At 33.1% G+C, this 57,671-nt stretch carries 55 protein-coding genes (2 of these 55 only partly in view); 31 read left to right on the top strand and 24 right to left on the bottom strand.

The features are described from left to right. The 5 genes from menA to menD form a co-directional block, all read right to left on the bottom strand. On the bottom strand, positions 1–246 hold the 5' portion of the coding sequence (gene menA / locus JOD96_RS15490; protein ID WP_209565139.1) for a 1,4-dihydroxy-2-naphthoate octaprenyltransferase. Its footprint begins 717 nt before the window's first position; 246 of the gene's 963 nt are visible here — the first part of the coding sequence; the start codon lies at positions 244–246; its stop codon lies off the left edge, out of view. Positions 247–349: 103 nt separating this feature from the next. Beyond that, entirely contained in the window at positions 350–1,183 is an 834-nt protein-coding gene (locus JOD96_RS15495; protein ID WP_209565140.1) for a 1,4-dihydroxy-2-naphthoyl-CoA synthase, read from the bottom strand. Between the two features lie 855 nt (positions 1,184–2,038). Continuing rightward, positions 2,039–2,896: a S1 RNA-binding domain-containing protein gene (locus JOD96_RS15500; protein ID WP_209565202.1), complete on the bottom strand. Its 858-nt coding sequence runs from the start codon at positions 2,894–2,896 to the stop codon at positions 2,039–2,041. 135 nt (positions 2,897–3,031) lie between these two features. Next, positions 3,032–3,373, bottom strand: coding sequence for a DUF2853 family protein (locus tag JOD96_RS15505; RefSeq protein WP_209565141.1), 342 nt, complete (start codon positions 3,371–3,373; stop codon positions 3,032–3,034). A gap of 96 nt (positions 3,374–3,469) precedes the next feature. Further along, positions 3,470–5,131, bottom strand: a complete 1,662-nt coding sequence (gene menD / locus JOD96_RS15510; RefSeq protein ID WP_209565142.1) for a 2-succinyl-5-enolpyruvyl-6-hydroxy-3-cyclohexene-1-carboxylic-acid synthase — start codon at positions 5,129–5,131, stop codon at positions 3,470–3,472. A gap of 165 nt (positions 5,132–5,296) precedes the next feature. Between menD and JOD96_RS15515 the strand changes: the two genes are divergently transcribed. Together JOD96_RS15515 and JOD96_RS15520 are read left to right on the top strand one after the other, a co-directional pair. Further along, entirely contained in the window at positions 5,297–6,472 is a 1,176-nt protein-coding gene (locus JOD96_RS15515) for a thioredoxin family protein (protein WP_209565143.1), read from the top strand. A 74-nt stretch (positions 6,473–6,546) separates the two neighbouring features. Further along, the gene (locus JOD96_RS15520; RefSeq protein WP_209565144.1) at positions 6,547–7,044 is read left to right on the top strand and encodes a GNAT family N-acetyltransferase; all 498 of its coding nucleotides are present in this window, start codon (positions 6,547–6,549) and stop codon (positions 7,042–7,044) included. 175 nt (positions 7,045–7,219) lie between these two features. Here JOD96_RS15520 and JOD96_RS15525 read toward each other — a convergent pair whose 3' ends face one another. After that, positions 7,220–7,807: a glutathione peroxidase gene (locus JOD96_RS15525; protein ID WP_209565145.1), complete on the bottom strand. Its 588-nt coding sequence runs from the start codon at positions 7,805–7,807 to the stop codon at positions 7,220–7,222. Between the two features lie 818 nt (positions 7,808–8,625). Continuing rightward, entirely contained in the window at positions 8,626–8,799 is a 174-nt protein-coding gene (locus JOD96_RS15530) for a hypothetical protein (RefSeq protein ID WP_209565146.1), read from the bottom strand. A 329-nt stretch (positions 8,800–9,128) separates the two neighbouring features. On the opposite strand from JOD96_RS15530, the gene JOD96_RS15535 reads away from it, so the two are divergent. The 3 genes from JOD96_RS15535 to JOD96_RS15545 all read left to right on the top strand — a co-directional run bounded on the left by JOD96_RS15535 (position 9,129) and on the right by JOD96_RS15545 (position 10,938). Continuing rightward, positions 9,129–9,659, top strand: a complete 531-nt coding sequence (locus JOD96_RS15535; RefSeq protein ID WP_209565147.1) for an RNA polymerase sigma factor — start codon at positions 9,129–9,131, stop codon at positions 9,657–9,659. Continuing rightward, positions 9,659–10,447 (top strand): anti-sigma factor domain-containing protein, encoded by a 789-nt coding sequence (locus tag JOD96_RS15540; protein ID WP_209565148.1) that lies wholly within the window; start codon positions 9,659–9,661, stop codon positions 10,445–10,447. The genes JOD96_RS15535 and JOD96_RS15540 overlap by 1 nt, the downstream gene beginning before the upstream one ends. A gap of 104 nt (positions 10,448–10,551) precedes the next feature. After that, positions 10,552–10,938, top strand: coding sequence for a DoxX family protein (locus JOD96_RS15545; protein ID WP_209565149.1), 387 nt, complete (start codon positions 10,552–10,554; stop codon positions 10,936–10,938). Positions 10,939–11,009: 71 nt separating this feature from the next. On the opposite strand, the gene ccsA is transcribed toward JOD96_RS15545, so the two are convergent. Beyond that, positions 11,010–14,216 carry a cytochrome c biogenesis protein CcsA gene (gene ccsA, locus JOD96_RS15550; protein WP_209565150.1) on the bottom strand — a complete coding sequence of 1,069 codons (3,207 nt, stop codon included), beginning with the start codon at positions 14,214–14,216 and terminating at the stop codon, positions 11,010–11,012. Between the two features lie 248 nt (positions 14,217–14,464). Between ccsA and JOD96_RS15555 the strand changes: the two genes are divergently transcribed. From JOD96_RS15555 to JOD96_RS15620, 14 genes are all read left to right on the top strand, one after another. Continuing rightward, positions 14,465–16,153 (top strand): glycoside hydrolase family 28 protein, encoded by a 1,689-nt coding sequence (locus JOD96_RS15555; protein WP_209565151.1) that lies wholly within the window; start codon positions 14,465–14,467, stop codon positions 16,151–16,153. Between the two features lie 132 nt (positions 16,154–16,285). After that, positions 16,286–17,047: a Rossmann-like and DUF2520 domain-containing protein gene (locus tag JOD96_RS15560; RefSeq protein WP_209565152.1), complete on the top strand. Its 762-nt coding sequence runs from the start codon at positions 16,286–16,288 to the stop codon at positions 17,045–17,047. Beyond that, positions 17,031–17,558 carry a KdsC family phosphatase gene (locus JOD96_RS15565; protein ID WP_209565153.1) on the top strand — a complete coding sequence of 176 codons (528 nt, stop codon included), beginning with the start codon at positions 17,031–17,033 and terminating at the stop codon, positions 17,556–17,558. The genes JOD96_RS15560 and JOD96_RS15565 overlap by 17 nt, the downstream gene beginning before the upstream one ends. Positions 17,559–17,685: 127 nt before the next feature. Beyond that, a complete protein-coding gene (locus JOD96_RS15570; protein ID WP_209565154.1) occupies positions 17,686–18,612 on the top strand; it encodes a geranylgeranylglycerol-phosphate geranylgeranyltransferase in 927 nt (308 codons plus the stop codon). Further along, positions 18,605–19,189 carry a Maf-like protein gene (locus tag JOD96_RS15575; protein WP_209565155.1) on the top strand — a complete coding sequence of 195 codons (585 nt, stop codon included), beginning with the start codon at positions 18,605–18,607 and terminating at the stop codon, positions 19,187–19,189. The genes JOD96_RS15570 and JOD96_RS15575 overlap by 8 nt, the downstream gene beginning before the upstream one ends. Before the next feature lie 10 nt (positions 19,190–19,199). Next, a complete protein-coding gene (locus tag JOD96_RS15580; protein ID WP_209565156.1) occupies positions 19,200–19,730 on the top strand; it encodes a mechanosensitive ion channel domain-containing protein in 531 nt (176 codons plus the stop codon). Positions 19,731–19,837: 107 nt separating this feature from the next. Further along, on the top strand, positions 19,838–20,938 hold the full coding sequence (locus JOD96_RS15585; protein WP_209565157.1) for an AI-2E family transporter: 1,101 nt from the start codon (positions 19,838–19,840) through the stop codon (positions 20,936–20,938). Positions 20,939–21,011: 73 nt separating this feature from the next. Beyond that, the gene (locus tag JOD96_RS15590) at positions 21,012–22,835 is read left to right on the top strand and encodes a hypothetical protein (protein ID WP_209565158.1); all 1,824 of its coding nucleotides are present in this window, start codon (positions 21,012–21,014) and stop codon (positions 22,833–22,835) included. Between the two features lie 229 nt (positions 22,836–23,064). Then, positions 23,065–23,574, top strand: coding sequence for a hypothetical protein (locus JOD96_RS15595; RefSeq protein WP_209565159.1), 510 nt, complete (start codon positions 23,065–23,067; stop codon positions 23,572–23,574). Positions 23,575–24,002: 428 nt separating this feature from the next. Continuing rightward, positions 24,003–26,534 carry a PIG-L family deacetylase gene (locus JOD96_RS15600; protein WP_209565160.1) on the top strand — a complete coding sequence of 844 codons (2,532 nt, stop codon included), beginning with the start codon at positions 24,003–24,005 and terminating at the stop codon, positions 26,532–26,534. A 122-nt stretch (positions 26,535–26,656) separates the two neighbouring features. After that, complete coding sequence (locus JOD96_RS15605; RefSeq protein ID WP_209565161.1) at positions 26,657–28,381, top strand: sodium:solute symporter; 1,725 nt, start codon at positions 26,657–26,659, stop codon at positions 28,379–28,381. Further along, positions 28,382–28,732: a DUF805 domain-containing protein gene (locus tag JOD96_RS15610; protein WP_209565162.1), complete on the top strand. Its 351-nt coding sequence runs from the start codon at positions 28,382–28,384 to the stop codon at positions 28,730–28,732. Continuing rightward, on the top strand, positions 28,704–29,267 hold the full coding sequence (locus tag JOD96_RS15615) for a hypothetical protein (protein ID WP_209565163.1): 564 nt from the start codon (positions 28,704–28,706) through the stop codon (positions 29,265–29,267). The genes JOD96_RS15610 and JOD96_RS15615 overlap by 29 nt, the downstream gene beginning before the upstream one ends. A gap of 136 nt (positions 29,268–29,403) precedes the next feature. After that, complete coding sequence (locus JOD96_RS15620; protein ID WP_209565164.1) at positions 29,404–30,033, top strand: MCP four helix bundle domain-containing protein; 630 nt, start codon at positions 29,404–29,406, stop codon at positions 30,031–30,033. Positions 30,034–30,054: 21 nt separating this feature from the next. Here the strand turns inward: JOD96_RS15620 and JOD96_RS15625 are convergent, their stop codons facing one another. From JOD96_RS15625 to JOD96_RS15655, 7 genes are all read right to left on the bottom strand, one after another. Further along, positions 30,055–30,468 carry a nuclear transport factor 2 family protein gene (locus JOD96_RS15625; protein WP_209565165.1) on the bottom strand — a complete coding sequence of 138 codons (414 nt, stop codon included), beginning with the start codon at positions 30,466–30,468 and terminating at the stop codon, positions 30,055–30,057. A 2-nt stretch (positions 30,469–30,470) separates the two neighbouring features. Continuing rightward, positions 30,471–30,995 carry a TetR/AcrR family transcriptional regulator gene (locus JOD96_RS15630; RefSeq protein ID WP_209565203.1) on the bottom strand — a complete coding sequence of 175 codons (525 nt, stop codon included), beginning with the start codon at positions 30,993–30,995 and terminating at the stop codon, positions 30,471–30,473. Between the two features lie 160 nt (positions 30,996–31,155). Then, positions 31,156–31,998, bottom strand: a complete 843-nt coding sequence (locus tag JOD96_RS15635; protein ID WP_209565166.1) for a DUF2911 domain-containing protein — start codon at positions 31,996–31,998, stop codon at positions 31,156–31,158. Between the two features lie 73 nt (positions 31,999–32,071). Beyond that, the gene (locus tag JOD96_RS15640) at positions 32,072–32,734 is read right to left on the bottom strand and encodes an HAD family hydrolase (RefSeq protein ID WP_209565167.1); all 663 of its coding nucleotides are present in this window, start codon (positions 32,732–32,734) and stop codon (positions 32,072–32,074) included. 146 nt (positions 32,735–32,880) lie between these two features. Next, positions 32,881–33,594: a ThiF family adenylyltransferase gene (locus JOD96_RS15645; protein ID WP_209565168.1), complete on the bottom strand. Its 714-nt coding sequence runs from the start codon at positions 33,592–33,594 to the stop codon at positions 32,881–32,883. Between the two features lie 39 nt (positions 33,595–33,633). Continuing rightward, on the bottom strand, positions 33,634–34,278 hold the full coding sequence (locus JOD96_RS15650; protein WP_209565169.1) for a TatD family hydrolase: 645 nt from the start codon (positions 34,276–34,278) through the stop codon (positions 33,634–33,636). After that, complete coding sequence (locus JOD96_RS15655) at positions 34,278–34,877, bottom strand: DUF1684 domain-containing protein (protein ID WP_209565170.1); 600 nt, start codon at positions 34,875–34,877, stop codon at positions 34,278–34,280. The genes JOD96_RS15650 and JOD96_RS15655 overlap by 1 nt, the downstream gene beginning before the upstream one ends. A 99-nt stretch (positions 34,878–34,976) precedes the next feature. Here JOD96_RS15655 and JOD96_RS15660 point away from each other — a divergent pair, with 99 nt between their 5' ends. The 7 genes from JOD96_RS15660 to JOD96_RS15690 all read left to right on the top strand — a co-directional run bounded on the left by JOD96_RS15660 (position 34,977) and on the right by JOD96_RS15690 (position 41,750). Continuing rightward, positions 34,977–36,194 (top strand): MDR family MFS transporter, encoded by a 1,218-nt coding sequence (locus JOD96_RS15660; protein WP_209565171.1) that lies wholly within the window; start codon positions 34,977–34,979, stop codon positions 36,192–36,194. Between the two features lie 164 nt (positions 36,195–36,358). Further along, positions 36,359–36,727 carry a BlaI/MecI/CopY family transcriptional regulator gene (locus tag JOD96_RS15665; RefSeq protein WP_209565172.1) on the top strand — a complete coding sequence of 123 codons (369 nt, stop codon included), beginning with the start codon at positions 36,359–36,361 and terminating at the stop codon, positions 36,725–36,727. Positions 36,728–36,733: 6 nt separating this feature from the next. Then, entirely contained in the window at positions 36,734–38,335 is a 1,602-nt protein-coding gene (locus tag JOD96_RS15670; protein ID WP_209565173.1) for a M56 family metallopeptidase, read from the top strand. Positions 38,336–38,363: 28 nt separating this feature from the next. After that, positions 38,364–38,732 (top strand): BlaI/MecI/CopY family transcriptional regulator, encoded by a 369-nt coding sequence (locus tag JOD96_RS15675; protein ID WP_209565174.1) that lies wholly within the window; start codon positions 38,364–38,366, stop codon positions 38,730–38,732. A gap of 9 nt (positions 38,733–38,741) precedes the next feature. Beyond that, complete coding sequence (locus JOD96_RS15680) at positions 38,742–40,550, top strand: M56 family metallopeptidase (protein ID WP_209565175.1); 1,809 nt, start codon at positions 38,742–38,744, stop codon at positions 40,548–40,550. A gap of 104 nt (positions 40,551–40,654) precedes the next feature. After that, on the top strand, positions 40,655–40,798 hold the full coding sequence (locus JOD96_RS15685; protein WP_209565176.1) for an SsrA-binding protein: 144 nt from the start codon (positions 40,655–40,657) through the stop codon (positions 40,796–40,798). A 97-nt stretch (positions 40,799–40,895) separates the two neighbouring features. Continuing rightward, on the top strand, positions 40,896–41,750 hold the full coding sequence (locus JOD96_RS15690) for an EamA family transporter (protein ID WP_209565177.1): 855 nt from the start codon (positions 40,896–40,898) through the stop codon (positions 41,748–41,750). 80 nt (positions 41,751–41,830) lie between these two features. Here JOD96_RS15690 and JOD96_RS15695 read toward each other — a convergent pair whose 3' ends face one another. Next, a complete protein-coding gene (locus JOD96_RS15695) occupies positions 41,831–42,385 on the bottom strand; it encodes a fasciclin domain-containing protein (protein ID WP_209565178.1) in 555 nt (184 codons plus the stop codon). 210 nt (positions 42,386–42,595) lie between these two features. Between JOD96_RS15695 and JOD96_RS15700 the strand changes: the two genes are divergently transcribed. Then, complete coding sequence (locus JOD96_RS15700) at positions 42,596–43,120, top strand: ExbD/TolR family protein (protein ID WP_209565179.1); 525 nt, start codon at positions 42,596–42,598, stop codon at positions 43,118–43,120. Between the two features lie 204 nt (positions 43,121–43,324). On the opposite strand, the gene rpsA is transcribed toward JOD96_RS15700, so the two are convergent. The 6 genes from rpsA to lon all read right to left on the bottom strand — a co-directional run bounded on the left by rpsA (position 43,325) and on the right by lon (position 52,202). Further along, the gene (rpsA, locus tag JOD96_RS15705; RefSeq protein ID WP_209565180.1) at positions 43,325–45,106 is read right to left on the bottom strand and encodes a 30S ribosomal protein S1; all 1,782 of its coding nucleotides are present in this window, start codon (positions 45,104–45,106) and stop codon (positions 43,325–43,327) included. Positions 45,107–45,697: 591 nt separating this feature from the next. Further along, the gene (locus tag JOD96_RS15710) at positions 45,698–47,074 is read right to left on the bottom strand and encodes a nucleoside permease (protein ID WP_209565181.1); all 1,377 of its coding nucleotides are present in this window, start codon (positions 47,072–47,074) and stop codon (positions 45,698–45,700) included. A 70-nt stretch (positions 47,075–47,144) separates the two neighbouring features. Then, the gene (cmk, locus tag JOD96_RS15715) at positions 47,145–47,837 is read right to left on the bottom strand and encodes a (d)CMP kinase (protein WP_209565182.1); all 693 of its coding nucleotides are present in this window, start codon (positions 47,835–47,837) and stop codon (positions 47,145–47,147) included. 44 nt (positions 47,838–47,881) lie between these two features. Beyond that, positions 47,882–48,478 (bottom strand): murein L,D-transpeptidase catalytic domain-containing protein, encoded by a 597-nt coding sequence (locus JOD96_RS15720; protein ID WP_209565183.1) that lies wholly within the window; start codon positions 48,476–48,478, stop codon positions 47,882–47,884. 8 nt (positions 48,479–48,486) lie between these two features. Then, complete coding sequence (gene porQ, locus JOD96_RS15725) at positions 48,487–49,506, bottom strand: type IX secretion system protein PorQ (RefSeq protein WP_209565184.1); 1,020 nt, start codon at positions 49,504–49,506, stop codon at positions 48,487–48,489. 242 nt (positions 49,507–49,748) lie between these two features. Continuing rightward, positions 49,749–52,202: an endopeptidase La gene (gene lon / locus JOD96_RS15730; protein WP_209565185.1), complete on the bottom strand. Its 2,454-nt coding sequence runs from the start codon at positions 52,200–52,202 to the stop codon at positions 49,749–49,751. A gap of 289 nt (positions 52,203–52,491) precedes the next feature. Between lon and JOD96_RS15735 the strand changes: the two genes are divergently transcribed. The 4 genes from JOD96_RS15735 to JOD96_RS15750 are packed head-to-tail and all read left to right on the top strand — an operon-like array spanning position 52,492 to position 55,373. Further along, positions 52,492–53,046 carry an RNA polymerase sigma factor gene (locus tag JOD96_RS15735; protein WP_209565186.1) on the top strand — a complete coding sequence of 185 codons (555 nt, stop codon included), beginning with the start codon at positions 52,492–52,494 and terminating at the stop codon, positions 53,044–53,046. Then, a complete protein-coding gene (locus tag JOD96_RS15740) occupies positions 53,043–53,582 on the top strand; it encodes an anti-sigma factor (protein ID WP_209565187.1) in 540 nt (179 codons plus the stop codon). The genes JOD96_RS15735 and JOD96_RS15740 overlap by 4 nt, the downstream gene beginning before the upstream one ends. Beyond that, complete coding sequence (locus JOD96_RS15745; RefSeq protein WP_209565188.1) at positions 53,566–54,624, top strand: hypothetical protein; 1,059 nt, start codon at positions 53,566–53,568, stop codon at positions 54,622–54,624. Before JOD96_RS15740 ends, JOD96_RS15745 begins: the two co-directional genes overlap by 17 nt. A 17-nt stretch (positions 54,625–54,641) precedes the next feature. Beyond that, positions 54,642–55,373, top strand: coding sequence for a head GIN domain-containing protein (locus JOD96_RS15750; RefSeq protein WP_209565189.1), 732 nt, complete (start codon positions 54,642–54,644; stop codon positions 55,371–55,373). Between the two features lie 97 nt (positions 55,374–55,470). Here JOD96_RS15750 and JOD96_RS15755 read toward each other — a convergent pair whose 3' ends face one another. Both JOD96_RS15755 and JOD96_RS15760 read right to left on the bottom strand, forming a co-directional pair. Further along, on the bottom strand, positions 55,471–56,775 hold the full coding sequence (locus JOD96_RS15755) for an MFS transporter (protein WP_209565190.1): 1,305 nt from the start codon (positions 56,773–56,775) through the stop codon (positions 55,471–55,473). Between the two features lie 138 nt (positions 56,776–56,913). Further along, a protein-coding gene (locus tag JOD96_RS15760; RefSeq protein WP_209565191.1) for a M48 family metallopeptidase crosses the window boundary here: on the bottom strand, positions 56,914–57,671 show its 3' portion. The gene runs 52 nt beyond the window's last position; 758 of the gene's 810 nt are visible here — the last part of the coding sequence; the start codon falls outside the window, past its right edge; it ends in the stop codon at positions 56,914–56,916.

A 57,671-nucleotide genomic window follows, 5' to 3' on the forward strand; every position in this document is an offset into this window, starting at 1 on the left:
TGGACCAACTCTGTCTTCATTATCAGTGCCTTTTACGCCATCTCCGTAGTCATTTGCAAAGTTTGATAAAACCTGCAGACCTAGTGTTGTTAAAAGTGCAAAACCAAAAATTTTCCAGCTAAAAACTTCTGTTGGTGTATTGATGGCTTCTGTTGGGTTTGATAGTGCATAGATACTACCCACAATAATTCCGGAAACTGATAAAGGCAATGTGCGCAGTCTGGCGGCTTCAATCCAATGTTTCATTTATAATTTTATTTTGTTTAATTTTTTGTTTCAGGTTTCACGTTTCAAGTTTTTGATTCTGGCTAGACAACCTTAAAACCCGAAACTTGATACTTTTTTGCTTTTATGGAAGCCATTTATTTTCTCCGAAATTTGGTTTTCTCTTTTCTAAGAATGCGTTTCTTCCTTCTTTGGCTTCTTCTGTCATATAAGCCAGACGTGTTGCTTCTCCGGCAAACACCTGCTGACCAACCATTCCGTCATCTGTAAGGTTCATCGCAAATTTTAGCATTTTTATAGAAGTTGGTGATTTTTGCAGGATTTCCTGAGCCCATTCGTATGCAGTAGTTTCAAGTTCGTCATGCGGAATTACTGCATTTACCATTCCCATATCCATTGCTTCCTGAGCTGAATAATTTCTTCCTAAAAAGAAAATTTCGCGAGCTTTTTTCTGCCCTACCATTTTGGCAAGATAAGCTGATCCGTAACCACCATCAAAACTGGTAACATCTGCATCTGTCTGTTTAAATATGGCGTGCTCTTTACTTGCCAGCGTCATGTCACAAACAACGTGCAGACTATGTCCGCCGCCTACAGCCCAACCGGGAACAACTGCAATTACCACTTTTGGCATAAAACGAATTAAACGCTGAACCTCAAGAATATTTAACCGGTGCTGACCATCTTCTCCAACATAACCCTGATGCCCACGCGCATTCTGATCACCTCCGCTGCAAAAAGAATATACTCCATCTTTTGTTGATGGGCCTTCTGCAGAAAGCAAAACTACTCCTATCGAAGTGTCTTCCTGTGCGTCATAAAAAGCCTGGTACAGTTCTGAAGTTGTTTTAGGACGAAAAGCGTTTCTGACATTGGGTCTGTTAAAAGCAATTCTTGCAACTCCGTTACATTTTTTATAGGTTATATCTTCAAATTCTCTGGCAGTTATCCAATCCATTTCTATTTGTTTAGTTTTAAATAATTATAGTGTAAAAATAAATCATTTTTTACATTTTTACCTACTCAATTTAGTTTAAGTCTTCACTAAAATTACTCCCAATGTTATCAATTGGGTATCATGGATAAAAAATAACACTATTTAACATTTGATTTAAAAAAAATTGAGTAATTTTATACCCTAGAAATCAATGAGATACATTTATTTTATTGATTAAGGATTGATTTTCTTTCACTGATTTATTAACCTAAAAAATGACTTTTTTTGAGAAAAATTAAAAATTTTGTCGCTCATTTTTTTACGGTTTTTATTAGTAAACCCCTAAACAATGAGCAAATGATTTACGCATTTGTCAAAACTACAAGAAGGAGATAGTAGCACCTAAGGTTAAATGTTGGAAATGTTTATTATTAGCAATATAGTTGAGTACGAAAAGAGGAAAAGTTGCTGATTACTGCTTTCTAAAAGTTATATTATAAACCAATGGAGTAGCCGTGAAATTGATTTTTTGATGGTTGAGATAAGTATTCTAAATCGTTTAAAAGACATACAAATGATGCAGGAAGTAACTTCAAAAATGTTTAAAGCTGTTATTTCTTGTAAGAATTCGAATTATTTTATTTCTGTTTTTTTTTAATTACAATTTTTTTTAAAACTGAATAAAAAGGGAAAGGCTGCTTGTAATGAGCAGCCTTTCCTGTTATATATGTAAGGTAAAATCCAAAAATTAAAATCCAAATTCCAACTTTAAATGTGGTCACGGTCGAATTTTTAAATTTCAATTGAAACAAAAATTCCAATAGATTAGATGCTTTCTATTGGAATTTGGAATTTTTATTGTTTGAATTTAAAAAATTAGTTGTCCTGAATAAGATAAATTCCATCTTCTTTAATTTCAATAAATTTCTCTTTATACAAAGCTCCAATTGCCTTCTTAAAAGTCTTTTTGCTCATTTTAAGAACCGTTTTGATATCTTCGGGGTGAGAATTATCGTTTAAGCGTAAAAAGCCACGATTTGCTCTTAATTCATCCAGAATTTTCTCAGCATTGGGCTCAATATTCTGATAGCCTTGTATTTGCAAAGCAACATCAATTTTATTATCAGGACGAATGTTTTTAATGTAACCGCGCATTCTGTCTCCTGTTCTTATGCTGTCATCATAGACTTCATCTTTATACAATAAGCCTTTGTGCTGTTCATTGATAATCACATTAATTCCTAGTTCTGTAATATGCGAAACTATCAAATCTACTTCTTCTCCTTTTTCAACCGTAAGTTGGTCATTGCTTAAAAATTGATTCAATTTACTTGAAGCTACTAAACGATTGGTCTTTTCGTCAATATAAAGATAAACCAGATAACGCTTTCCTTTTTCCATCGGGCGTGCCTGCTCCTTAAACGGAACCAGGATATCTTTTTCCATCCCCCAATCCATAAAAGCCCCAACCTGATTAGTATAATTTACTCTCAATAAAGCAAATTCATTCAGTAAAATATAGGGCTCCAGCGTAGTAGCAACCGGACGCTGTTCGTGGTCCAGATAAACAAAGACAATAAGCTCCTCGCCTATTTCAAATTCATTCGGAACGTATTTGTTTGGTAGTAAAACATCGTGAACTCCTTCAGGATCTTTTTCAGGATTTCCTAAAAAGAGCCCCACTTTGGTATCACGTAATATAGTTAGTGTATTGTATTTTCCTATTTTAAGCATTTTCATTAAAGTTCTAAGCTGATCGACAACTAAGTTTCTACGCTGCAAATGTACGAAGTTTGAAAATGGTATGCAGAAAAAATCTTTTACAAAAAAAACGTCCTTAAATAAGGACGTTTGCATTCTTAGTTGTTTTTATTTATAAACACTCTCTTTTTTAAAGTGAAGTGTCAGAAGATAATACACAACAACTCTGTATTTATTCTTGTTCGATTTCCCGTATTTCTCTAATACTGAGTCTATGGCTTCATCTAGAGCAGGGCTGTCTGCTAATCCCAGTTTTTTAATCAGGAAATTATTTTTTACAGTTTCCAGTTCAGATTTTTGTGATCCTGCAACTGTAGACGCATCCTGATTATAGATTGATGGACCACATCCAATTGTTACTTTTGTTAATAAATCCATGTCTGGAGTTACTCCACATTTTTCTTTTAAATCGTCAGCGTACTTTTTAATTAACTCTTCTCTTGCACTCATAAAATTTTAATATATCGGTTAGTATTCTTTTGAAATACCAAATTTAAAATATTAAGTTGTAAAAACAATAATTTTTAACAATATTTAACTTACAAATTAAATTAACTCTTTAAAGTATTGTTTTAGTATAACATCATTTTCAAAAGTAGGTGTAAATACCTCTAATATCGCTGGTGCATTGCTTTCATTTAATAATGAAGCAAGATTTTTTTGCAGAGAATCGTCACCGGATGCATTAAAATAGTTAAACTGATACATTTTAGCCAGGTGTTCTGCTGTCAGGTGATGAGAAGTTTCAAAATAAGTATTGAAAACCGGTTTTTCTTCATGTCCCGGTAAAATCCTGAAAATACCTCCTCCTCCATTATTAATCAAAATAATTTTAAAATCTTTTGGAACATAAGAGTTCCACAAAGCATTGCTGTCATACAAAAAACTAATGTCACCGGTAATAAAAACATTTTGTTTTCCGCTTCCAACTGCTGCTCCGATTGCCGTAGATGTACTACCATCAATTCCGCTCGTACCTCTGTTGCAAAAAACTTCAATAGAATTATCGATATCTATCAATTGTGCGTATCGAATTGCCGAACTGTTACTAATCTGGAGCTGGCTGTTTTTTGGCAAAGCTTCAATTACTTTTTCAAAAACCTTAAAATCAGAAAACGGAATTTTCTCAAGATATTCTTTTCTTCTTATTTTTCTTAAATCGTAAATAGCTTTTGTTTTAAAAAAATAATCGCTTTCAACATTTGCCGTCTTTAAAAACAAATCTTTGAAGAAATCATTTGGCTTCATTACAAAATGTTGTGTTAAGGCAGAAAAAGTATCGTATGCGCGCAAAGTGTCGATATGCCAGTGATGTTTAGGCTTATACTTTCGCAAAAAAGCTTTAATTCTTTTAGAAACAATCATGCCGCCAAAAGTGACTAAAATTTCAGGTTGAAAATCCTTAAAATCAACATCTTCAAACGGTGTAATTAAAGTATCAATACTACCTATAAAATTAGGATTATGTAAGTTTGAAGTGGTTTCTGTAAGCACAACAACTGACGGATCGTTTGCCAGTTTTTCGATTATTTCTTCATCAATTGAATTGGCTTCATTGACACCAACCATGATTAATTTTCGTGTAGAAGAATTCCAGACCGAAACAAATTCTTCACTGTTTTCTATAGATCTTGTTTCGAAAAAAGGCTCTAAAACTGTAATTTTTGAATTTACAGAAAGCGTTTCAACTGTTTCATACAAAGGTTCTTCAAAAGGAGCATTTATGTGAACCGGGCCTTTTTTTAGGATCGCGGTTTCAATTGCTTTATTGATTTTTAAATCATTTTCTACAGAAGCGTCTTCTGTTAAGTTGGCATTAAAAACAGAATGGTTTTCATATACATTTTGCTGGCGAATGGTTTGACCGTCGCCTATATCAATCTTGTTCTGAGGGCGATCCGCAGAAATAACAATTAGTGGAATCTGACTATAAAATGCCTCTGCAACTGCAGGATAATAATTTAATAAAGCCGATCCGGAAGTGCAGACAATTGCGGTTGGCTGTTTGGTCTGCTGGGCAATTCCTAAGGCAAAAAATGCTGCACATCGCTCATCGGCAATGCTGTAACATTTAAAATTAGGATTTTGTGCAAATCCAATTGTCAAAGGTGCGTTTCTTGATCCGGGAGAAATAATGATATTGGTAATTCCTTTTGCTAAACAAATTTCTATAATGCTTTGTGCAAGCGGTATTTTGGGGTAAATCATTCTAATGAAGTATTATTTTTTTTAAAAGAAAATGCGAAATTTTCTATCTCACAAAGTTACAAACTTCGAAGTTTATTTAACTTATAAAAGCTGATATATTAAGTCAAATTTTAGAAAAATGAGGATATATTTGTAAAACATAATTTTTGTACAAAATAAGTGCGCATGCGATTTATATATTTCTTTTTTCTTTTACTAACCTTTTCAAATGTTAACTCACAGAATCAATTTGTTTCAGATGATGTATCATATAAAACCGGGTTAGAAGCAGCCAAAGCACAAAACAAACCACTTTTTGTGATGCTTTTTGCCGATTGGTGCCCGCATTGTAATCAAATGAAGAAAGATGTTTTTAGTGATCCTTCTGTGATTGATTTTTTGAGAAAAAATTATGTATGCATCTTTAAAAACATAGAAAAAGAAGAAGGAAAAACCCTTAAGGAGAAATACAATACTAAATCACTGCCGACATTTTTATTTTTGGATTCTGAAGAAACACTTCTGTATGTCTTGAAGGGTGAAATGACCAAAACAGATTTTATGACTGAAGCCGGTTATGCATTAAAACCTACTATGCAATTGCCTTATTTAGAAAAAGAATTTTTGTCTGACCCCGGAAACTCTGCAAAATTCTTTGCTTACCTTAACACTTTAAAAAAAGGAAAAGACAGAACCGATCTTTCTCATGTAACGCATCTTTATCTAAATACGCAATCTGATACGCAATTATTGAGTGAAACTAACTGGCGTGCTATTGCAAATGGCGTAACCGACATTAATTCCAGAGAATTTCAATTTGTTTTAAAACATCAGAAAGAGTTTGCTGCTGTGGCTTCGCAAAATCGTATTGACCGAAAAATTGAAAGCATCGTCAATGAATTATTGCGGCCGCTTGTTGATAATTTAGACACTGTAAATTACTATAAACAAAGAGAAATTGCAAAATCTATCCGTTTGCAAAAAACAGATTCTCTGGTTTTTAAATTTGATCTGACTTTGGCTGAGAGAACAGAAAAATGGCAGTTTTATAAAAAAGTAACTATAGAAGACACTCAAAAACTGGTTTGGAATGATGCGAGTTTTTTAAAAGATATTGGTCAGACTTATTTAAAACATATTAAGGATACTGAAAGCTTAAAAAAATCAATTTCATGGGTAAAACATTCCCTGGAGTTAAATGATTCTTATGATGGAAATTTACTTGTCGCAAGGCTTTACAAGAAAATAAATGACAAAAAATCTGCTTTGAAATATACGAAAGATGCTATAGCGATCGGAAAACAAATGACCTGGAATACGAAAGATGCCGATGCTTTATTAACTGAATTAAATACTAAATAATATCATAAACACTTATTCAGGAATTATTTGATTTTTTAAAAAAATTCATGAATTTGTACTAAAAAATAAAAAACATGAATCTAATACTTAGACCGGCAACTACAAACGATCTGCAAAAAATATTGGAAATTGTAAATCATTCGATTTTGCACACTACTGCCAATTATAGTTATGATGTTCAGACTTTGGAGGTTCAGACAAAATGGTTTGAAGACAAAAAAGCCAAAAACTTACCCATTGTGGTAGCTGAATTAGAGGGTGACGTTGTGGGTTTTGGAAGCTACGGTCAGTTTCGTGAAAAAATTGGTTATCAATATACTGTCGAGCATTCTGTTTATGTGGTCGATCATGTTATCGGAAAAGGGATTGGATCTAAGCTGCTGGCAGAATTAATTCGCCTGGCAAAAGAACAGGGCTACCATGTCATGATTGGTGCAATCGACGCTGACAATGCCGGAAGTATCGCTTTTCATGAAAAATTTGGTTTTGTTGCAACGGGAACAATTCGTGAGGTAGGTTATAAATTTAATCATTGGCTTGATCTCGTTTTTATGCAGCTTATTTTGAAATAATTTTTTTTTACTTCAAAAAATAAAGTTTTACGTAAAGTAACTAAGGTTTTTATTCCTGATAAAAAGCATAAATAAAACCTTTGCCCCTATGCAGCTTTGCCCCCTTTGAACCTTAAAAAAAAAGGCACAAATTTGAATTTCAAATTTGTGCCTTTTTTTGATTAGAAAATTATAATTAGCTTTTTATCCAATTAATAACTTCGGGATCTGTTGGTAAAGTTTTTGGCTTGATTACTTTTACCAGTTCGCCTTTTTCGTTGATCAGGTATTTTTGAAAATTCCATTCAACTTCAGAGTCCTGTAAACCATTTTTAGATTTTTGAGTCAGGAATTTATAAACTTCACACATGTCATCGCCTTTTACCGAAACTTTGTCCATCATTGGAAAAGTAACTCCGTAGTTTTGCTGGCAAAAAGCACCAATTTCTTCATTTGTACCCGGTTCTTGTGAAGCAAAATTGTTTGCAGGAAAACCTACAATCACAAAACCTTTATCCTTATATTCTTTGTAAATAGCTTCAAGATCTTTGTATTGCGGTGTTAATCCGCATTTTGATGCTGTATTTACAATCATTACTTTTTTACCTTTCAAAGAAGCAAAATCAAAAGGATTTCCAGATAAATCTTCTACTTTGTATTGGTATATAGTTTCTTTTGCCATAACCTTGTCCGTTTTAGGAGTTTTTGTTTTATTGGTTTGTGCCTGATTTTGGCAGCTAAATAAAAATAGTACGCCGTAAGCCAGAAATAATATTTTTTTCATCGTTTTAATTTTTTATAAATTTAATCAAAAACATTTTTGCAAAAAGCTTTTAGAGGGCTTTATTTTATTAAACATAAGTTAAATAAAAAAACGAAGCCTAACGTTAATCAGACGTTAGGCTTCTCCCCATACAAACAAATCAAACCATGAAATTTGAACTTTACAAGCAATTGCTGCTTTTGGACTTTAGGGAGTTCCGGATGCAAAATATTCTGGCATTTTGCGGACTCGTTTTTTTATTTTAATTCGTCTCAGGCAATTATAACTAAACCAATTAACTGAAACGGTGACTTTTATTAATTCCATTCAACTGAAATTTATTTATCAATAAAATCAGGCACCATCGGAGTATATATTATCTTCTAACCAATTCATTTCGTTGTGCATGTATGTGGTAACTATCTCAAAAATTATTTTGTTAACGGATAAGAAACCTTTAATCGGTGCCGGATTTTAAGAAGTCAATAGTTCAACCGCTTAGCCATAAGAGCGAACTGTACAGCTTCTTTATGTTTTTTTTCTTTATTATAGCTGATGCCCCGGTTATGATGAAAATTGTTATAATGTTCAACCATTATATCTTGATAATTTTATATCGGTGTTTACAATAATAAATTTAAGATTCGGTAAAACGATAAAAACTAATTTTCGGTTGGAAGTCCGAAGGCATCAACTTTTTAAACTTATGAACTTTTTAATTCGTAAATTAATTGGTTGATTAAGCTGTTTTTCATTTTTGATTTCCTTCGGCATAACAGCGACTCAACTACATATTTATTAAGATTTAGTTACTTTACATTTTGTATTTAAATCAAATTCTATAAAATCTTAAAACTAGCTATACTTTCAAGCTTTTCTTCTACAGAAATTTTAATCTGCTTTGATTCTGTTTGCTCATGCCTTTTCTGAAAATCATTTTTATTAAAATTTATTAATGCCAAAACATTTGTCAGTGCTACGATTAATATTTTTAAAACATTTATTTTCTGCATGATTTTTCTTGTTTTTTCGAATTGTCTTCTTTTTTTATCAAACCTCACAAATACGATTCATTTCTATCAGCTAAAAAATTTTGTAAGAGTTTATAATCACATTGCTATTAACTTTTTTAAGATTAATATTATAATAGCATTTACGTAAAAGGTTTCCTTTTGGTTTTAAAAAAAGCAAAAAAAAATATATTTTTTTTAAATCTCTTATTTTACTAAGGCTAAGACTATTAAAAAAAAATGTTTTTAATACAAAAAATCAATTATCTTTATCTCTAACTAATAAAATATGCTATAAAAAAATTTTTGTTTAAGCTTAAAAAAACCAATCTATGAGTCAAGAAGAATTATTAGAATTAATTAACAAAAAGGACGAAAGAGCTTTTACACATTTGTACGATATGTACTCTAAAAGTCTATTTTCAGTCATAAATGTTTTAATCAAAAACCGGGAAGAAGCCGAAGATGTCCTGCAGGAAGTTTTTGTCAAAATCTGGAAAAATATCGACTCTTATAATGAAAGTAAAGGTCGATTTTATACGTGGATCCTTAACATAGCAAGGAATACGTCAATTGACAAGCTGAGATCGAAAAATTTTAATAATAGCCAAAAAAACCTTAACTCAGATAATTTCGTAAATCTGTTAGATGACAGTAATAAATTAATGAACAGAATTGATTCTATTGGTATACAGGAATTTGTAAAAAAACTGAAGCCAAAATGTATTGAGATCATCGATTTATTATTTTTCAAAGGATATACCCAACAAGAAGCTTCAGAAGAATTGGCAATGCCACTGGGAACTATCAAAACACAAAACAGAAATTGTATTAATGATTTACGTAATTACTTAAAAATATAATGGAAGCACAAGAATATATAGAATCAGGAATTCTGGAGTTATACGTTTACGGTTTATTAACCGAAAAAGAGAATCTGGAAATAGCTGAACTGGCAAAAAATAATCCTGAGGTAGATCAGGAAATTATCTCAATTGAAAAAGCTATTGTGGCTTTGTCATCGAGTTTCTCTCCTTTTCACTCTGTGGCGAATTTCGAAAAGATAAAGGCCCGTCTGGAGCTTAAACATGGCAAGGTTGTCGAAATGAAACCAGCTTCAAACTGGTCTCAATATGTTGGCTGGGCAGCTGCAGTTCTGTTCCTTTTAGGACTTGGTTACCAGACTTTGGAATTAACTAAAACAAAAGATGCAATTTCTACTGTTGGTACAGAGAAAAATAAGATAGAGAGAGAATTTGCATATCTAAATCAGCAAAACAAAGAAGCCGAAAAAAGTTTAGCGATTGTAAGAGATATTAAAAACACAGGCGTTACACTTGGCGGTCAGGCAGTTTCTCCGACATCATTTGCAAAAGTGTACTGGAATAAAGAAACTAAAACTACTTATATTGATGCTGCAGGTTTACCAAAACCTCCAAAAGGAATGGTTTACCAGGTTTGGGCATTAAAATTAAGTCCGGTATTGACACCTACAAGTATTGGTTTATTAAGCGATTTTGAAGGAAATTCTAAAAAAATATTTGCTGTTGACCGTACTAACGAAGCTGAAGCTTTTGGAATTACTCTCGAGCCGGCCGGTGGAAGTTTAACTCCGACTATGACACAATTATATACTTTAGGAAAAGTATAAAGGAAAGTCTAAAATTAAGGGCTGCATAAAACATCAGGCGTATATTAATTTTAATATGCGCTTTTTTATTATTTTTATAATACACCAATCATCAACATCACACTATGAACGGAATTTTACTTCTGAGAATCGCTGTAGCTCTAATCCTTCTTACTCATTCTGTTTTCGGAATGTTTAATAATGGTATAAATGATTTTGGCAATTTGTATTTGAATCAAATTGGGTTTGCTCCTTTTGGAGTTTTTCTGGCATGGTCAATAAAAATTTCCCATGTTGTGGCAGCACTATTGTTGCTTTTTAATACATATATCAAGCCTGCAGGATTCGTGACTATATTCATACTTGTAATGGGAATAATCCTGGTTCATTTTCAGGAAGGATGGTTTGTTGTTGGCGGGGGAAGAAATGGTGTTGAATATAATTTTTTATTGATTATAGTTCTATTAGTTATAATGTATCCGAATGGATTTAAGAAAATACAGCCACATTAATACAATTTAAAAGTATATTTCAAAGAAAAAAGGTTCAACTTTAGCTGAACCTTTTTTCTTTGAATTAATTTTTATTTTTTGCTTTTATAATGTTTGCGGTAACTAGGATATGTTATAGCGCCGATAATGGCAATTGCGCCTAAAGAGTAATAAATCCAGTTTAGAGAATGTGCTTCCCCGCTTGCGTATGAATGCAGCCCCACCAAGTGGAAATTTACTCCATAATAGGTAAATAAAATCGAAATAAAAGCAAACATACTCATTAGGTTAAAGAACCATTTTCCGCGCAATGCAGGAACAAATCTGGCGTGAATTACAAATCCGTAAACCATAATAGAGATTAATGCCCAGGTTTCTTTTGGATCCCATCCCCAGTAACGTCCCCAGCTTTCGTTTGCCCATTGTCCACCCAAAAAGTTTCCAATTGTAAGCATAATCAAACCAATAGTCAATGCCATTTCGTTGATATAAGTGATTTCCTTGACATGTAAACTCATTTTGGCCTTGTTCTTACCATTAGTAAAGAAAATCAAGATCAAAGCCACAAAACCTAAAATCATTCCCAGTGCAAACGGGCCATAACTTGCAACAATTACTGCAACGTGAATCATTAACCAGTAAGAATTAAGGACAGGCTGTAAATTGGCAATTTCCGGATCAATCCAGTTCATGTATGCCGCCATCAAAATCATAGCCGTTACAAATGCAGATGACGCTACAGTAAGTTTTGATTTTCTGTCAAAAGCCAAACCAAAGAACATGGTAGCCCATGCCACATAAACAATAGATTCATAGGCATTACTCCATGGCGCGTGACCAGAAATATACCAACGTGCCACTAATCCTAAAGTGTGCAATGCAAATAGAAGCCCGATAATAACGTGAAAAACATTTACGGTAATACGAAGCCATTTTTTTTCAAAAAAGATATTTACAATCGTAAAAATTAGCATCAAAATAGAAGCGGTGATATACCAATATGGCAATACCTTAAAAACATCATATTTATTGTATGCAATTTCAGCATCAATTTTATCTTCGCTTGGACGAACTTTACTTCCAAATTTCTTTTGAAAACCATTGATACTTTCGACCAGATTATCAGCAGTGCTAAAATCTTTCGAAATAGAACCATTGTTTAATGCACTAAAGTATAAAGGCAAAATTTGTTTTACATAAGTAGAATCCATTCCCTTAAATCCTGCATTTTCGCGCTCTAAAAACGAAACCCATTTATTATTCGGATCATTTGGGATCGGGAATATTTTTAGAATGCTTCCACTCAAAGCAGATTCCATTAAATTAACTTTTTTATCTGTTTCTATAAAATCTTTCTCAAACTGATTTGGATTTGCTGCCTTGTAAGCTTCATCCAAATAAGGAGATAATTTATAGTTTCCATTTTCATCAAAAAACTTAACAAATGGGGCAAATTTTGCTTCTTTGTCAATTCCGATAATTTTTCTGATACTGTCATTTCCTGATTTAATATAAATAATAGGAATCTGAATCCATACCTGAGCATATTGTGTCATGGACAAGAAAACTTGATCAGAATTCATTCCGTTATACTTATCACTGTGGCTTACTTTTCGAAGTAATTCAGAAGAAAACGTATTAATAGGTTTCATTCTTCCTCCTGCATCCTGTATAATCAGGCGTCCAAACTTTGCAGCATGTGCTTCCGGCGCTTTATAAATTGTCAATAACGAATCTAATTGTTTCTGACTTGGCGGTGCGGTGACATGATTAGCGTGATCGTTTGGATCTGTAGTATGATTGTGTTCGTGATCGTGAGAGTGAACATGTGGTGTTTGCTGAGCAAAACTGTTTAGACTCAACAATAAAACAAGAATTGTAATTAGTTTTTCTTTTTTCTTTGTCACATTGTTTAATTTGCGTTTTAAATCGGCAAAACGAGAATGTTTTGTAAACATAATCGCCATTAAACCAAAAAACAACATAAAATATCCTAAGTAAGTGATAGAAGTTCCCCAGAAATCATGGTTTACAGATAAAACTGTACCTTTTTCGTCCGGATCAAATGAAGATTGAAAGAAACGGTATCCTTTATGATCCAAAACGTGATTCATATAGATATCTGCATCAAAAGTTTCTGTAGAATCCTGAACGGTTACTTTACTTTCAAAAGCAGAATAACTTTTTTCTGTTCCGGGATATTTTGTAGCGATAAAGTCATTCAGTTTTATTTTAAAAGGCAAAACATATGCTTTACTTCCGTAGAATAGTGAATATTCGATATTACCGATCTTAACCGTTTTTGGTTCACCAATACTTCCTTTAGATCCCAAAAGTGTTACTTCTTTTTCCTGGCCTTCTGCCTTTACTTTTACAATTAAGGCATCTGTATGGCTTTTAGCTTTATAATCATTGTTAGATTCATACGCTACAACTCCTCTCATAGCGGGGTCAGGGAACACAATTCTTATGTCTCCAATGCTATAAAGTGAACGCATCATCAAAGGCTGTACATCATCTTTGGTAACTTTACCTTCAAATTTATCGGCCATTCTCATAAAATTTCCTTCAAATGGCGTCTGAATCGTGTATTTCTCTCCGGTTGTATTGATGTTTATAGCACCGTCTGTAGGTTTGTTAAGAGCAAATAAAACGTTGTGAATATTCTGAACTTCTCCTTCTTTCAGAAAATGTTCTTCACGTCCGCCGGCACCTGCCTCAACCAGCTTAAGGTATAAAGTCCCTTTTGGATCTGGTTTTACCACCTCTTTGGCTCCCATAAGATAGTTTTGATAAGTTACTTCAAAAGGAGTTTCATCAAATTTACCTGAGATCCTAAAATCATTATTTGTAACTGGTGATAACAAAAGACTTTTCTCAAAAACCCTGCGTTTCATTTCACCTTTATATTCCCCGTCAACAAAAACGGTTAAAAATGTTTTATCAGAATATATTTGATTTTCAGCAGCGCCTTCACGGATTGGCATCATGCCTTCATAACTGATATATCGTGTTATCCCCGCTCCTACAAGAATAAAAATAAAGGAAATGTGTAATAAAAGAGTTGCCCATTTTTCCTTTTTTAGTAATTGGTAACGTTTAATATTTCCGATAAAATTGATCACAAAAAAGACCATTATCGCTTCGAACCACCAGGTATTGTATATTAGAATTCGGGCCGTATCGGTATTGTATTTACTTTCTATAAAAGTTCCGATACCCATTGCTAATGCAAATGTTAAAAAAAGAACGGCCATTAATCTTGTAGAAAACAAAAAAGAGAATATTTTTTTATCCATTTTTGAGGAATTACATTGTATAAAAGTGCCACAAAAGTACTTAAAAATGTTGAGTTGCAATATTTATGATTTGTTAATAAAAACCAAAAAGATAACCTACAATTTTTCTGAATTTCTTAAAAATGACAGTCTTTATTATCTTTATAACAAATTAGAATAATTTCTATTAAAAATATTTTTATTAGATTTGTGTAATCGATTACAAATCATTGTAAAAGATAAAACTAACTAAAACCAACATGCCGAAAATGAAACTAAAATCAATTTATTGGTTATCCATAACTTTTTCTTTTTTGATAACCGGTTGTTCTAAAAATGTTATCGCAAATACCTCAGGACCTGTCAATACATACAAAAATGTAGCATTTTCTATGCAAAAGGTTAATGAACCACATATCCCTAATAATACAGTTTCAATTAAGGATTTTGGTGCTGTAAATGGCGGTTATGTCTTAAATACAAAAGCTTTTGCAGATGCCATAGAGGCTGTATCAAAAAAAGGCGGCGGAAAAGTAATTATCCCACCCGGAATCTGGCTTACGGGACCTATTATTCTAAAAAGCAATATAGAATTGCATGCAGAAACCGGTGCTTTAATAAAATTTTCTACAGACAAAAAATTATATCCGATTATAGAAACCAGTTTTGAAGGACTGAATACATGGCGATGTATTTCTCCTATATATGGCAAAAACCTAGAGAATGTTGCCTTTACAGGAAAAGGTGTCTGGGACGGATCAGGAGAAGCCTGGAGACAGGTAAAGAAGAGTAAATTAACAGAAGATCAATGGAAGAAATTTATTGCTTCGGGTGGTGTTTTAAACGATAAAAAAGACAGCTGGTATCCGTCTGAGCAATATTTAAAAGGTGCTAAAGGTGCAGATCAGAATGTTCGCCCGGACTTAAAAACCAAGGAAGAGTTTGAAGCTATTCATGATTTTCTCCGTCCGGTGTTGGTGAGTATTCAAAATAGTAAAAGAGTGCTTTTTGACGGGCCTGTTTTTCAAAATTCTCCTGCATGGTGCCTGCACCCGCTGATGGTTGAGGATTTGATTATTAGAAATATTACGGTTCGAAATCCGTGGTTTTCTCAAAATGGTGATGGTCTTGATGTGGAGTCCTGCAAAAATGTGATAGTAGAAAATTCAAGCTTTGATGTTGGCGATGATGCAATTTGCATTAAATCCGGAAAAGACAAAGATGGCCGTGACAGAGGAATTCCGTGCGAAAATATCATTATTAAAAACAATATCGTTTATCACGGACACGGTGGCGTAACGGTAGGAAGTGAAATGTCCGGAGGGGTAAAAAACCTGCATGTTTCAAACTGTACTTTTATGGGAACTGATGTAGGATTGCGTTTTAAAAGCACCCGAGGGCGTGGCGGAATTGTTGAAAATGTTTTTATTTCGGATATTTTTATGGTCGATATTCCATCTCAGGCAATTTCTTTTGATCTTTATTATGGAGGAAAATCAATTGCTGAAACTTTGGCCGAAGGCGGAAATAAAATCACAACCAAAATTGTTCCCGTAACGGAAGAAACGCCTCAGTTTAAAAATATATCAATAAAAAACATTACGATAAATGGTGCTTACCAAGCTGTTTTTCTGCAGGGTCTGCCCGAAATGAATCTTGAAAATATAGAAATCTCAAATCTGATTGTGAAGGCTCAAAATGGTTTTTCTATAATTGATGCCGACAAAATCAAATTAAATAATATAAAACTGGATATTGAAAAACCAACGGTATTCGAAATATATAACGGAAAAAATATTTCTTTTGAAAATGTAGAGTTTAATTCAACATCATCAAAAGCCATAACAATTGACGGGCCGGCAAGCCAAAACATTGATTTTTCGTCTGCTAAAAACTTAGATTTATCTCATAAAACTGTTTTGGGACAAACTGTTCCTAAAGATGCCGTGAAATTTTAAATCCTAAAAATAAAATAATCTGCTGTTTAACTTTATCAAACAGCAGATTTATGTATAATTTTCTAATCAGCACAAAAAGACAAAGCAATCAAAAGCAATTAACTTTAAAAAAAATAATGCTAATTTTGCGGTATGATTCGAATAACGTTAATTGGTTCCGGAAATGTTGCGCAGCACTTAATTAAGGCTTTCACTAAAAGTGGACTTATAGAAATTGCGCAGGTTTTTTCGAGAAATAAAGAAACGCTGGCACATCTTCTCGATTCAGACAAAATCATAACCGATTTTTCGGCATTAATCCCAACTGACTTATGTATTATTGCTGTTTCGGATAATGCTATTTCAGAAGTTTCAAAACAATTGCCTTTTCAAAACCAATTAGTTGTGCATACATCCGGAGCTGCACCACTGGATGTTTTAGATTCCAAAAACAGAAAAGGTGTCTTTTATCCTTTACAGACATTTTCTAAAAACAAGGAAGTAGATTTTTCTGAAATTCCGTTTTGTCTGGAAGCAGAAAATCATACCGATTTTGCCGTTTTGGAAATGGTTGCCAAAAGTATTTCGAATGCTGTTTTTTCAATTACTTCAGAGCAGCGAAAAGCACTGCATGTTTCGGCTGTTTTTGTAAACAATTTTACAAACCATTTATATCAGCTCGGACAGCAGATTTGCGAAGAACATCAGGTTCCGTTTGAAATTTTAAAACCGCTGATTCAGGAAACTTCCGAAAAAATAAAATCATTAAATCCCGCGGAAGCCCAGACCGGACCGGCAAAGCGCAATGATTCTGATACAATTGACGGGCATTTGAAATATCTTACCAATGAAAATCAAAAAAACATCTATAAAATATTAACCCAATCTATACAAAATAATGGCAAAGAGTTATAAAGAAATAATGAACGATATCAACACCTTTATTTTTGATGTTGATGGCGTATTGACAGACAGTTCTGTTTTTGTAACCAATGAAGGAGAAATTCTTCGTACGATGAATATTCGTGACGGTTATGCAATGAAAGCGGCTGTAGAAAGCGGCTACAATGTCTGCATTATTTCTGGCGGAAGCAATGAAGGAGTTCGTGTACGTTTGCGCAATTTAGGAATTACCGACATACATTTAGGAACTCCTGATAAAGTTAAAACTTTTAAGGAATACACTGATATTTATAATGTAAAACCTGAGAATGTATTGTATATGGGTGATGATATTCCTGATTATCACGTGATGAAATTAGTAGGATTGCCTACCTGCCCACAAGATGCCAGCCCGGAAATTAAGAATATCTGCAGGTACATATCTCACGTAAAAGGCGGACGGGGTGCGGCGCGTGATGTGATAGAACAAGTTATGAAAGTGCAGGGAAAATGGATGGAACATTTTAACGGAAAACACGATTAAATATTTTAGATTTTAGATCTTAGATTTTAGATTGTATGCTGTATAGAAACTTTGTCAAAGTTTAAAACTTTGACAAAGTTAGAAACCTCAGAACCTTTGCCCCTTAGAACCTTAGAACCTTAAAAAAATGAAAATCCTCAAACTCATTCGATACAAAAACCTAATTATGCTTGCATTTATGCAGCTTTTATTTCGTTATGCCTTTTTAAAGCAACAGGATATTCCGCTTGCTTTGGCTGACTGGCAATACGGACTATTAGTATTAAGCACCGTATTGATAGCTGCTGCCGGTTATGTGATTAATAATATCTATGATGTTGCAACAGACAGTATCAATAAACCAAATGATGTTGTAATTGGAAAAGGAATTTCAGAAACTGCAGGTTATAATATTTATATTGTGTTGAACATTACGGGTGTTTCAATTGGTTTTTACCTTTCAAATATCATCATGAGGCCTGGTTTTGCTACACTTTTTATTCTAATTGCCTCATTGCTTTATTTTTATGCAACTTCATTAAAGCAAATCATGATTTTGGGTAATTTTATTGTTGCCTTATTATTGTCTTTTAGTGTTTTGATAATTGGAGTTTTTGATCTTTTTCCTGCCACGACGGTAGAAAATCGTGCACAAATGGCCAGTTTGTTTTCTATCTTAACAGATTATGCCTTATTTGCTTTTATGATTAATTTTATTCGCGAAATTATTAAAGATATTGAGGATGTAAATGGCGATTATAATCAGGGAATGAATACTTTGCCAATTGCTATCGGAAATAGCAGAGCTGCAAAAATTGCTTTAGGGCTTGCTGTCATTCCGTTTATTCTGACGTTGCTTTATATCGATAAATATTTTGTAGAAAATAACCTTTTGGTTGTAACTATTTATGCCTTTGCTTTCGTTTTGGCACCACTTTTATATTTTATCGTAAAAATATTTACTGCAAAATCTCAAAAGGATTTTCATCATTTGAGTACAGTTTTAAAGTTAATATTGCTTTTTGGAATCTTATCAATTTTGGTTATCACTTTAAATATCAAATACAATGCTTAAGGAAAAACTTAAAAAATATACTTTAATCCTGGCTTCAGGATCGCCGCGAAGACAACAGTTTTTCAAGGATCTGGATTTGGATTTTGAAATCAGACTAAAGGAGATTGAAGAAATATATCCACCTGAATTAAAAGCAGTTGAAATAACCGACTATCTGGCTGAATTAAAAGCAAATGCTTTTGAAGGAGAATTAAATCCAAATGAGATATTAATTACAAGCGACACCATTGTCTGGCATCAGGATAAAGCTTTGGGAAAACCTAAAAATGCTCAGGAAGCTTTTGAGATGATAAAATCAATGTCTGACCACACGCATGAAGTATTTACATCGGTTTGTTTTAAAACTGACTCTGCTTCTACCCTAATTAACGATGTAACAAAAGTTACTTTTAAGGATTTGTCTGATGAAGCCATCTGGTATTATATAGAAAATTACAAACCTTATGATAAAGCCGGTGCTTATGGCATTCAGGAATGGTTTGGTTTTATGGCAGTTACAAAAGTAGAAGGCTCTTATACCAATGTTATGGGACTTCCGACGGCTAAAGTTTACGAATATTTGAGTACTTTAGTGTAAAAAATAAATTATGTTTTCTTTTAAAGAATATAGTCAGGAAATATTAGCCACCATAATTCTTATTGTTGCCCTAGTATCTCTAAGAGTAATTGTGGCAAGATTAATTCGTGGGTTTGCCAAATCAAGTCATTTATTAGAACACCGTACCAATCTGGTAATCAAGTATATTCACATATTAATGAATATACTGGTGACTATTAGTCTAATTGTAATCTGGGGTGTAGACACCAAAGATATTTTTATAACGGTTTCTTCTATTGCTACTGTGATTGGTGTGGCAATGTTTGCGCAATGGTCTATTCTGAGCAATATTACTTCGGGAATGATTTTATTCTTTTCTTTTCCTTTTAAAATTGGTGATACGATTAAGATCCATGACAAGGATTTTCCAATTGAAGCTGAGATTGAAGATATTAGCGCTTTTCACGTAAATCTCAGAACAAGAGAAGGCGAAAGAATTATTTTTCCAAACAATTTATTACTTCAAAAAGGGATATCAATTATCCCAACTCCATACGAGGACAAAGAGTTTTTTGACTAACTGAATGGGAATTTTATAAACTAAAGCGGGAAACGTAAAACAATATTATTTAAATAAAGTATAATATTTGTTTTAACCAAACCCTTTATTTTAATTCCTTATAACAAATGACTCAAACAGTAAAATGGCCTTTTTATGCTAAACTCTCTTTGATTTTAGTAAGTTTAATATGTTTTGCTTTTATTTTCTGTATCGGAAAAGATATCCTTACGCCTGTATTAATGGCGTTTTTATTTGCCGTTTTGTTACTGCCTGTATTCACACTATTAAACTCAAAACTTAAGATCCCGAGGCATTTTGCAGCCCTTCTTTGTGTATTGCTTTTTGCTTCGTGCATTGTGGGTATTCTGGTGTTCATTTCTTACCAAGTAACCGATATGGCAAATGATTTTGAGACAATCAAGAAAAATGCAAATAGCTTTCTTATTGATATTCATAAGTATATAAAGGAAAATTTTAATGTAAGCATTGGAGAACAAAAAAAATATATAGATAATGTAACAAGAGACTCTGTTAAAAATGGACAGGCTACAATTGGTTCTTTTATAATATCGATAAGCGATCTTTTGTTAGATTGTACTATTATTCCGATTTATACGTTTTTGTTTCTGTTGTATAAGGATCACTTTATTTTATTTCTTGTAAAATTGATTAGTAAAGAAAATCATTCAGCATTAAAAGATATTTTGTCACAAATAAAGGTTTCTATCAATAATTATATCGTGAGTTTAATTCTGGAAATGATGGTTGTTTCAATCTTAACAAGTTTAGGACTTTGGATTATTGGCGTTAAATATTTTATCCTTTTGGGGCTTATTACCGGTATTTTAAACCTGATTCCATATATAGGAATAACAGCTGCCGGAGTTATAACAATTTTAGCTTCACTAACCGGATCTGCAGAAACTTCATTAATTATTGGAATTTTGATAGTGAATCTTATTGTGCAATTAATTGATAACAATTTGCTTGTCCCACTAATTATTAATTCTAAAGTAGAGATCAATGCCTTTGTATCTATTATGGGAATCATTATCGGCGGCTCAGCGGCAGGTATAGCAGGTATGTTTTTGGCAATTCCGCTTTTGGCAATTTTAAAAATTATTTTTGACAGGATAGAATCACTAGAACCCTGGGGTTATCTAATGGGAAATCATATGCCAAAAAGATTTATCTGGAGGATTAGAAAAGCAAAAATCGAAAGTTAAAAAGAATTATAATTATCAATATAATAAGTGTATATTCATACAAAAATAGCTTAAAAGTCAAAAATATATTTGAATGTTTCGAAAACTAAAAATAGTAATTTCTGTTTTGCTTTGCCTTTGTATACAAAGTGTTTGTGCACAAGTAGATAAACCAAAAAAAGAAACTAAAAAAGACAGTACAGAAGTTTATAAAAAAATTCAGAACTATTCTAAAAAGCGCAAATTCACAAAAGCATTACATAAATTACTTTTTAGGGCAAATAAACCAAAAAAGAAGGAAGCCGAAATTATAGAAAAAGATACTGCTGATTACAATGGCAAAATCATCAGAAAAATAAATATTGTGACACTGGACCCTTTTGGCCATTCGATTACAGATTCGACAGCGATGCCTCGAAACTGGGGAGAAAGAACGGGTAATAAACTACATTTAAAAACAAAAAAAATAGCCATCTATAATTTACTTTTATTTAAAAGGAATACACCATACGACTCTTATAAAGTACAGGAATCTGAGCGTCTTATACGTTCTCAGCGCTATGTCACAGCAGTAAAAATTTATAAAAAAGCAGTAAAAGAATCCGATTCTGTAGATGTTACAATCAGAGTGCTGGATTCCTGGAGTACCATTCCGAGATTTTCTATCTCCAGCAGCCGTGTTTCTGTCGGTTTTAAGGAGAAAGATTTCTTTGGAAGCGGACAACAGCTGGACTACCGTTTTACAAATCGTTTTGATGATGGTGCAAATGCCAATGATATAACGTATACTGTACCAAATATTACCAATACCTATATTAGCGCTACAGCAAAGTACAACGTAGATCTTGACAATAATTATAATAAAAGTATTGATTTTGAGCGTGCATTTTATTCGCCACTGACCAAATGGGCCGGAGGAATTTTGGTAGGTCAAAGCTTTAGAAGAGATAGTTTGCAAGGCCCGGATTTGTTATATAAATTTCAGCCTTTTAAGCATGATTATCAGGATTTTTGGTTAGGAAAAGCATCAAAAGTTTTTGAAGACGAAAATAACGGGGTTACCAATTTAATAGTCTCTGCAAGATTCCTTAATATTGATTTTAAAGAAAGTCCGTCGATTGAGTACGATCCTATAGATTTTTATTCCAGCGAAAAATTAATCCTGAGCGGTGTCGGCATCAATACCCGTAAGTTCGTTAAGGAAACTTATATTTTTAGAAATGGGCAGACAGAAGACGTTCCCATAGGAAGAATTTATGGTGTGACCTTTGGGTATCAGTACAAAAATACTTATTGGCGGCCTTATGTGGGAGCGCAGTTTTCTTTTGGAAATTATTACAAATTCGGTTTCTTAAGTATGAATTTTGAGGCAGGAACTTTTTTTCATCAGTCCAAAACATATCAGACTGCTTTTTTGTTTGAATCTAATTATTTTACAAAATTATATTCTATCGGCCGATGGAAATTAAGACAGTTTGTGAACCCTAAAGTTGTTTTGGGTATAAACCGTGCAGATGCACTTGCAGATGAACTGAACTTAAATGAACGAAACGGATTAGCCGGTTTTAATGCTGCGCTGTACGGAACAAACAAAATGATTTTGTCCCTGCAAACGCAAACCTATTCTCCTCATGTTCTCTGGGGATTTCGTATGAATCCATTTTTCAATTACTCCATTGGAGTCCTTGGAAGTTCGCACGATGCCATGCTTAGAAATAAAGCGTATTCAAAACTTACCTTAGGTTTATTAATCAGTAATGATTATTTGGTTTTCAGTTCCTTTCAGCTATCTCTGTCATATTACCCAAGTATTCCATTTCAGGGAGATAACGTAATCAAAACCAATACTTTTGAAACTACTGATTTTGGTTTACAGAGTTTTGAGCTTGCAAAACCAAGGATTGTAGAATATCGATGAGCTAAAAAACATGTTTGAATATTTGATTAATTTTGAAAAAAAAGACTTTTTTTTTCAAAATTAAAACACATTTGTAACCTTTTACAAATCAAATATTTCCATTGATTTACACACAAAATACATCGGCAAAATACATTGTTTACCCGTCGAAATACATTGTGGTTTTCATTTTTGGCACAGTATGTGAATACCGTTAATTAAGATTAAAATTAACATAAAAACAAAAAAAATGAAAACAGTTAAGATAGCAATCGCAGGTCTTTTTCTTTTGATTGCAAACGCCACGCAAGCCCAAGTATCTGTAAATGTAAACATTGGCTCACCTCCGGCCTGGGGTCCTGCCGGTTATGCAGAAATGGAATATTATTATTTACCAGACATTGAATCTTATTATGATGTCAGATCCTCGCAATTTATTTATTTTGGAGGAGGAAGATGGGTCAGAACAACTCGTTTACCAAGACAATACCGTAATTATGATTTATATGGAGGTTACAAAGTAGTTTTAACTGATTATCATGGAAGAACGCCTTACACTTATTTTGACAGACACAGAGTGAAATATTACAAAGGATATCATGGTGCACCTCAAAGACCTTACAGAGCGAGACCTGTTTATGGTTATAATGATCGTCATGATCATCATGATAAACACCATGGTAAACACCATAATAAACATCATGACAGAGACGACAGAGATGACAGGGACGATCATGGTCATGGTCACGGAAGAAGATAATACTAAAAAATTAATATAGAGAAGAGAGTATCAAAGTTATGATACTCTCTTTTTTTATGATTCTTCATCTTGTAATAGATATTGCGTTTTTAAGGAAAATATTTTTTTTAAATAAAAAATGAAAGTTACCCTATTTTAATATAAAAAAGTCTTATATTTGCATTGTATTTCTTACAATACTAATTTTTACTAAAAGAAAAAACGAAGAATAATAAACTATTCTTTCTAAATATAATAACATACAGAAAGACAAATAATTCTGTAATCCTAAGAATACCACTCTTAAAGAAAACTGTCCGATTTATTTCAGACAGTTTTTTTTTATGCTTTTAAAAAACATCACAAAACAGCCATTAACATTTTATTTGCATAATCTTCAAAAATATAATTAGTATTTTTGAAGCTCTTTCAAAATATTTAATTGCGCTATGCGAAAAATTCAGATACAAATTCTTTTTATTTTTTTAGCCGGAACTTCTGTTTCCTTTGCCCAACAACCACAAAAGCCAAATTCTGTTGAGATTTACAATCAGATTAAAAAGTTGAATTTTTTAGGCTCTGTTTTATATGTAGCAGCGCATCCGGATGATGAGAATACTCGTTTAATTTCTTATTTGGCAAATAATATGAATGCCAGAACCGGGTATTTATCCTTAACCCGTGGTGATGGAGGTCAAAACCTGATTGGTCCGCAATTGCGCGAACTTTTGGGTGTAATAAGAACTCAGGAACTAATTGAGGCCAGAAAAATTGATGGCGGTGAACAGTTTTTTTCACGTGCCAACGATTTTGGATTTTCAAAAAATCCTGATGAAACCCTAAAAATCTGGGATAAAGACAAAGTTCTTGCAGATGTTGTCTGGACTATCAGAAAATTTCAGCCGGATATAATAATCAATAGGTTTGACCATCGTTCTCCGGGAACAACTCACGGACACCATACATCCTCTGCTATGTTAAGTGTAGAGAGTTTTAATCTTACAAATGATCCTAAAATATATCCTGAACAATTAAAATATGTAAAACCATGGCAGGTAAAACGTCAATTTTTTAATCCGTCCTGGTGGTTTTACGGCAGTCAGGAAAAATTTGATGCCGCCAACAAATCAAAATTTACAAAATTAGAAACCGGTGTCTATTATACCGGAATCGGAAAATCGAATCAGGAAATTGCAGCCTTAAGCCGCAGCCGTCACCAGTCACAAGGTTTTGGAAGTACTGGCGTTCGTGGAAACGAAACTGAATATTTGGAATTAATTAATGGTGAAAAACCTGAAAATCGTGATGCCTTGTTTGATGGAATTGATACTACATGGAACCGCGTTAAAAACGGGAAACCTGTTGGAGAATTAATTTCTAAAATTATAACCAAATATGATTTCAGTAATCCTTCTGCAAGTATTCCTGATCTTGTAAAAGCCTATGCGTTGATTCAGTCTCTAGAAGACGATCATTGGAAAAATTTAAAATCGGCCGCAATAAAAAATATCATTGCTTCCTGCTCTGGTTTATATCTTGAAGCTGTAGCAAGTGAACAGGAAGTAACACCTGGAAGTACGCTACGATTAAGTCTGGAAGCCATTAACCGATCGGCTTCAGAAATGGTATTAACCAGCGTAACTACATTGCCGGATAATAAAAATACAGCTCAAAACATTGTCCTGAAAAACAATGACGATCAGAAAATAAACCTTCAGATTCAGCTCCCAAATACAATAGAATACACACAGCCTTATTGGCTGAAAGAAAAAACTACTGTTGGAATGTATACTGTATCTAATCAGGAAAATATAGGGATTCCGGATATAATCAGAGAAGTCAAAGTTATTTTTAATGTCAAAATTAATGGAATAGAAATTCCGTTTGAGCGCATCGTAGTATATAAATATAATGACGGCGTAAAAGGTGAAATGTATAATTTTCTTGATATCGTTCCCGAAGCAACCACTTCCATATTAGAAAAAGTTTTGATTTTTAAAGACACCAAAAGCAAAATGATACCGGTAAAAGTTCGTGCCGGAAAAGATGCCATAAAAGGAAACTTACAATTAGAGCTGCCAAAAGACTGGATGATTTCTCCAAAACAAATTCCATTTACCTTAGAGAAAAAAGGTATGGAACAGACTTTTTATTTTGAAGTTACCCCACCAGTTCAGCCAGAAGAAGCTGTAGCAAAAAGTATTGTGACGGTTGACAGTGAACATTTTGATAAAGATGTAACCGTTATAGATTATAGTCATATAACTAAACAAATAGTTTTAAAATCGGCCGAATCTAAATGCATTAGAATTGATTTGAGAACTTCAGGAGGCGCAATTGCTTACATTATGGGCGCTGGCGATGAAGTTCCGGAGAGCCTTACACAAATGGGATACAAAGTTAGTATCTTGAAACCAGAAGATATTACACCCGAAAAACTGGATTCTTTTAGTGCCGTGATTACCGGAATTCGTGCATATAATACTGTCAATGCGCTGGCAAACAAACAAAAAATACTTTTTGATTTTGTAAAAAGCGGAAAAAACATGATTGTACAGTACAATACTTTTGGCAGAACAGTAACAGATCAGATTGCGCCTTATCCGCTAAAGATTTCCAGTGATCGCGTAACGGAAGAAAATGCAAAAATTACTTTTCTGGCACCCAATCATCCAGTTCTGAACACACCAAATAAAATTAGTTCAAAAGACTTTGAAGGATGGACTCAGGAACAGGGTCTTTATTATCCAAACGAATATGATGCTGCCTTCACTCCTATTATATCATCACATGATAAAGGTGAATCGCCTAAAAACGGTGCTCTTTTAGTAGCGCCATACGGAAAAGGATATTACATTTACACAGGTTTAAGCTTTTTTAGAGAATTGCCAGAAGGTGTTGCCGGGGCTTATCGCCTGCTTTCTAATATAATTTCACTAAAGCAGCCTATAGAAGCTCCTAAACAGGAATTAAAAAAGTAATTATTCTCAATATGGAAGATAAAAAAACAAAAAAATGGAAGAAAAGCTATACCTACGTTTTGGTAGCAAACGCTGTTTACATTCTGATTTTTTTCTTAATCATGCAATTATACTCATAACCTATGCAACTATTTGATTGGATCGTACTGATTGTCACACTTTTATTTATTGTTGGATATGGTTCCTGGAAAACAAAAGGGAGTAAAAATGTCGAGGATTTTATTTTAGGCAGTAATGAAACTCCCTGGTACACTGTTGGTCTCTCTGTGATGGCGACTCAGGCGAGTGCAATTACGTTTTTGTCAACACCCGGGCAAGCCTATCATGACGGTATGGGATTTGTACAATTCTATTTCGGACTGCCAATTGCTATGGTTGTTATTTGTTTGACATTCATTCCCTTGTATCATAAAAGCAAAGTCTATACTGCTTATGAATTTCTTGAAAAACGCTTTGACATAAAAACCCGTTCTTTGGCAGCAATACTTTTTTTGGTGCAAAGAGGTTTAGGAACCGGACTTACCATTTATGCGCCGGCCATCATTTTGTCGGCACTTTTGGGCTGGAATTTGACGATCATGAATATTCTTATTGGTCTTTTAGTTATTATCTATACTTTCTCAGGAGGAACAAAAGCAGTAAACGTAACTCAAAAACAGCAAATGTTTGTCATTATGTCCGGGATGTTTATTACATTTTTTCTGATTTTGCATTATTTGCCAAATGATATGACTTTCTCAAGCGCTATGCATATTGCAGGTGCTAATGATAAAATGAATATTGTAGATTTTTCATTCGATCCTGAAGAAAAATATACTTTCTGGAGTGGAATAACGGGTGGATTTTTTCTGGCCCTCGCCTATTTTGGAACAGACCAGTCACAGGTTGGACGTTATTTATCAGGGAAATCAATTCGCGAAAGCCAGATGGGACTTATAATGAACGGACTTTTAAAAGTGCCGATGCAATTCTTTATTCTTCTTACCGGAGTTATGGTTTTTGTATTCTTTCAGTTTAATCCCGTTCCGTTAAATTTTAATCCGAATAATAAAATTGTAATTGAAAAATCACAGTTTAAAGCCGAATACCACGCTCTGGAAAAGAAACTGGTGACACTTTCTGAAGATAAAAAAGTAATTAATCTACTATATATAGACCAGCTCAATCAGGATTATGATAATCCGATTTTAAGAAAAGAACTGGTTGCATTATCAAACAAGGAAAAGGATTTACGAGATCGTGCCAAGGAAATTATTAATAAAGCCGACAGCAACAGTGAAACCAATGATAAGGATTATGTGTTTTTTCATTTTATCCTTCACTATTTACCAAGAGGACTTATCGGATTATTGCTGGCCGTAATTATTTCTGCAGCAATGTCATCAACCGCTTCGGGATTAAATGCGCTTGCTTCTACGACAGCTATTGACATTTATAAACGAAACCTGAAAACCGAAAAATCTGAGAGGCATTACTTAAATGCAACAAAATTTTTCACGCTTTTTTGGGGAATTATAGCAATATTATTTGCCTGCGTAGGAACTTTGTTTGAAAATTTAATTCAATTGGTAAACATTATTGGTTCTATTTTTTACGGAACTGTTTTGGGAATCTTTCTGGTTGGATTTTATTTGCGTCGTGTTGGTGCCAAATCTATGTTTATCAGCGCTATCATAAGTCAGCTTACCATTTTTGTGATTTATTACTTTATGATTTACAGCCAGGAAAAACTAGGTTATTTATGGCTTAATTTTATTGGTGCGATGTTGACAATTGTATTGTCTTTATTGTTACAGTTCCTGTTTTTTAGAAGAGACAAAGAAAAAGATATCGTAGAAATTATTTAAATGAAAAAAATTATAAAGCATTTAAAGAATGTAATATTTTTCTATTCCTCATTTTCTGGAAAAGCAGGAAGAGGAGAATTCATAATTTATTCGGCAATAGCAACATTACTGGGATTTTTAGCTTTAAACTTGCATAAAAATATTAATTTGAATAATGAAAAAGTACTTAATTTTTTTTATATCTGTTTTATTATCCTGTTTGCATTCATACCATACCAGGCGGCAACTGCCCGTAGATTGAATGATATAGGGATTAAACCGAGTTGGATAATTTTAAATTTTATTCCTATCATCGGAACGTTATTTAAAATATATTTATGTTTTGAAAATAGAAAAAAACAAACCAACTAGTTTTACTGATATGAATTCTTCTAAAATGTGCTATAAATCTATATTTGAATTTAAGAAAATACTTTTAAAATTTGTTTATACATTACTTCTGTTAATTTGTGTTCAGGTTCAGGCTCAAGCGACTAAAGACGTGACATACGAAAACAATTCAATTGCAATGCAGCTGTATACTAAATGTTTTGATAATTTAAATCAGGGAGCTGCAATATTTGAAAAATACCCCACTTTTAAAAGTACAACGTTTTGCTCATTAATGAATTGCATGATGCTATTATCATATAAGGAAAAAGATATTCAGCTGGCAGCAGAAGAAAGATTAAAAGAAATCTCAACTCAACTTTACAAAGAAGGTAATCCTGTTTGTTTATTGATGGGCTTAGAAAGTAATTTAATTGTTGAGGAGAAAAACAGGAATTTGAATGATGATAATCATCTGGTTTATATAAATTTTGCTGATTGTATAGCACCTGATTTTTTGAACAAAGGAGCGGAAATTATAAATAATCAAACAAATTTATTAATCAATAATAATTAAGATTGTCATTTCTCCTTTATCAAAACGGCATATTTACTGCTTTTTTGAGATATAATAGTTAAGTAAACATTCTCATTAACTGATTTAAAAATCTTTATCTTTGAGTAACTAACTATTTTCTCAATAATGCATCGCTATGAAAGATCAAAAAAAATACAGCAACAAAACCAAAGCTGCTTTTGTTTTGCTTATTGTGATGCTAATTATTCTTTTGGGCAATTTTAATACATTGCAAAACTCCAAAAAAGTCAATGAGAATATAAATGCTATTTACAACGACCGTTTGGTAGTTTCACAATACATTTTTCAATATTCAAAGCAACTTCATTTTATAAAAGCTGAAGCTGAAAAGCTTGATTTGAGTGATAATATTAAGAAAAACGAAATCATCCATACCCTTGATATTATTCATACCATTGATGATTTGTATGCTAAGACCGTACTGACAAATAAGGAAAAACAATACTTTGATGCCTTTTTGAGTTCTTGCAAAGAAATAAACAAAAAGGTTTCGGATAAAAACTGGAGCAGAATAGCCAGTGCAAGTAATGAAGCGTTAAAAACACTGGAATCCTTATCTCATATTCAAATTGAAGAAGGAAAATCGAAGCTGGCAACTGCTAATGCTATGTACAGTAAAAACAACAGTTTAGGGCAGCTTCAGATTGCTTTGCTTATTATTTTAGGCGGTATTACTTTCTATTTACTGATCGTAAAGAAAGTAAAAAGATCAATTAAGATTCCAGAACCGCCATCTATGAATTAACAAAATCTATAACAGAATTTGTTATCTCAGTTTTCTTTCTTCTTCTTTAATTGAAAGATCATTTATGCTGGCAAATCTTTTTTGCATTAAACCATTAGAATCAAATTCCCAGTTTTCATTACCGTAGGCCCTAAACCAGTTTCCTTCAACATCCTGATATTCATATTCAAATCGAACTGCTATCCTGTTTTCAGTATGTGCCCAATATTCTTTTTTAAGCTTGTAATTTCTTTCTTTTTCCCATTTTTGGGTCAGAAATTCGACAATCTCTTCCCTTCCATTTACAAACTGATTTCTGTTTCTCCATTCGCTGTCTCTGGTATAGGCTTTAGAAACGCGTTCCGGATCCTGACTGTTCCAGGCATCTTCTGCTAATTGAATTTTTTCTATTGCTGTTTCATACGTAAACGGTGGCAATGGCAGTTTTTGTTCCATAATTATAAAATTAGAGTTTGAATAATTCTTTTTGTTTTTTCAATAAGTTCATTTGATTTGAACAGCTGGCTTTCGATAATACAGCTTTCAAAAAGTAAATACACATGATCTGATAAAAGATTATCTTTTAAAATTTCTGAAAAGTATGCACGCAGATCAGCTTTATGACTTTGAATTACACTCATAATTTTTACATTATCTGATTGAATTTCTGATAAAATATTCAGAAAACTGCAGCCTCTGAAATTTTCATTTTTATTCATAAAAATTAAAAAATCAAAAGAAGCCAAAACCTTTGATTTTAAATCCTCTTCATTAGCTGTGAATTTTTGCAGTTGCTCAAACCAAAATAAATGGCGCTGTTGTAAAAAAGCAACACACAAATCTTCTTTGGATTTAAAATGCTGATAAAAACTTGCTTTAGCCACTTTGGCCTCTTCAATAATTTGATTAATACCAGTAGCATTGTAACCTTGTTTATGAAATAATGTAAAAGTTTTTTCTAAAATTCTTTCTTTTGGCAGCATACTCATAATCATTTATTTCAACAAATATAGTATTATTTTTCAAAACAAACAGACAGGTCTGTCTATTTAATTATTTTTATTTAAATGTTTAAGTAAAAAGCAAAAAAAAATTCCAAAGCCATAAGCTTTGGAATCTTGATTTTTATTGAAACTTAAAACCTTATCTGCTCCACTCAGCGATACTGTCTCTGTTCATTTTTACATAATCCTGGTTGTTTGCGGCTTCAGCAGCAGCTAATGAAATTTTTGCGGTTTCAATTGCTCCTTTTTTGTCACCTTGTTTTGCCTGAATCAAAGATTTTAATCTTGAAACATAATAAGGCTTGTCAACACTCATATCCAAAGCTTTGTCGATATAAGTTCTGGCGTCTTCAATGTTTCCGTTTGACTGGAACACGTATTGAGATGCAGCAAAATAGTCATTCCACGTTGGTCCGGCCAATGTTTTTTCAATACTTGCCGTAGCCGTTTTTGCAGTCGGAACTTCAAATTTCAAAGCAACGTGTGAGTTTTCCCATGCAATTTCAAGAAAAGCAAAATTAGGATCCAGACCATTAATACCGATTGTAAAAGACTCAACCGGGGTTGGTAATGCATTTTCTTTTACAGTAGTTCTCAAAGCAACATAGGCATCGTTCCATTTTTCAGGTAATCCCCAGTTGTCTGTAGAAAGATAAAATATGATTTCCCAGCTTTCGATTTTAGGAATTGTATAGATTGCATATTTTCCTTTTTTTAATGTTTTACCATCAATCACGACATCATCGCCAAAATTAATGATAGTATTTTCGTTAGCTCCGGTTCTCCACAGTTTACCAAACGGAACTAAGTTTCCGAATACTGCTCTGCCTCGTGCGCCCGGTCTAGAGTAAGTAACTTCTACATCAGTTAACCCAACCGTTTGTTTGATATACGCTTTTGGACTTGCTTGTGGTGTTTTTACCTGTGCTTCAGAAGCAAAAGGTGCCAATATGATGGCTAATGCAATAATTATTTTTTTCATCAGAATTAAGTTTATTTTGTTTTGCTCAAATTTACAAATTCAATAAGGGAACGAATGTTAAATTTAATATAATTCAGGGCTGCAGCTGTGATATTTTTTGTGTATTTAATTCATTAAAATGATTAATTACCAAATCGGCATTTGATAAATCCTGCATTTTAGAATTTTGGCTGTTATATCCTACACAAAACAAACCAGCCGCTTTTGCTGCCTTCACACCATTAGTGCTGTCTTCTATTACAATGCAGTTTTCTTTTGGTGCGACTGATAATGAGGCAGCATGAAGAAATATTGCCGGGTCCGGTTTTGATTGTGGAAAATCTTCACCACTCACAATATGTGAAAAATACTGATGCAGACCGAATCTGGTAAAAACACGTTCAATGGTAACTTTTGAAGCAGAAGAAGCTAATATTAACTGAATTCCGTTTGCGTATAAATCTTTTATCAAATCTTCGACACCTTCCAGCAGATACAAATCTTCTTTGGTATCAAAAGCATCATTAAATATATTTCTTTTTCTTTGAATAAGATCTTCTATTTCATGTTCTATCGCAGAAAAATGTCCTTTCAGTGTTTGAAATGTATTTCTGGTAGATAAACCGGTAAAAGAAGTGTACATTTCTTCGGGAACTTCAATATTCAACTCCGAAAATTGTTTGTAATAAGCATAACGGTGAACGGGTTCTGTATCTACAATAACACCATCCATATCAAAAATTACTGTTTTAATCATTTTTTTTTTAGGTTCTGAGGTTCTGAGTGGTCTAAGGTTCTAAGGTTTTGTTGCAAGTTCTCTATTAAGCTTTGTCAAAGTTTTTAACTTTGACAAAGCACTTTAAGTAAACCTTAGCAACTTAGAACCTCAGTATCTTAGCACCTCTATTTTTTAATTAAATATCTAATTACTGTTTCAGCTGCATGCAGACCGAATAGCCCCGGCATATAACTGTTGGTTCCGTAAAATGATTTTTTGTAATTTTTACCATCTGTTAATTTCAAACTTTTTTCATCCTGGATTTCCGAAGAAAATACTACTTTCAGTTTGTTGATTTTAAGTTCTCTTAAACGTTTACGGATTGTTTTAGAAAAATAACAGTTTATAGTTTTAGAAATATCGGCAACTTTTACTTTAGAGGCCAGCATTTTTCCGCCTGCTCCCATACTGCTGATAATTTTTACCCTCTGACGTTTTGCTCCCATAATCAAATTTAATTTTGGAGTAATGCTGTCAATACAATCCAAAACGTAATCAAAATCCGGAGTAACAATTTCAAAAGCGCGTTCAGGCGACAGGAATTCCTGTATACGGGTTAATTTTAATTCCGGATTAATATCCATCAGGCGGTCACCAACAATCGTAATTTTTGGCTGGCCAACTGTAGAATGCAAAGCCGGCAATTGTCTGTTTATATTGGTAATATCAACCACATCACCATCTACAATAGTCATATTTCCTACTCCCGCTCTGGCCAAAAATTCAGCTGCAAATGATCCTACCCCACCCAAACCAACTACCAAAACGTTTGAATTCTGCAGGTTATTTAATCCTTCTTTAGTAAATAAAAGTTCGGCTCTTTCTGTCCACTCTGCCATATCTATAATTTTAAATTTGTTTTTGTATCAGGTTTTAAATTATTCAAAAACACTTTTATAATTGCTTGAAATAATCTCCTGTAATTCTTTAATATTTATATTTTTATATTCTGAAGCCAAATTATAAACCTGTTCAATTGTTTCTTCTATTGTATCGGTTTCCAGAAAAAAACGATCATCGGGAACTTGCTCAAAAACGGTTTTTAGTTCTGGGTTTCTCAGTAAATATTTTCCAAACGAAAGATAAAATCCTTCTTTGATAAGCTGGCCGGCAACCTGATCATTTTTAGAAAAACCATGAATAATCATCGGAACCGAAATTTTCATCTTTTTTTTGATGGCAATTACTTCCTGAAAAGCAGCAACGCAATGAATTACTACTGGCTTTTTGTATTTTTCGGCCAAAATCAATTGTTTCTCAAAAACAGAAATCTGTAACTCCAACTGCACTTCAATTCTTTTATCCAGACCACATTCCCCAATTGCAAGACAATTTTCTGTTTGTAACTTATCTTCTATAATTTTCAGGTCATCATCAATTCTGTCTTCTGTTATATACCAAGGATGAATTCCGATTGAATAAAACGGGATCGAAGCCTCAAAATCTTGTGGATATTGGTTCACCAGTTCCAAAACATTCGGCTGGTTTGTCGTTTGATGTGTATGAAAATTAAAGAATTCCATTAATGAAACGCTTTTACTCCGGCCTTGATCTCAACTTTCAGGTCGTTTTCTAAAGGAACAAGTGGACATGAATATTTGTGATTATAAGCACAATACGGATTATAAGCCTGATTAAAATCAATTGCAATCGTATTCCCTTTTGGAATTTTCAAATCGATATACTTACCGCCTATATAACTTTCTTTTCCGCTGGTAAGATCAGAAAAGGGCAAAAATAAATGGTCCTTATATTCTTTCTGTTTAGAAAGTTCAATATTTTGGTAAACATTCAATTGACAAGCTGTTCCGTTTATTTTAAAATATACAGTTCCGTATTTAATATATTTTGGAGTTCTTGTTCCGGTGGTTTTCATTTCAAAAACCTTTTCGTTTTGGGCTTTTACAAATTTTGCATTGACAAAATATTTACCATCTATGGGATAAAAGTCCAGAGATTTAAATGATTTTAAATCTTCTTCCATTAACGGACTTGTCTTAGCATCAGCATATTCTGCATTTATTGTTTTCTGAAATTTTTGAGTCTCACTTTTATTAAACTTATTTTGGCTAAAGCCTAAAGCAAAAGTTATTAAGAAAACTATCGTGCCTATATTTTTCATGTTCTGGATTTTATGCAAAAATAGTTTAAAACTAACAAAGCAGCAACGGCTCAAAGTGACAAAGTTTTCTAACTTTGTTGCAAATAACCGGAATTTATAATGCTCAAGACTGCTTATACCCAATACATAAATAATTTCAGAGGATTTTCAAGAGAAATCTGGATACTTACACTTGTCACATTTATCAATCGTGCCGGAACAATGGTACTTCCTTTTTTGTCTAAATATCTAAATGAAGATCTTCATTTTAGTTATGGTGATGTAAGCTGGATAATGGTTTCTTTTGGCTTAGGATCAATGTTGGGTTCCTGGCTGGGCGGCAAACTTTCAGATAAAATTGGTTTTTATAAAATCATGATTTTCAGTTTGTTTACCAGCGGTGTTTTGCTCTTTTTCATTCAGTATATAACTTCTTTCTGGGGACTTTGTATTGGCATGTTTGTTTTAATGGTTATTGCCGATATGTTTCGACCAGCCATGTTTGTATCGTTGGGAGCGTATGCCAAACCCGAAAACAGAACCCGTGCCCTGACATTAGTTCGGTTAGCAGTAAATTTGGGTTTTGCGGCCGGACCTGCTTTTGGCGGACTGATTATTATGGGAATTGGTTATAAAGGTCTTTTTTGGGTTGATGGTGCTTCGTGCATTATTTCTATTTTAATTTTTGCCTTATTAGTTAAGGAAAAGAAAAAAGCAGTTCATGGCGATAAAATGGAAATTCCGGCAGAAATAAAATCGGTTTTTCATGATAAGATATTTTGGGTTTTCTTATTTGTGAGTTTTGTAACGGCAATGATTTTCTTTCAACTCTTTACAACATTACCGTTATACCATTTTAAGAAGTTTGGTTTAAGCGAGTTTCAAACGGGATTATTAATGACTTTAAACGGACTTTTAATTTTTTCGCTGGAAATGCCAACAGTTGGTTTTATGGAAAGAAAAGGTTTTCCTAAAATCAGGATCATTATTCTGGGTTCATTTATAATGGCATTAAGTTTCTTTTTATTACTGATTAATGTTTGGGCCGGAATCTTAGTGATTAGCATGATTTGTATTTCGATTGGAGAAATTCTAACATTTCCTTTTTCGAATGCTTTTGCATTGAGCCGTGCACCGCGTGGCCAGGAAGGCCGTTATATGGCGCTTTATACCATGAGTTTTAGTCTGGCTCATATTATAAGTACAAAAGTTGGTTTAGAAATCATAGAAGGATATGGCTATCAGGTCAACTGGTTCTTCATGGCTTCGATCGGAGTTTTTGCAACGCTTTGTTGCTTTTGGATCAAAAATGCATTAGTTCGGGAAAGAGTTTCTTAAAATCTAATTATTTTATAAAATATTCATTTTCAATTTATTAACTTTAAATTGAAATATTTCCCTATGCCCAAAACTGATTCTAAACGTAAATTTTAGTTAAATAACTATTTTTATAGTTGCGTAACTAAAAAAATAGTTGTAGGTTTGAATTAAAATTAGAAGACATGCAAAAGTTAACAAACAAGGAAGAAGAAATCATGATGATTTTATGGAAGCTGAAAAAAGCTTTTGTAAAAGAAATCCAAGCCGAAATAAAAGAAGATCAGCCTCATTATAATACGTTATCGACAATAGTACGTAATCTTGAAGAGAAAGGATATGTAGGCCATAATGCATTTGGAAACACGCATCAGTACTTTCCTGTTGTCAAAATAGAAGATTACAGAAAAGGGTTTATGAAAACAGCAATTGATAACTATTTTAATAGCTCCTATAAAAGTATGGTTTCGTTTTTTGCTAAAGAAGAAAAAATCTCAGCAGACGAATTGCGCGAGATCTTATCTATGATCGAAAATAAAGACAAAGAAAAATAATTGGTTATGGAAGCACTTTTCATTTATATCGCCAAAGCTGTCAGCTTATTGTTGCTATTTTATTGCGCTTATCATTTTTTGTTACGCAAAGAAACATTTTTCAACAGCAACAGATGGTTTTTATTATCGGGACTTATCGTTTCAGCTGTTTTACCTTTATTAGTTTACACAAAAACTATTTGGGTTAATGCTGCTGCCCCTTTAGATATAAATGTTCAGAATACTCTTTCTCAATCCGTTAAAAATGAAAGCTTCCAACTCAATTGGAATTATATAATGCTGGGTATCTATAGTATAGGATTTGTCATTTTCATGATAAAATTTGTATTAGATTTCTACAGTTTGAATGCTATTCTAAAAGGAAAAAAAATTCAACAGCAAGCCGATTTTAAGTTCGTTGATGTAAATGAAAACATTGCTCCTTTCTCCTATTTTGAATATATCGTGTACAACTCATCAATGTTCACTCCTTCTGAATTAGAGAATATTATTGCACACGAAAAAGTGCATAGCGATCAGAATCATACTATAGATGTACTGATTTCGAGATTGTTTACTATTATATTTTGGTTCAACCCTTTTATTTGGCTTTATAAAAAAGCAATTACTCAAAATCTTGAATTTATTGCTGATAGTGAAGCCGCTAAGAAACTATTAGACAAAAAAGCATATCAATATACACTCTTAAAAATAACAACACATGAAAGCTGTGTTGCAATCACCAATCATTTTTATCAATCATTAATCAAAAAACGAATTGTCATGTTAAACAAAAATCAATCAAAAAAGAAAAATTCCTGGAAGTATTACACGGTAATACCAGTCTTAGCTGCTTTTGTACTTTTATTTCAGGTAAAAGTAATCGCAAAAGAAAAACAACAAATTGTAAAAGATGTCTCGGGCGAAATTAAATCTGTTGATGTTTACAAAATCAAAAAAACTTCTACAGATGCAGAATTAAAAGAAATTAAAGAAAAATTAAAATCAATTCATAACATTGATTTTGAAGCTTCTGAAATAAAAAGAAATGGAGAAAATAACCTGACCTCAATCAAAATTGACGTTAAGAACGGCAGTCAGGAAACACAATCTATTCAGACAGGAAGCGATCAGACAATTAAAGATTTTGGAATTATCGTTATAACTGATCAAAATGGAAGCAAAAAAGTAGGAATTCAGACTGATAGTCCACAAACCGACTTCAGCAAAACAATCAATTCCAATGCTGCAGCTTCTAAAACCATAAACGCTAAAAAAACAACCACAAATACCAATACAAATGTTAACACTAATTCTACTAATAGTACAAAAACTAACGCTAATATTAACACAAATGTTAGCACTACTATAACTTCTGATAACAAAAACACCACTACAATAACGACAAAGGATGGTGCAACTGTAATAGTTTCTAATCCTGTTAATGTCAATAAAAACGGAAAGCAACTCATCATTATTGATGGAGAAGAAATGCCAGCCGCTTTTAACCTTGAGGACATTAATGATAAAGATGTTAAGGTTATGAATGTTTATAAAGGAGAAATGGCAATTGCTAAATATGGCGAAAAAGGGAAGAATGGTGCCATTGTTATTGAAACCCGCAAATAAGCTCGTCTTTAAATTATAAAATTAATAAATGCAAAAGCTAACAAACAAAGAAGAAGAAATCATGCATATTTTATGGAAACTTAAAAAAGCTTTCGTAAAAGAAATTCAGGCAGAGATTCTTGAAGATCAGCCACATTATAACACACTTTCTACAATTGTGCGTAATCTGGAAGACAAAGGTTATGTTGCTCATAATGCTTTTGGAAACACGCATCAATACTACCCCATAGTTAGTATTGAAGATTACCGAAATGGTTTTATGAATACAGCAATCGACAATTATTTTAATAGTTCTTATAAAAGTATGGTTTCGTTTTTTGCCAAAGAAGAGAAAATTTCTGCAGACGAATTACGCGAAATCTTAGCAATGATCGAAAATCTAAAAGAAGTAAAATAATCAATTATTATGGAAGCACTTTTCATTTTTATTCTAAAATCGAGCGGGTTGTTAGCAATGTTTTATTTTGCTTACATTTTATTACTTCGTAAAGAAACCTTTTTTAACAGCAGCAGATGGTTTTTGATCGCTGGTTTGTTAACTTCTGTAATATTGCCATTTGTTGTTTATACCAAAGTAATCTGGATTACCCCTGCCCCTGTTGCAACTGAGAATATATATAACAATACGACAAGTTATGGCTCCTCTGCAGATGTAGCTCCATATTCGTATACAAATGTACCTGAAACAGTTACAGAAGAAAGTTTTGAAATCAATTGGAATTTGGTTTACCTGATAATCTATAGTGTCGGATTTATCGCTTTTATGGTCAAATTTGCCTTGGATTTTTACAGCTTAAATTGTGTCTTAAAAGGAAAAAAAATCCAACAGCTGGAAGATTTTAAATTTATTGATGTGAAAGAAAATATTGCTCCTTTTTCTTATTTCGATTACATCGTGTATAACTCATCACTATACACGGCAGCCGAATTAGAAAATATTTTAGAGCATGAAAAAGTTCACAGCAATCAGCATCACACAATTGATGTTTTGATATCGAGAATCTTCTGCATTTTGTTTTGGTTCAATCCGATTGTTTGGCTTTATAAAAAAGCTATTTTACAAAATCTGGAATTCATTGCTGACAGAGAAGCTTCTAAAAAAATCAGCGACAAAAAAGCGTACCAATATACGCTCTTAAAAATCACAACGCACGAAACCTGCGTTGCAATCACCAATCATTTTTATCAATCATTAATCAAAAAACGAATTGTCATGTTAAACAAAAATCAATCAAAAAAGAGAAATTACTGGAAATACTATGCTGTTATTCCGGCACTTGCCGCGTTTGTACTTTTATTTCAAATACAAACAATAGCGCAGGAAAAAAGAATGCAGAAAGAGAATGTAATTCAAAAAGATACCATTAAGGAAACACAGGAAATCTTTAAAATCACAAAAAACTCAACAGATCAGGAATTAAAACAACTTACAGAAAAATTAAAAGCAAGCCATAATCTGGATATTGAAGTATCTGATGTAAAGCGAAACTCTGAAAAAGAATTAACTGCGATTCAAATCAAAATCAAGTCAGAAACCGGCAAAAAACAAACCGTTAAAATCGATGGAAACAAAGCGATAAAAGACTGTGTATTTGCAATTACAACGGATGATAATGGTAAAAAAACTGTCAATTTAGATACAGAAGGAGCACTTGCAGCTCCAGGATTAATTAATGATGAGAGAGTTGCTGTTCGCCATTTTGGAGATGACAACAACGAAGATCCGTTGGCTCCTGTACCGCCAGCCCCACCTGTAGCGCCTATGTTTCCACAAGGTGAAATGCCAAAAGCACCAGACATGTCCAAAATGCCTAAAGCGCCAATTGCCCCATTAGATATTAAAGATAAAGTGGCAATGGCGAAGTTTGAAAAAGACATGGCGGTATTTGAAAAAAAGATGGAAGCTTTTGAACCAGAGATGAAAGCTTTTGAAAAAGAAATAGAAGAAATTATGGCTAAGCGTGAAGTTATTTTTGATAAAGAAATGGCTAAATATGAGCTGGCAATGGGCAAATACTCTTCTGAAATGAATAAATATGAAATTTATCTGAATGATCATTATGGAGTTGACGGGAAAGAACAGGCTGAAAACGCAAGAATGAATGCTGAGGAAATGAAAAAACAGGCTGAAATTATGAAAGAGCACGCAAAAGAAATGAAAAAACATGCTGAAGAATTAAGAAAGGCAGAAAGAAGAAACAATAGTAAGTCCTAGATAACAATTTGATACTCAAAATTTAAATTTAATAAAATAACCACTAAAAGACTTTGCTCCTATTGCAAAGTCTTTTTTTATATCTTTGAAAAAAATCCCTTATCATGTATAAAATTTTAGCCAAAATAAACAAACTGATTTTACCGAGCTTTACCAAAAAAGGCCTTGACATAGCCAAAGCTAAAAAATGGCAGATGGCTATTATCGGATATCGTGCCTTCGTTACAAAACGCGCTCTGGGTAATTAATATCATTAAATATTTTCATGTAAAATATTGAGCAAAATGTAACATAATGCTCTTATTGAATAGTATTTTTGCGTTACTACATTTCAGCACAATCTTTATGAAAAACAAAGAATTTAACCTTCCTCCTGTACCTGCAGTACTATTAGCTATTATTAGTGTACAATGTGGTGCAGCAATCGCCAAAACATTATTTCCCGCACTAGGTGCAGCCGGCACAGCTTCTATAAGAATAGGCGTTTCAGCATTAATTTTGCTTTTAGCATATCGTCCAAATCTAAAACAGATTACACCGCAACAATGGAAAATTGTTGTTCCCTACGGATTGTCGTTGGGTGCAATGAATTTAGTTTTCTATTTTGCTATCGAAAGAATTCCGATTGGACTCGCAGTAACATTAGAGTTTATTGGTCCCTTGTTGGTCGCTATAATCGGATCAAGGCGAATAGTAGATTATTTATGGGTTTTACTGGCAGCTGCCGGAATCGTTTTAATCGCCCCATGGACAAATAGCAGAATAGATACTTTGGGAGTTCTGTTTGCTCTTTTAGCCGGAGCACTTTGGGCTGCTTATATTGTGTTAGGCGGTAAAATATCAAAAATCATGAATAGCGGACAAGCCGTTTCTACCGGAATGTTGTTTGCAGCACTTTTAATACTTCCGTTTGGTTTCTATGAAAACGGGCTAATAAATCTTACGCCAAAACTTTTTGGCATGGGCGTAGCACTTGCCCTTTTATCGAGTGCAATTCCGTTTACTCTTGAAATGAAAGCGCTAGGTCAGCTTCCACCCCGCACTTTTAGTATTTTAATGAGTTTAGAACCTGCCGCAGCTTCTATTTGTGCTTTTATATTTTTACAGGAAAACTTAACCTTATACGAAATCTTAGCTGTTGTTTGTGTTGTTGTGGCTTCTGCCGGATCAACTTTAACGGCAAAAAAAATGAATACATAAATCTTAAAACTTAAAAATTCCAAATTCCAATTTAAAAGTTGGAATTTGGAATTTTTAAGTTTTGGAATTTGAATACCAGACTACATTTTTGGTAATAAAACAGTATCTACTACGTGAATCACACCATTCGATTGGTTAACATCTGCAATTGTAACTTTAGATTTGTTTCCGCTTTCATCGCTTATATATAACTCTTTTCCATCCATCCAGGCAGTTAAAGTTCCGCCGCTAACTGTATTAAGAGTTGCTTTTCCGTTCCCTTTTTTTATTGCTTTGGCAATATCAGAAGCATTCATTTTTCCTGCTACAACATGGTAAGTTAGAATAGTCTGCAACATTTTTAAATTTTCTGGCTTTAATAATGTTTCTACAGTTCCTGCTGGTAATTTGTCAAACGCAGCATTTGTTGGGGCAAAAACGGTGAATGGTCCTTTACTTTGTAATGTTTCTACTAATCCTGCAGCTTTTACGGCAGCAACCAAAGTAGTATGGTCTTTTGAGTTTACAGCATTTTCAACAATATTTTTGTTTGGGTACATCGCAGCACCGCCAACCATTACGTTTTTTTGTGCATTGGATGTAAATGCAAATCCTAAAGCTAAAACTGCAACAGTTAAAAATTTTCTAGTTTTCATAATTAATATTTTAAGTTATAAGCTCATTTACGCCATAACTATCGTTTTGGTTTTAGCAATAAAATAAAAAAAGATGGAATCTTATTAAAATATTCTCAAATACAACTGTAATACAAGGTCTTAACATAAAAAAATATTTTTAAACTATTTTTAAAAACCAAGGCTTTTTTGTTTTAGTTTTATCAGTAACTTTATTAAAAATCATTCATTATGGAGAATTTACCGAAAAAAGTAAGAAGCAAAAAGTTAAACACAAGTGTTGATTTAACGGCAATGGTTAGTGTTTCTTTTTTATTAATTATATTTTTTATGCTTGTTGGTGAATTATCTAAACCAAAAGGAATAGATTTAAGTCTGCCAAATAACGAGCCAATTTGTAATCCAATAGCATGTATAGATGGAAATCGACTTTACACAATTTTACTTGATGATGATGATAAAATTATAACGTATTCGGGCTTACTGCGATATCCTGTTGAAATTCCCAAAGAAGTTAAATTTGGAAAAAATGGTATCCGAACAGAAGTTTTTTTGAAAAAGAAAGAAATATTTGAATATATGTCCGCACTAGGCAAGCCTAAAAGTGGCGTAATTATAATTATAAAACCAAGCGAAAAAAGTAATTTTAAAAATTTGGTCGACATTTTAGACGAAATGAAAATCGCGAAAATTGATGCATACGCAATTGTAAACGAATTTACCCCGGAAGAATCTAATTTATTAGCTTCAAAATAAAAAAAAATGAGGAAACCGAAATTTCCTCATTTAAAAAGAACTTATTAAAAATTTACCTGTCTAATAATAGACAGATGAAAACCAGAACAAATATATTTTTATCTTATTCTTATTTGGACCACAAAACGTTTTTGTAATTACATAATAAGATATAAAAAAAGTCCCACATTGCTGTGGGACTTTCTATTTAGAGGAAACTAAGAATTATTTTTTCTCAGTTTTTTCCATTTTAGCTTTTAATGCAGCTAATACATCATTGTTATCTCCTAAAGTTGCAGCTGGTGCATTTGTGTTAGAAGAGTTAGATGAAGTATTTTCAGTTGCAGCTTTCACATTTTTCTCTTCTTCTTCACGGAAGATAGCAGTGTGAGAAGCAACTACTCTTTTGAATTCTTTGTTGAATTCGATTACTTTGAAATCAGCAGTATCACCTTTTTTCAATTTCTTTCCGTCTTCTTTTTCAAGGTGACGAGTAGGAATGAAAGCAACGATATCATCTCCGAATTCTACAGTAGCTCCTTTGTCAACAATTTCAGAAATTTCACCATTGTGGATAGTTCCTACAGCGAAAGAATCTTCGTATTGATCCCAAGGATTAGCAGTAGTTTGTTTGTGACCTAAAGATAATTTACGTCCGTCAACATCTAATTCTAATACTACTACATCAAGTTTTTCACCAACATTTACAAATTCAGATGGGTGTTTGATTTTCTTAGTCCAAGATAAGTCAGAGATGTAAATTAATCCATCAATTCCTTCTTCTAATTCTACGAAAATACCAAAGTTTGTAAAGTTTCTAACAATACCTGTATGTTTAGAACCTACTGGGTATTTAGAAGTAATGTCAGTCCATGGATCCTGAGTCAATTGTTTGATACCTAATGACATTTTACGGTCATCTCTATCTAAAGTTAAGATAACAGCCTCAACAACATCTCCAACTTTTACGAAATCCTGAGCAGAACGTAAATGAGTTGACCATGACATTTCAGAAACGTGGATTAAACCTTCAACACCTTCAGCAACTTCGATAAATGCACCGTAATCAGCGATTACAACTACTTTACCTTTTACTTTATCACCAATAGTTAAATTAGCATCTAAAGCGTCCCATGGGTGAGCGTTTAATTGTTTCAATCCTAATTGAATTCTTGTTTTCTCATCATCGAAATCAAGGATTACAACGTTTAATTTTTGGTCTAATTCAAGAACTTCACTTGGGTGGTTGATTCTGCTCCAAGAAAGGTCAGTAATGTGAATTAATCCGTCAACACCACCTAAGTCAATGAACACACCATAAGAAGTAATGTTTTTAACAACACCTTCTAATACTTGTCCTTTTTGTAATTGACCGATGATTTCTTTTTTCTGTACTTCGATATCAGCTTCGATAAGCGCTTTATGAGATACAACAACGTTTTTGAATTCGTGGTTAATTTTTACCACTTTGAATTCCATCATTTTATTTACATATACATCGTAGTCTCTAATTGGCTTAACGTCAATTTGAGAACCAGGTAAGAAAGCTTCAATTCCGAAAACGTCAACGATCATACCACCTTTAGTTCTGCATTTTACAAAACCATTAACGATTTCTCCTGTTTCGTTTGCAGAAATAACTCTATCCCATGATTTAATAGTACGTGCTTTTCTGTGAGATAATACTAATTGACCTGTTTTGTCCTCACGGATGTCGATTAATACTTCTACTTTGTCACCAACTTTTAAGTTTGGGTTGTAACGGAATTCGTTTAAAGAAATAACACCTTCCGATTTTGCGTTGATATCAACGATAACGTCTCTATCTGTAATTCTAACAACTACACCTTCAACTACTTCTTCTTGGTCTGTAGCGATGAAAGTTTTAGATACTAGTTCTTCGAATTCTTGTAAGTTTTTCTCATCTACTGCATCAATTCCTTCTTGGAAGTTATGCCAGTTAAAATTTGCTAAAAACTCTTCTTGTGATTTTAATTGTTCAGACATGCTCTGATAAAAAATTTGTATTCTGTATTTCTCGAGTTTCTTAATGCAGTAGAAAAAACAGAAGTTGTTTTACATAAATAGTTGATACCTAAAGGAAACTCTTCTTTGCCAAAAGGTTTGCAAAATTACTACAAATATTTGTAATACCAAAACAATTCTAAATGATTATCAGCTAATTGCTCAGGAGCAAGATATTTAAAGGTTTAGAAGCCCTAAGGTCCCGCTTTCGCTCCTATCTTTTATGGGTCCCGAAGCCTCGGGACACCATAAAAGGATATCTGCTCTATCGGGGCTAGATAAGAGTATTTATCTTTATTAAGAACTTTAAATTCTGAAACTAACAAACCTAACAGATTTTTAAAACCTGCTAGGTTTACTATGCGCAACTATCTTTGTCAAGGTTTTAAACTTTGACAAAGATTAATTTAATCCTTTATAAAAAATTACTGTTGGTTCAAACTAACAGACACAAATGACGGAAGAGGTTTCTTTATCTGATTTTGCATATTTTTGATCGTAATAAATTACATGAAACAACAAACCCGACAGGTTTTTTTTAAATCTGTCGGGTTTACTTATAATTATATCCTTTTAATGACTCAAATTTTCCAATTCTTTTGGATCATGTTTATGCTTAAACAAAATAGCAAACGCGATTGCAATTATCAAAGCATAAGCTGCAAATGACAACCAGATTGTATGCCAGTCTTTCATTAAAACAGGATTTGCAAAAGCTCCTTCAGCAGAAATAGAATTTCCCTGACTTTTTACAAATTCAATCATTTTAGAATTAGAAGCATCTGTTTGTAAAAACCCTGATAACTCAATAGTATTATTAAATGATTTTGTAAAGAAACGATCGATAGCCCATCCCGAAGTTAAACTTCCAAAAACAGCTCCTACTCCATTTGTCATCATCATAAACAATCCTTGCGCAGAAGAACGGATTTTAGAATCTGTATTGCTTTCTACGAATAATGAACCTGAAATATTAAAGAAATCAAACGCCATTCCGTAAACGATACAAGAAAGAATAATCATCCACAAACCACTTACAGGATCTCCAAAAGCAAATAATCCAAAACGTAATACCCAGGCAAGCATACTAATTAGCATAACTTGTTTGATTCCAAAACGTCTTAAGAAAAACGGAATTGCCAAAATAAACAACGTCTCAGAAACCTGAGAAATCGACATAATAATGGTTGAATATTTTATTACGAATGAATCTGCATATTTTGGAAAATGTTTAAATTCATCCAGAAATACATCTCCGTAGGCATTTGTCAATTGAAGAGCTCCTCCCAAAAACATCGAAAAAACAAAAAACAAAGCCATCTTGTAATTCCCAAATAACTTAAAAGACTCTAATCCAAGAGTTTCAATCCATGTAGCATTTTCTTTGATCAAACGCTGAGGCTCACATTTTGGTAATGTAAAAGCATAAAACCCTAAAATCAAAGAACCAATACCGGCAATATAGAACTGATATTCTGTGGCTTTACTTCCGCTTAAATTTGTAATCCACATGGCTACAATAAAACCAATTGTTCCCCAAACACGAATAGGTGGAAAATCTTTTACTATGTTTTTATTATTAAGCTTTAACGAAGTGTAGGAAATAGAATTACTTAAGGCAATTGTCGGCATATAACAGCACATTGCCAAAAGCATCACTATTATAAAGGTATCCGGAGTTGCTACTTGTGCAATTGCAAACAAAACAACTGCATATAGAATATGCAGAACTCCATAAAGTTTTTCAGCATTTACCCATCTGTCTGCAATAATACCAGTAAGAGTAGGCATAAATAAAGAAGCAATTCCCATGGTGCCAAAAACAAGTCCAAACTGTGTTCCTTCCCAGTTTTTAGTTCCAAACCAATAATTTCCAATAGTAATAAGCCACGCTCCCCAAACAAAAAATTGAAGAAAGCTCATTACAATTAATCTGTTTTTAATTCCCATATGATGAAATTGTCTTTGTAAAAATAAATGAAGCGGTAAAACTACCATTAAAAATGATATCTACAAAAAATTATATCGTTTTAACAACGTCATTTATTAATTCCAGAACAGCAGAAAATTGTTCTTCGCGACTTAGGTAAGAATTATCAATTTCTATAGCGTCATCGGCTATGATAAGTGGTGAGTCTTCACGGTGTGTATCAATATAATCTCTTTCGACAACGTTTTTCAGAACATCTTCATAAGAAACATTATCTCCTTTTTGCTGCAATTCATCAAATCGTCTTTGCGCACGGGTTTCGGCGCTGGCCGTCATAAAAATTTTAAGTTCTGCATTAGGAAAAACTACGGTGCCTATGTCCCTGCCATCCATAACGATAGCTTTATTGGTTCCCATTTCCTGTTGTTGTTCTACCAATTTAGAACGCACTTCAGAAACTTCAGCAACTTTGCTTACATAACTGGACACTTCAATCGTTCTGATTTCTTTTTCTACATTCACTCCGTTCAGATACATTTCGGCAAATCCCAGATCTGCATTGAATTTGAACTCTAGCTGAATTTTTGGAAGTGAATCAATAAGCCCTTTTTTATCAAAAAAATCAGGCCCTATAAATTTGTTTTGCATTGCAAACAAAGCGACTGCTCTGTACATTGCTCCAGTATCGACATAAACATATTCTAATTCTTTTGCCAACTGTTTCGCTAAAGTACTTTTTCCTGTTGACGAAAATCCGTCTATTGCAATGGTAATTCTGTTCAAAATATTTTTTTTGATATTATAAATTTGTAATTCTAGTGTAATTATTAATAATAGATGTTTAAAATAATTTTCGACTTTGAACTGTCAATTATTTTTTCGATTCTCTTAAAGAAGGCTTCACTCACCATAGGACAACCCTGACTACGTGAAATGTAATGATCCTGCTCACTTTCAGGAACTGCAGAATATTTATGTAAAACGATTGCTCTTTTTAAAGCATTGCTGTTCGTTTCATCCAACCCTGCTAATTTATATGCTTTGCCAAACATTCCTTTATAACACTTCTCTATAGAATATCGCCCTAATGATGTTGCTTTAGAATCCGGAACGTTGCTAAATTTTAGTTCTCCGTTGATCCCTGTTTCAGAACCGGCACCATGGGCAACAAGTCCCTGATCGATAATTTCATCATTAACCAAATCATAAACAAAAAAACGATTTTTACCTGACTTGATTTTCATATCAACCAAAAAAGCAATTTTTGTATTGTAACTGGGTCCTTCTTCGATTTTTTCTTTTACTTCTTCGATCTGCAAATTTAGTCTTTCAACCTCTGCAGTACTTAAATTTTCTTTAAAATTATTCTTTGAGGTATTAAAAAAACCTGCTGTAACAAAAAGGATCAGATAGAATAGTTTCATATAATTGCCTATTGAAAGTTAAAGATTAGACCAAAAAGACTTGTATTGGCCGCCAAAGTATATCTTGAATATGAATAATTAAATTTTACACGGTTCATTTTAAGACCAAATCCCAAAGAGACTCCCGAAAAATTACGTTGTTCTTCAACTCTTAATTCTTCTCCTCTTCTAAAGTTGTATCCTAATCTGATATTAAATGCTTTTTTTGGAAAAAGTTCTGCTCCTATAACTACATGTCGCAAAGCATTATTGACAAAAGAAACTTTTTCTTCACTGGTTGAACCGTCAATATTTGTTTCGCCACGAACAGGATTCGAAAATGAAATATTCCATTGTTGCAGGTTTTCTAAAGAAAGATGCCAGCGCAACGGAACATGCTCCAGTTCCTGAGACACTCCTGCAATAATTTCCAGAGGTAATTTTTCCTGAATTCCAGAATATGTGGTAAACTGAGTTCCCAGATTTCGGACTACAAGTGCTAAATTCAAATCATTTTCTTCATTTATATATAAAAAGCCTAAATCAATTGCACCTCCAATTGAGTTATAACTTTCTAAGGTTGAAGTAATTAATTTAGCATTTGCTCCAACGTGAATATCGGTAAAAGGAATATTATAAGCATATCCTAATGAAAGAGCTCCTTCACTTCCGGTAAAATCAGAAGTAGCCTGTCCGTTTTCATCATAACCATCAAAAGTGCCGTAGCTAATGTAGCTTACTCCTGCGTAAAATGTCTGAAGATGTCTATCGTAAGTATAGGCATACGAAGCCGTTCCATAAGAGGCTTCTCCATAATAACTTCCATAATTCATTGCCAGGTGGTTATCCATATCTTGGTTTAGAGTTGCTGGATTAAACATAACCTGATTGACATCTTCATCATAAATCGTTATCGTTTTTCCACCTAACGCTGCCTGCCTTGGTGAAGTAGTTAAATTAAGAAACTGATAGGTATAACGCCCTCCAATTTGCCCGAAAGAAACCGAACTTAATAATATCAATAAGAATAAAACAAGTCGTTTTATCATGCTTTGTGTGGCGTTCCTATATGGGAATAACGCAAATACAAATATAAAATTATATAATTTAAAAAATAATTTTTATAACTATTTAAAAATCAGTTATTGTGTCAGGTTTTTATCTTTTTCGTCAAACCGAAAATACAGAGAAAGCACTCATCAATAAAATTTCAATAAAAAAAAATCCAAATTCCAATCTGTCAGCATCAGTTTGGAATTTGGACTTTAAAGATTGGAATTTAAAGCTAAAATTATTTTAAAGTTTTAGCATTTTTGGCATTTTGGTCTGTTAAGGCTAAAGTCAAAACTTCGCTCATTTCTTTTACATAATGAAAAGTAAGACCATCCAGATATTCAGCTTTGATTTCATCAATGTCACTTTTATTTTCATGACACAAAATAATTTCTTTGATATTGGCTCTTTTTGCCGCCAGAATTTTTTCTTTGATTCCTCCCACAGGAAGAACTTTTCCACGAAGTGTAATTTCTCCTGTCATGGCAAGGCTTTTCTTTACTTTCTTTTGTGTCAGCAAAGAAACCAATGAGGTAAGCATTGCAATACCTGCACTTGGGCCATCTTTTGGTGTCGCTCCTTCAGGAACGTGCAGGTGGATATTGTATTTCTGAAATAATTCTATCGGCAGACCTAACTTTTTAGCATTTGCCTTAATATATTCTAATGCAATTGTAGCCGATTCTTTCATGACATTTCCAAGATTACCTGTAATTGTCAGTGCGCCTTTTCCTTCAGAAATCAAGGACTCAATAAATAATATATCTCCGCCAACACTTGTCCAGGCCAAACCTGTCACTACACCTGCAACATCATTATTCTCGTATTTATCGCGCTCAAGTCTTGGAACTCCCAAAACAGTGATGATATCTTCGTCTGTTACTTTTTTGTTATAGTCTTCTTCCATCGCAACTGCTTTTGCTGCATTACGAATAATCTGAGCAATTTTAGTTTCAAGATTACGAACTCCAGATTCACGCGTGTAACCTTCTACAATTTTTTCCAATTGTTTTTTTCCAATTGTCAGATCTTTAGCCGTTAGACCATGCGCTTCTAATTGTTTTGGAAATAAGTGTCTTTTAGCGATTTCTACTTTTTCTTCAATCGTATAACCTGACATTTTAATTACTTCCATTCTGTCACGCAGGGCTGGCTGAATGGCTGCCATATTATTTGACGTGGCAATGAACATCACTTTAGACAAATCATATCCCATTTCAAGGAAATTATCATAAAAAGAGCTGTTTTGTTCGGGATCTAAAACTTCCAGTAAAGCAGAAGACGGATCGCCGCTGTTTCCGCTGGATAATTTATCAATTTCATCTAAAATAAAAACAGGATTAGAAGTTCCCGCTTTCTTTAAGCTTTGAATAATTCTTCCCGGCATTGCACCTATATAGGTTTTTCTGTGTCCGCGAATTTCAGCTTCGTCACGTAAACCGCCAAGCGAAATACGAACATATTCACGCCCTAAAGCTTCTGCTACAGATCGTCCAATAGATGTTTTTCCGACCCCAGGAGGTCCTGTCAAACAAATTATTGGAGATTTCATGTCATTTCGCAATTTTAAAACAGCCAAATGCTCTACCATTCTTTTCTTAACTTCTTCAAGTCCGAAATGATCTTTATCTAATACTTTCTGAGCATATTTTAAATCAAATTTATCTTTGGAATATTCGCCCCATGGCAATTCCAAAAACAATTCTAAATAGTTGCGCTGAATTCCAAAATCTGGAGATTGGGGATTCATTCGACGCATTTTAGACAATTCTTTCTCGAAATGTTTCTGCGTTTTTTCGTCCCATTTTTTTGTTTTTGCCTTCTGCCCCATTTCGTCCATTTCTTCTTCCTGCGAAACTCCTCCCAATTCTTCCTGAATGGTTTTCATTTGCTGATGAAGGAAATATTCACGCTGTTGCTGGTCTAAATCAAAACGCACTTTTGACTGAATGTCATTTTTTAATTCTAGTTTTTGCAACTCTACGTTCATATAACGCAAAGTTTCTAAAGCGCGCTCTTTTAAGCCATTTATCGATAAAAGACCTTGTTTTTCTTTTACGGATAAATTCATATTTGACGATACAAAATTGATTAAAAACGACTGGCTTTCAATGTTTTTAATCGCAAAAGTAGCTTCAGAAGGAATATTTGGACTTTCTTTAATAATCTGAATGGCCAATTCTTTAACAGAATCTAAGATAGCGGTAAACTCAGTGTCATTTTCATCAGGACGCTCTTCTGACACCTCTTTTATAGTGGCTGTCATGTAAGGCTCTTCAGAAACAACTTCGTCAATTTCAAAACGTTTTTTACCTTGTAAAATTACCGTTACATTTCCGTCAGGCATTTTTAAAACCCTAAGGATTCTTGCTACGGTTCCGATTTTATGAACATCATCTTTTGACGGATCTTCGTCTTCTTCGTTTATTTGAGAAACTACACCAATGATTTTTCCTCCTGCATTTGCATCATTAATAAGCTTTATTGATTTATCTCTTCCTGCTGAAATTGGAATTACAACACCCGGAAATAAAACTGTGTTTCGTAAAGGCAGAATTGGCAAAGAAAGCGGCAGTTCTTCATTGTTCATTTCCTCTTCGTCTTCCGGCGTTAATAATGGAATTAATTCTGCTTCTGAATCGAATTCCTGAAGTGACAGATTGTCAATGGTAAGTATTTTATGGTTTGACATAATAATATATAAGTCGTTTTGTCATTAAATTATCAATTCTAACAGTAAACAAAATCTAAGCTTCATTAGTTTTTATCAAAATAATGATAAGTGTATCATTTACAAGGTAGGCCATAAAAATAGACAATCATTGTGCCAAAACCAAAGAGAGTTTTAGAAAATTAGAATAAAAAGCTATTTTTAATACTTAATGAAAGAGGAGCCTTAAAAAATAAATTACAATTATTTTTTATAAAACTGTAACAAACCAAAACAACCAAAGTCATTATAATAAACCAGCAAAAATTACTTGAATATAACTAACCAAAATATCGAAGAATTAATCACGCTTTGTAAAGAGAATAATCAAAAAGCACAATTTGAAGTTTACAATCGCTATAGTAAAGCTATGTATAATGTAGCTTATAGAATTGTAAAGGACGAACATTATGCACAAGACGTCATGCAGGAGGGTTTTTTGAAAGCTTTTACTAAAATTAATGACTACAGGCAGGAAGTTGCTTTTGGTGCGTGGTTAAAAAAAATAATTGTCAATTACAGTATTGACTTTTATAAAAAAAACAATGCCTTTCAGGTTGAAGATTTGAGTAAAACTCTTTATAAAATAGAGGAAAACGACAGCTTCTTTTCTGAAAATATTGATCTGAACTCTTTAAAAGTAAAACAGGTGCTGGATACTATTTTAAGTTTAAAAGACAGCTACCGAATGGTATTGACACTTTTTTACATTGAAGGTTATGATCAGGAGGAAATCTGCGAAATTCTGAATATAAGTTATGCCAATTGCAGAACAACACTGAGCAGAGCAAAAGAAAGTTTAAGAAAAAAATTAGAGGATATATGAAAAAGGAAAATGACAAATTAGACCAACTATTTGAAAAATTTGAAAATCAATGGGATGTACAGGAAATGAATTCTGACCATCAGCTTGATTTCTTAAATAAATTAAATAATAAAAAGAAACCTAAAAAGAATTATTATGCCGTTTTAGGAATCGCTGCTTCGATAGTCTTGTTGCTGGGAATATCTATTTTTTATAATACGAATCAAAAACCTCGAGAATTTAAATTTGCTTCTAAAGAAACCCAAAGAACCGATTCTATTTTTAATATTTTAATTGATAATGAGTTAGTTAAACTAAAAGAAAAAAGTTCTCCGGAAAATCAGCAGATTATAAACGATGCGCTTTCTCAAATGAAAATTTTTGATGCAGATTATCAGAAAATTATAAATGAGCTGCAAAAAAATGGAGAGAACAAACAAATTATTTATGCGATGATCAGCAATCTGCAAACCCGTATTTCATTTTTACAAACGGTTTTAAAGAGAATTGAAGAAAACGAAAATTTAAAAAACACCACTCATGAAAAAACATTATAACATTCTAATTTTATTTATTTTAATTCCATTTTTGGGATTTTCAAATGATGAAACTGTTATTTCAAAACAAAAAAACATCAAAAAAACTTATATCGTTAACTCAAATGCAGGAATTACTATTGAAAATAAATATGGAAATATTTCTGTAAGCACCTGGGACGAAGATAAAATCGACCTTGATATTACGATTAAAGTTACCGGAGGAAATGAAAACTGGGTAAACGAAAGGATTAACAGTATTGATATTGATATTACGGCCTTAAAATCTATGGTTTCTGCTATTACCTCAATTGGAAATTCTTCTTTGAAAAGCAGAGGAAGCAGTAATAGTTTTGAAATAAATTATGTTATTAAAATCCCTAAAAACGGAACGGTAAAACTTGACAATAAATATGGGAATATCAACATCTTAAGTGTAGATGCTGCGACAGATATCTCATGCAAATATGGAAAAGTTACTCTTGGAAAATTAAACGGGAACAGCAATCGTATTGAAATTGCTTATTGCCAGAATTCAAGTATTGACTATATCAAAAGCGGTACTATTGTAGCCCGCTATTCCGGATTGAAAATTACTGAATCTGGAAATCTGAATCTGGATACCAGTTACTCTGATTTGGTGATGTCTGAAGGAGAAAATATAAAGTACGATTGTAATTACGGGAATTTTAAACTTCAAAAAATAAATACATTTTCAGGTTCAGGAAATTATCTTACGATTTCTATCGCCGAAATTTCAAACAGCATCAATGTAAATACCAATTACAGTAAAATAAATGTTTCTAACATTACCGACAGAGCCAATAATGTCAATATAAATTGCGGATATACTGATGTATCTCTGGGTTATGACACAAATTATGCTTTTGATTTTGATATTAATACCCGATATGGAAATATTAAAAATGATAATTCACTGGATGTTTCTGTGTCAGAAAGCAAAAGTAATACAAAGAGAATAAGTGGTTTCAATAAGAAAAAAGGACAAAATAAACTTGTCATTAATTCTAATTACGGCAGCGTAACGTTAACCAAAAAATAATCTAAAATCAAAAAACAATGAAAAAATCAGTTCAATTATTAGTTTGTAGTGTATTTCTTTTAAGTCTTACAGCAAATGCACAATGGCCATCAAATCAGGAAAAAGTAAAAGGAAACGGAAAAATAGTTTCTGAAACGCGAAACACAGCAGATTATGATGCCATAAAAGTTTCCGGATCTTTTGATGTAGATTTAGTTTCGGGCAAAGAAGGAAATATTTCGATCAAAGGAGAAGAAAATTTACTCTCATTTGTGAAAGTAGAAGTTGAAGAAAACACGCTGAAAATTTATATTAAGGGCAATACAAACATCCGACCAAGCAAAAAAATACAAGTTACAGTTCCTTTTGAGAAAATATCAGAATTGAGTTTATCCGGTTCAGGAAATATTCAGACTAAAAATGATATTAAAAATGATAAATTCTCGGCTAATCTTTCAGGTTCCGGAAATTTTAACCTTAGTATAAATTCAAATGATCTGGATCTTAATTTAAGCGGATCAGGCAATGTCCAATTAAAAGGAAATGCGGCAAACTTTACCAGCAAACTTTCAGGTTCAGGAGATATTGATGCATCTGACCTAAAGTCTAAGAATGTTGATGTGAATGTTTCGGGGTCAGGAAATAGTAAGGTAAGCTGCAACGAAAATTTAACAGCAAGAGTTTCAGGTTCAGGAAATATTAAATATGAAGGAAATCCGGAGAAACGAGATGTAAAAGTGGCCGGATCCGGGAATATTTCTAAAGCATAAAACTTGCAGAAAAATACTTTAAGAAACTAAAAGATTAAAATAAAAACGTCATGAGATTTTGAGCTCATGACGTTTTTATTTTATCAATACTTATATTTTATTTTGAAGTAACGTTTTTTGGTATTCTTCGTAATAAGAAAATAGCAGTTATAAAAAAGACAGCTAAAATTACAATCGCCGCACGAGGGCTTCCTGTTATTTGGTCAACAATGCCATAGACACACATTCCGATTACAATTCCTATTTTTTCGGCAACATCATAAAAACTAAAAAACGATGTTGTATCTTCTGTTTCTGGCAATAATTTCGAATAAGTAGAACGCGATAAAGCCTGAATTCCACCCATCACGAATCCGGCAACCGTTGCCATAACATAAAAGTGCATTGGTAATGTTATAAAATAAGCCAGAGCACAAAATACGGCCCAAATGATGTTTATGAAAATTAAAGCCGGAATATTTCCAAATTTAGCAGAGGCTTTTGAAGTTAAATAAGCACCCACTACTGCCACTAACTGAATTATTAAAATACACTTAATTAAACCAATTGTACTTTCTTCTTCAGAAGACCATTGTATTTCCTGAGCACCAAAATAAGTTGCAACCAACATTACAGTCTGTACGGCCATGCTTGAGACAAAGAATCCGCCCAAATATCTTCTTAAGGGTACATTCTCTTTGAGAAGTGCCCAAACTTTTTTAAGTTCTTTAAAACCGTTAAAAATAACATCTTTAGTAAACTTTTGATTGGTTTCTTTGTTTCCTTTTGGCAAGTAATAGTAAGTATACTGGCTAAATAAAATCCACCAGATTCCAACCATTACAAAAGAATATTTCATTGCTTGCATCCTTGCCTCCGTACTTTCGGCACCCATTATCATAACCAAATTAATAACCAGTAGAATTACACTTCCCACATACCCAAGAGAATATCCTTTTGCACTGATTCTGTCTTGTTGCTCATCAAAAGCAATATCCGGAAGATAAGAGTTATAAAAAACCAAACTTCCCCAATATCCGATCAATCCCAGAAAGTAAAACAACAATCCTACATAAATATTTTCCAAATCAAACCAATATAATCCCATACAGGATAAAGCTCCCAAATAGCAGAAAAACTTCATAAAAGATTTTTTGTTGCCTACATAATCTGCAATCCCGGATAATAGAGGCGAAATAAAAGAAATGACTAAAAAGGCAAAAGCGGTTATGAAACTAATTAATGCAGAATTTTTTAGATGAAGACCAAAAACATCAATATAATGATTGTCTTTTGGAAACAGTGCTTCATAAAAGATAGGAAATACTGCAGATGCAATAGTAAGTGTATAAACTGAATTGGCCCAGTCATAAAATGCCCAGGCATTCAAAAGTTTCTTATCACCCTTTTTTAGGTTTTTCATAGAAATGGTTTTGTTAATTGGCTACGAATTTATCTCTTTATTATTAAGTATCCATTATTTGAATATTAAGAACCGAGTTTTTTTTACAAAAAAAAAGCTACTCTAAATTGAATAGCTTATTATTTAATATTATTGTGCTTATCTGATTGTACCTACCTTAAGAGCAATTGCTTTTGCTTCGGGTATTAACGATTTTATATTTGCAATCCTTGTCGCATCAGACGGGTGTGTGCTCATAAATTCAGGGGTTCCTGCTCCGCCTGATTTGGCAGACATTCTGCTCCAAAATGTAACAGCATCTTCTGGATTATAACCGGCAATTGCCATAAGTGTTAATCCGATTTTATCTGCTTCTGATTCATTACCTCTGCTAAATGGCAACATTACTCCTACTTCTGTCCCAAGACCATATGCCTGCGAAAATATTTGTTGTGTTTGTTCTGATTTACCACTTGTTGCGGCTCCCAAAGCTACACCTCCAATTTGCTGCAGCTGGGCAGCACTCATTCTTTGTGCTCCGTGATTGGCCAATGCGTGAGATACTTCATGCCCCATCACTGTTGCCAGTCCTGATTCGGTCTGGGTTACAGGCAAAATTCCTGAATAAACAACAATTTTTCCACCAGGAAGACACCAGGCATTTACTTCTTTGTTGTCAACCAATTTGTATTCCCAACGATAATCTTTCAGATACTGACTTTGTCCAAGATATGTCAGATATTTTTCCGCAGCGCTTTTAATTCTTGATCCCACGAGGTCAACTCGTTTCGCATCTGCTGTTCCCGTTATAACTTTATTTTCTGTCAAAAATTGATTATATTGTTGAAACGAAGACGGAAATAACTCGCTGTTTGAAACAAAATTTAAATTCTGTTTTCCAGTAATTGGATTTGTTG

Origin of the sequence: Flavobacterium sp. 1355, assembly GCF_017833415.1 — a bacterium.
GTDB lineage: Bacteria > Bacteroidota > Bacteroidia > Flavobacteriales > Flavobacteriaceae > Flavobacterium.

What these genes read in the sequence shown, in the direction of transcription:
- JOD96_RS15555 (WP_209565151.1), top strand. Translation starts at nt 14,465, where the DNA reads ATGAAACTAAAATCAATTTATTGGTTATCCATAACTTTTTCTTTTTTG.
- JOD96_RS15670 (WP_209565173.1), top strand. Translation starts at nt 36,734, where the DNA reads ATGGAAGCACTTTTCATTTATATCGCCAAAGCTGTCAGCTTATTGTTG.
- JOD96_RS15675 (WP_209565174.1), top strand. Translation starts at nt 38,364, where the DNA reads ATGCAAAAGCTAACAAACAAAGAAGAAGAAATCATGCATATTTTATGG.
- JOD96_RS15610 (WP_209565162.1), top strand. Translation starts at nt 28,382, where the DNA reads ATGAAAAAAATTATAAAGCATTTAAAGAATGTAATATTTTTCTATTCC.
- JOD96_RS15540 (WP_209565148.1), top strand. Translation starts at nt 9,659, where the DNA reads ATGGAAGCACAAGAATATATAGAATCAGGAATTCTGGAGTTATACGTT.
- JOD96_RS15635 (WP_209565166.1), bottom strand. Translation starts at nt 31,998, where the DNA reads ATGAAAAAAATAATTATTGCATTAGCCATCATATTGGCACCTTTTGCT.
- porQ (WP_209565184.1), bottom strand. Translation starts at nt 49,506, where the DNA reads ATGATAAAACGACTTGTTTTATTCTTATTGATATTATTAAGTTCGGTT.
- menD (WP_209565142.1), bottom strand. Translation starts at nt 5,131, where the DNA reads ATGATTTACCCCAAAATACCGCTTGCACAAAGCATTATAGAAATTTGT.
- JOD96_RS15500 (WP_209565202.1), bottom strand. Translation starts at nt 2,896, where the DNA reads ATGCTTAAAATAGGAAAATACAATACACTAACTATATTACGTGATACC.
- JOD96_RS15595 (WP_209565159.1), top strand. Translation starts at nt 23,065, where the DNA reads ATGAAAACAGTTAAGATAGCAATCGCAGGTCTTTTTCTTTTGATTGCA.
- JOD96_RS15520 (WP_209565144.1), top strand. Translation starts at nt 6,547, where the DNA reads ATGAATCTAATACTTAGACCGGCAACTACAAACGATCTGCAAAAAATA.
- JOD96_RS15745 (WP_209565188.1), top strand. Translation starts at nt 53,566, where the DNA reads ATGAAAAAACATTATAACATTCTAATTTTATTTATTTTAATTCCATTT.
- JOD96_RS15630 (WP_209565203.1), bottom strand. Translation starts at nt 30,995, where the DNA reads ATGCTGCCAAAAGAAAGAATTTTAGAAAAAACTTTTACATTATTTCAT.
- JOD96_RS15640 (WP_209565167.1), bottom strand. Translation starts at nt 32,734, where the DNA reads ATGATTAAAACAGTAATTTTTGATATGGATGGTGTTATTGTAGATACA.
- JOD96_RS15665 (WP_209565172.1), top strand. Translation starts at nt 36,359, where the DNA reads ATGCAAAAGTTAACAAACAAGGAAGAAGAAATCATGATGATTTTATGG.
- JOD96_RS15710 (WP_209565181.1), bottom strand. Translation starts at nt 47,074, where the DNA reads ATGGGAATTAAAAACAGATTAATTGTAATGAGCTTTCTTCAATTTTTT.
- JOD96_RS15570 (WP_209565154.1), top strand. Translation starts at nt 17,686, where the DNA reads ATGAAAATCCTCAAACTCATTCGATACAAAAACCTAATTATGCTTGCA.
- JOD96_RS15645 (WP_209565168.1), bottom strand. Translation starts at nt 33,594, where the DNA reads ATGGCAGAGTGGACAGAAAGAGCCGAACTTTTATTTACTAAAGAAGGA.
- JOD96_RS15690 (WP_209565177.1), top strand. Translation starts at nt 40,896, where the DNA reads ATGAAAAACAAAGAATTTAACCTTCCTCCTGTACCTGCAGTACTATTA.
- JOD96_RS15525 (WP_209565145.1), bottom strand. Translation starts at nt 7,807, where the DNA reads ATGAAAAAAATATTATTTCTGGCTTACGGCGTACTATTTTTATTTAGC.
- JOD96_RS15545 (WP_209565149.1), top strand. Translation starts at nt 10,552, where the DNA reads ATGAACGGAATTTTACTTCTGAGAATCGCTGTAGCTCTAATCCTTCTT.
- JOD96_RS15585 (WP_209565157.1), top strand. Translation starts at nt 19,838, where the DNA reads ATGACTCAAACAGTAAAATGGCCTTTTTATGCTAAACTCTCTTTGATT.
- JOD96_RS15680 (WP_209565175.1), top strand. Translation starts at nt 38,742, where the DNA reads ATGGAAGCACTTTTCATTTTTATTCTAAAATCGAGCGGGTTGTTAGCA.
- JOD96_RS15685 (WP_209565176.1), top strand. Translation starts at nt 40,655, where the DNA reads ATGTATAAAATTTTAGCCAAAATAAACAAACTGATTTTACCGAGCTTT.
- rpsA (WP_209565180.1), bottom strand. Translation starts at nt 45,106, where the DNA reads ATGTCTGAACAATTAAAATCACAAGAAGAGTTTTTAGCAAATTTTAAC.
- JOD96_RS15495 (WP_209565140.1), bottom strand. Translation starts at nt 1,183, where the DNA reads ATGGATTGGATAACTGCCAGAGAATTTGAAGATATAACCTATAAAAAA.
- JOD96_RS15720 (WP_209565183.1), bottom strand. Translation starts at nt 48,478, where the DNA reads ATGAAACTATTCTATCTGATCCTTTTTGTTACAGCAGGTTTTTTTAAT.
- lon (WP_209565185.1), bottom strand. Translation starts at nt 52,202, where the DNA reads ATGTCAAACCATAAAATACTTACCATTGACAATCTGTCACTTCAGGAA.
- JOD96_RS15625 (WP_209565165.1), bottom strand. Translation starts at nt 30,468, where the DNA reads ATGGAACAAAAACTGCCATTGCCACCGTTTACGTATGAAACAGCAATA.
- JOD96_RS15755 (WP_209565190.1), bottom strand. Translation starts at nt 56,775, where the DNA reads ATGAAAAACCTAAAAAAGGGTGATAAGAAACTTTTGAATGCCTGGGCA.
- JOD96_RS15700 (WP_209565179.1), top strand. Translation starts at nt 42,596, where the DNA reads ATGGAGAATTTACCGAAAAAAGTAAGAAGCAAAAAGTTAAACACAAGT.
- JOD96_RS15740 (WP_209565187.1), top strand. Translation starts at nt 53,043, where the DNA reads ATGAAAAAGGAAAATGACAAATTAGACCAACTATTTGAAAAATTTGAA.
- JOD96_RS15655 (WP_209565170.1), bottom strand. Translation starts at nt 34,877, where the DNA reads ATGAAAAATATAGGCACGATAGTTTTCTTAATAACTTTTGCTTTAGGC.
- JOD96_RS15695 (WP_209565178.1), bottom strand. Translation starts at nt 42,385, where the DNA reads ATGAAAACTAGAAAATTTTTAACTGTTGCAGTTTTAGCTTTAGGATTT.
- JOD96_RS15580 (WP_209565156.1), top strand. Translation starts at nt 19,200, where the DNA reads ATGTTTTCTTTTAAAGAATATAGTCAGGAAATATTAGCCACCATAATT.
- JOD96_RS15650 (WP_209565169.1), bottom strand. Translation starts at nt 34,278, where the DNA reads ATGGAATTCTTTAATTTTCATACACATCAAACGACAAACCAGCCGAAT.
- JOD96_RS15750 (WP_209565189.1), top strand. Translation starts at nt 54,642, where the DNA reads ATGAAAAAATCAGTTCAATTATTAGTTTGTAGTGTATTTCTTTTAAGT.
- JOD96_RS15565 (WP_209565153.1), top strand. Translation starts at nt 17,031, where the DNA reads ATGGCAAAGAGTTATAAAGAAATAATGAACGATATCAACACCTTTATT.
- JOD96_RS15575 (WP_209565155.1), top strand. Translation starts at nt 18,605, where the DNA reads ATGCTTAAGGAAAAACTTAAAAAATATACTTTAATCCTGGCTTCAGGA.
- JOD96_RS15660 (WP_209565171.1), top strand. Translation starts at nt 34,977, where the DNA reads ATGCTCAAGACTGCTTATACCCAATACATAAATAATTTCAGAGGATTT.
- JOD96_RS15620 (WP_209565164.1), top strand. Translation starts at nt 29,404, where the DNA reads ATGAAAGATCAAAAAAAATACAGCAACAAAACCAAAGCTGCTTTTGTT.
- JOD96_RS15515 (WP_209565143.1), top strand. Translation starts at nt 5,297, where the DNA reads ATGCGATTTATATATTTCTTTTTTCTTTTACTAACCTTTTCAAATGTT.
- JOD96_RS15605 (WP_209565161.1), top strand. Translation starts at nt 26,657, where the DNA reads ATGCAACTATTTGATTGGATCGTACTGATTGTCACACTTTTATTTATT.
- JOD96_RS15560 (WP_209565152.1), top strand. Translation starts at nt 16,286, where the DNA reads ATGATTCGAATAACGTTAATTGGTTCCGGAAATGTTGCGCAGCACTTA.
- JOD96_RS15530 (WP_209565146.1), bottom strand. Translation starts at nt 8,799, where the DNA reads ATGCAGAAAATAAATGTTTTAAAAATATTAATCGTAGCACTGACAAAT.
- JOD96_RS15505 (WP_209565141.1), bottom strand. Translation starts at nt 3,373, where the DNA reads ATGAGTGCAAGAGAAGAGTTAATTAAAAAGTACGCTGACGATTTAAAA.
- JOD96_RS15600 (WP_209565160.1), top strand. Translation starts at nt 24,003, where the DNA reads ATGCGAAAAATTCAGATACAAATTCTTTTTATTTTTTTAGCCGGAACT.
- JOD96_RS15535 (WP_209565147.1), top strand. Translation starts at nt 9,129, where the DNA reads ATGAGTCAAGAAGAATTATTAGAATTAATTAACAAAAAGGACGAAAGA.
- JOD96_RS15590 (WP_209565158.1), top strand. Translation starts at nt 21,012, where the DNA reads ATGTTTCGAAAACTAAAAATAGTAATTTCTGTTTTGCTTTGCCTTTGT.
- ccsA (WP_209565150.1), bottom strand. Translation starts at nt 14,216, where the DNA reads ATGGATAAAAAAATATTCTCTTTTTTGTTTTCTACAAGATTAATGGCC.